Source organism: Pseudarthrobacter sp. H2, from assembly GCF_050157045.1.
GTDB lineage: Bacteria > Actinomycetota > Actinomycetes > Actinomycetales > Micrococcaceae > Arthrobacter.
The window spans coordinates 3,579,577-3,635,286 of record NZ_CP189594.1 but is presented as its reverse complement, the minus strand read 5'-3'; the positions used below and the strand labels follow the sequence as shown (position 1 = coordinate 3,635,286).

The 55,710-nt window shown below is 64.2% G+C and carries 53 protein-coding genes (2 of these 53 cut by a window edge); 34 read left to right on the top strand and 19 right to left on the bottom strand.

Annotation, left to right across the window (positions count from 1 at the left end):
- From ACQCSZ_RS16880 to ACQCSZ_RS16865, 4 genes are all read right to left on the bottom strand, one after another.
- Positions 1–848, bottom strand: the 5' portion of a protein-coding gene (locus ACQCSZ_RS16880) for a tyrosine-type recombinase/integrase (RefSeq protein ID WP_427004859.1). The gene continues 610 nt to the left of window position 1, outside the view; 848 of the gene's 1,458 nt are visible here — the first part of the coding sequence; the start codon lies at positions 846–848; the stop codon falls past the left edge of the window.
- Positions 849–943: 95 nt separating this feature from the next.
- Positions 944–1,984, bottom strand: a complete 1,041-nt coding sequence (locus ACQCSZ_RS16875) for a tyrosine-type recombinase/integrase (protein ID WP_427004858.1) — start codon at positions 1,982–1,984, stop codon at positions 944–946.
- Entirely contained in the window at positions 1,878–2,402 is a 525-nt protein-coding gene (locus tag ACQCSZ_RS16870) for an IS110 family transposase (protein ID WP_427004857.1), read from the bottom strand. The genes ACQCSZ_RS16875 and ACQCSZ_RS16870 overlap by 107 nt, the downstream gene beginning before the upstream one ends.
- A 289-nt stretch (positions 2,403–2,691) precedes the next feature.
- Positions 2,692–3,534, bottom strand: coding sequence for an SDR family NAD(P)-dependent oxidoreductase (locus tag ACQCSZ_RS16865; RefSeq protein WP_427004856.1), 843 nt, complete (start codon positions 3,532–3,534; stop codon positions 2,692–2,694).
- 69 nt (positions 3,535–3,603) lie between these two features.
- On the opposite strand from ACQCSZ_RS16865, the gene ACQCSZ_RS16860 reads away from it, so the two are divergent.
- Genes ACQCSZ_RS16860 through ACQCSZ_RS16850 form a run of 3 tightly spaced genes read left to right on the top strand, consistent with a single transcriptional unit; the run spans position 3,604 to position 6,205 of the window.
- On the top strand, positions 3,604–4,416 hold the full coding sequence (locus ACQCSZ_RS16860) for an SDR family oxidoreductase (protein WP_427004855.1): 813 nt from the start codon (positions 3,604–3,606) through the stop codon (positions 4,414–4,416).
- Positions 4,413–5,633 carry an acetyl-CoA C-acetyltransferase gene (locus tag ACQCSZ_RS16855; protein ID WP_427004854.1) on the top strand — a complete coding sequence of 407 codons (1,221 nt, stop codon included), beginning with the start codon at positions 4,413–4,415 and terminating at the stop codon, positions 5,631–5,633. The genes ACQCSZ_RS16860 and ACQCSZ_RS16855 overlap by 4 nt, the downstream gene beginning before the upstream one ends.
- A gap of 20 nt (positions 5,634–5,653) precedes the next feature.
- Positions 5,654–6,205, top strand: a complete 552-nt coding sequence (locus ACQCSZ_RS16850; RefSeq protein ID WP_427004853.1) for a nuclear transport factor 2 family protein — start codon at positions 5,654–5,656, stop codon at positions 6,203–6,205.
- Positions 6,206–6,725: 520 nt separating this feature from the next.
- Here ACQCSZ_RS16850 and ACQCSZ_RS16845 read toward each other — a convergent pair.
- Positions 6,726–8,342 carry an AMP-binding protein gene (locus ACQCSZ_RS16845; protein ID WP_427004852.1) on the bottom strand — a complete coding sequence of 539 codons (1,617 nt, stop codon included), beginning with the start codon at positions 8,340–8,342 and terminating at the stop codon, positions 6,726–6,728.
- Positions 8,343–8,463: 121 nt separating this feature from the next.
- Between ACQCSZ_RS16845 and ACQCSZ_RS16840 the strand changes: the two genes are divergently transcribed.
- Positions 8,464–9,081, top strand: a complete 618-nt coding sequence (locus ACQCSZ_RS16840) for a TetR/AcrR family transcriptional regulator (protein ID WP_427004851.1) — start codon at positions 8,464–8,466, stop codon at positions 9,079–9,081.
- 16 nt (positions 9,082–9,097) lie between these two features.
- On the opposite strand, the gene ACQCSZ_RS16835 is transcribed toward ACQCSZ_RS16840, so the two are convergent.
- The gene (locus ACQCSZ_RS16835) at positions 9,098–9,856 is read right to left on the bottom strand and encodes a CoA-transferase subunit beta (protein ID WP_427004850.1); all 759 of its coding nucleotides are present in this window, start codon (positions 9,854–9,856) and stop codon (positions 9,098–9,100) included.
- Positions 9,856–10,722: a CoA transferase subunit A gene (locus tag ACQCSZ_RS16830; RefSeq protein WP_427004849.1), complete on the bottom strand. Its 867-nt coding sequence runs from the start codon at positions 10,720–10,722 to the stop codon at positions 9,856–9,858. Before ACQCSZ_RS16830 ends, ACQCSZ_RS16835 begins: the two co-directional genes overlap by 1 nt.
- Before the next feature lie 111 nt (positions 10,723–10,833).
- Between ACQCSZ_RS16830 and ACQCSZ_RS16825 the strand changes: the two genes are divergently transcribed.
- Together ACQCSZ_RS16825 and ACQCSZ_RS16820 are read left to right on the top strand one after the other, a co-directional pair.
- Positions 10,834–11,574 (top strand): SDR family NAD(P)-dependent oxidoreductase, encoded by a 741-nt coding sequence (locus ACQCSZ_RS16825; RefSeq protein WP_427004848.1) that lies wholly within the window; start codon positions 10,834–10,836, stop codon positions 11,572–11,574.
- A complete protein-coding gene (locus ACQCSZ_RS16820; protein ID WP_427004847.1) occupies positions 11,553–12,440 on the top strand; it encodes an aldo/keto reductase in 888 nt (295 codons plus the stop codon). Before ACQCSZ_RS16825 ends, ACQCSZ_RS16820 begins: the two co-directional genes overlap by 22 nt.
- Here the strand turns inward: ACQCSZ_RS16820 and ACQCSZ_RS16815 are convergent.
- The gene (locus tag ACQCSZ_RS16815) at positions 12,437–12,859 is read right to left on the bottom strand and encodes a VOC family protein (RefSeq protein ID WP_427004846.1); all 423 of its coding nucleotides are present in this window, start codon (positions 12,857–12,859) and stop codon (positions 12,437–12,439) included. The two genes, ACQCSZ_RS16820 and ACQCSZ_RS16815, sit on opposite strands and share 4 nt — an antisense overlap.
- Before the next feature lie 71 nt (positions 12,860–12,930).
- Here ACQCSZ_RS16815 and ACQCSZ_RS16810 point away from each other — a divergent pair, with 71 nt between their 5' ends.
- The 5 genes from ACQCSZ_RS16810 to ACQCSZ_RS16790 all read left to right on the top strand — a co-directional run bounded on the left by ACQCSZ_RS16810 (position 12,931) and on the right by ACQCSZ_RS16790 (position 18,574).
- Positions 12,931–13,677, top strand: coding sequence for an SDR family NAD(P)-dependent oxidoreductase (locus ACQCSZ_RS16810; RefSeq protein WP_427004845.1), 747 nt, complete (start codon positions 12,931–12,933; stop codon positions 13,675–13,677).
- 2 nt (positions 13,678–13,679) lie between these two features.
- Positions 13,680–14,294 carry a gamma carbonic anhydrase family protein gene (locus ACQCSZ_RS16805; protein WP_427004844.1) on the top strand — a complete coding sequence of 205 codons (615 nt, stop codon included), beginning with the start codon at positions 13,680–13,682 and terminating at the stop codon, positions 14,292–14,294.
- 67 nt (positions 14,295–14,361) lie between these two features.
- Positions 14,362–15,927, top strand: a complete 1,566-nt coding sequence (locus ACQCSZ_RS16800) for a Re/Si-specific NAD(P)(+) transhydrogenase subunit alpha (protein WP_427004843.1) — start codon at positions 14,362–14,364, stop codon at positions 15,925–15,927.
- Positions 15,924–17,396 carry a Re/Si-specific NAD(P)(+) transhydrogenase subunit beta gene (gene pntB / locus ACQCSZ_RS16795; RefSeq protein WP_427004842.1) on the top strand — a complete coding sequence of 491 codons (1,473 nt, stop codon included), beginning with the start codon at positions 15,924–15,926 and terminating at the stop codon, positions 17,394–17,396. The genes ACQCSZ_RS16800 and pntB overlap by 4 nt, the downstream gene beginning before the upstream one ends.
- 392 nt (positions 17,397–17,788) lie before the next feature.
- A complete protein-coding gene (locus ACQCSZ_RS16790; protein ID WP_427004806.1) occupies positions 17,789–18,574 on the top strand; it encodes an SDR family oxidoreductase in 786 nt (261 codons plus the stop codon).
- Positions 18,575–18,926: 352 nt separating this feature from the next.
- Here the strand turns inward: ACQCSZ_RS16790 and ACQCSZ_RS16785 are convergent, their stop codons facing one another.
- Positions 18,927–19,220: a hypothetical protein gene (locus ACQCSZ_RS16785; RefSeq protein ID WP_427004841.1), complete on the bottom strand. Its 294-nt coding sequence runs from the start codon at positions 19,218–19,220 to the stop codon at positions 18,927–18,929.
- Between the two features lie 175 nt (positions 19,221–19,395).
- On the opposite strand from ACQCSZ_RS16785, the gene ACQCSZ_RS16780 reads away from it, so the two are divergent.
- The 13 genes from ACQCSZ_RS16780 (at position 19,396) to ACQCSZ_RS16720 (ending at position 31,993) form a co-directional block, all read left to right on the top strand.
- Complete coding sequence (locus tag ACQCSZ_RS16780) at positions 19,396–20,289, top strand: MaoC/PaaZ C-terminal domain-containing protein (protein ID WP_427004840.1); 894 nt, start codon at positions 19,396–19,398, stop codon at positions 20,287–20,289.
- A gap of 24 nt (positions 20,290–20,313) precedes the next feature.
- On the top strand, positions 20,314–21,084 hold the full coding sequence (locus ACQCSZ_RS16775) for an electron transfer flavoprotein subunit beta/FixA family protein (protein WP_427004839.1): 771 nt from the start codon (positions 20,314–20,316) through the stop codon (positions 21,082–21,084).
- A 14-nt stretch (positions 21,085–21,098) separates the two neighbouring features.
- Positions 21,099–22,085 (top strand): electron transfer flavoprotein subunit alpha/FixB family protein, encoded by a 987-nt coding sequence (locus ACQCSZ_RS16770; protein ID WP_427004838.1) that lies wholly within the window; start codon positions 21,099–21,101, stop codon positions 22,083–22,085.
- A gap of 11 nt (positions 22,086–22,096) precedes the next feature.
- The gene (locus ACQCSZ_RS16765; RefSeq protein ID WP_427004837.1) at positions 22,097–23,038 is read left to right on the top strand and encodes a cytochrome b/b6 domain-containing protein; all 942 of its coding nucleotides are present in this window, start codon (positions 22,097–22,099) and stop codon (positions 23,036–23,038) included.
- Between the two features lie 171 nt (positions 23,039–23,209).
- Positions 23,210–24,391, top strand: a complete 1,182-nt coding sequence (locus ACQCSZ_RS16760; protein ID WP_427004836.1) for an acyl-CoA dehydrogenase family protein — start codon at positions 23,210–23,212, stop codon at positions 24,389–24,391.
- Positions 24,388–25,521 carry an acyl-CoA dehydrogenase family protein gene (locus ACQCSZ_RS16755; protein WP_427004835.1) on the top strand — a complete coding sequence of 378 codons (1,134 nt, stop codon included), beginning with the start codon at positions 24,388–24,390 and terminating at the stop codon, positions 25,519–25,521. The genes ACQCSZ_RS16760 and ACQCSZ_RS16755 overlap by 4 nt, the downstream gene beginning before the upstream one ends.
- Entirely contained in the window at positions 25,518–27,023 is a 1,506-nt protein-coding gene (locus ACQCSZ_RS16750; RefSeq protein ID WP_427004834.1) for an MFS transporter, read from the top strand. The genes ACQCSZ_RS16755 and ACQCSZ_RS16750 overlap by 4 nt, the downstream gene beginning before the upstream one ends.
- A 2-nt stretch (positions 27,024–27,025) precedes the next feature.
- The gene (locus ACQCSZ_RS16745; RefSeq protein ID WP_427004833.1) at positions 27,026–28,741 is read left to right on the top strand and encodes an AMP-binding protein; all 1,716 of its coding nucleotides are present in this window, start codon (positions 27,026–27,028) and stop codon (positions 28,739–28,741) included.
- Positions 28,738–29,256, top strand: coding sequence for an FAS1-like dehydratase domain-containing protein (locus tag ACQCSZ_RS16740; RefSeq protein ID WP_427004832.1), 519 nt, complete (start codon positions 28,738–28,740; stop codon positions 29,254–29,256). The genes ACQCSZ_RS16745 and ACQCSZ_RS16740 overlap by 4 nt, the downstream gene beginning before the upstream one ends.
- Positions 29,256–29,723: a Zn-ribbon domain-containing OB-fold protein gene (locus tag ACQCSZ_RS16735; protein ID WP_427004831.1), complete on the top strand. Its 468-nt coding sequence runs from the start codon at positions 29,256–29,258 to the stop codon at positions 29,721–29,723. The genes ACQCSZ_RS16740 and ACQCSZ_RS16735 overlap by 1 nt, the downstream gene beginning before the upstream one ends.
- Positions 29,720–30,169, top strand: a complete 450-nt coding sequence (locus ACQCSZ_RS16730; RefSeq protein ID WP_427004830.1) for a MaoC/PaaZ C-terminal domain-containing protein — start codon at positions 29,720–29,722, stop codon at positions 30,167–30,169. The genes ACQCSZ_RS16735 and ACQCSZ_RS16730 overlap by 4 nt, the downstream gene beginning before the upstream one ends.
- Entirely contained in the window at positions 30,166–31,341 is a 1,176-nt protein-coding gene (locus ACQCSZ_RS16725; RefSeq protein WP_427004829.1) for a lipid-transfer protein, read from the top strand. The genes ACQCSZ_RS16730 and ACQCSZ_RS16725 overlap by 4 nt, the downstream gene beginning before the upstream one ends.
- Complete coding sequence (locus ACQCSZ_RS16720) at positions 31,334–31,993, top strand: PaaI family thioesterase (protein ID WP_427004828.1); 660 nt, start codon at positions 31,334–31,336, stop codon at positions 31,991–31,993. The genes ACQCSZ_RS16725 and ACQCSZ_RS16720 overlap by 8 nt, the downstream gene beginning before the upstream one ends.
- A 370-nt stretch (positions 31,994–32,363) precedes the next feature.
- Here the strand turns inward: ACQCSZ_RS16720 and ACQCSZ_RS16715 are convergent, their stop codons facing one another.
- From ACQCSZ_RS16715 to ACQCSZ_RS16705, 3 genes are all read right to left on the bottom strand, one after another.
- A complete protein-coding gene (locus ACQCSZ_RS16715) occupies positions 32,364–32,576 on the bottom strand; it encodes a hypothetical protein (protein ID WP_427004827.1) in 213 nt (70 codons plus the stop codon).
- 97 nt (positions 32,577–32,673) lie between these two features.
- Positions 32,674–33,171 (bottom strand): MarR family winged helix-turn-helix transcriptional regulator, encoded by a 498-nt coding sequence (locus ACQCSZ_RS16710; RefSeq protein ID WP_427004826.1) that lies wholly within the window; start codon positions 33,169–33,171, stop codon positions 32,674–32,676.
- 4 nt (positions 33,172–33,175) lie between these two features.
- Positions 33,176–33,919, bottom strand: a complete 744-nt coding sequence (locus ACQCSZ_RS16705; protein WP_427004825.1) for an SDR family NAD(P)-dependent oxidoreductase — start codon at positions 33,917–33,919, stop codon at positions 33,176–33,178.
- A gap of 350 nt (positions 33,920–34,269) precedes the next feature.
- Between ACQCSZ_RS16705 and ACQCSZ_RS16700 the strand changes: the two genes are divergently transcribed.
- The 8 genes from ACQCSZ_RS16700 to ACQCSZ_RS16665 all read left to right on the top strand — a co-directional run bounded on the left by ACQCSZ_RS16700 (position 34,270) and on the right by ACQCSZ_RS16665 (position 45,220).
- Positions 34,270–36,477 (top strand): acyl-CoA dehydrogenase, encoded by a 2,208-nt coding sequence (locus tag ACQCSZ_RS16700; RefSeq protein WP_427004824.1) that lies wholly within the window; start codon positions 34,270–34,272, stop codon positions 36,475–36,477.
- A gap of 69 nt (positions 36,478–36,546) precedes the next feature.
- Positions 36,547–38,700 (top strand): acetate--CoA ligase family protein, encoded by a 2,154-nt coding sequence (locus tag ACQCSZ_RS16695; protein WP_427004823.1) that lies wholly within the window; start codon positions 36,547–36,549, stop codon positions 38,698–38,700.
- Positions 38,701–38,777: 77 nt separating this feature from the next.
- Complete coding sequence (locus tag ACQCSZ_RS16690) at positions 38,778–39,395, top strand: TetR/AcrR family transcriptional regulator (protein WP_427004822.1); 618 nt, start codon at positions 38,778–38,780, stop codon at positions 39,393–39,395.
- Positions 39,396–39,417: 22 nt separating this feature from the next.
- Complete coding sequence (locus ACQCSZ_RS16685; protein WP_427004821.1) at positions 39,418–40,236, top strand: VOC family protein; 819 nt, start codon at positions 39,418–39,420, stop codon at positions 40,234–40,236.
- A 120-nt stretch (positions 40,237–40,356) separates the two neighbouring features.
- Positions 40,357–41,562 (top strand): thiolase family protein, encoded by a 1,206-nt coding sequence (locus ACQCSZ_RS16680; protein WP_427004820.1) that lies wholly within the window; start codon positions 40,357–40,359, stop codon positions 41,560–41,562.
- Positions 41,563–41,571: 9 nt separating this feature from the next.
- The gene (locus ACQCSZ_RS16675; protein ID WP_427004819.1) at positions 41,572–42,003 is read left to right on the top strand and encodes a Zn-ribbon domain-containing OB-fold protein; all 432 of its coding nucleotides are present in this window, start codon (positions 41,572–41,574) and stop codon (positions 42,001–42,003) included.
- A gap of 1 nt (position 42,004) precedes the next feature.
- Entirely contained in the window at positions 42,005–43,471 is a 1,467-nt protein-coding gene (locus ACQCSZ_RS16670) for an aldehyde dehydrogenase family protein (RefSeq protein ID WP_427004818.1), read from the top strand.
- A gap of 252 nt (positions 43,472–43,723) precedes the next feature.
- Positions 43,724–45,220: an MFS transporter gene (locus ACQCSZ_RS16665; RefSeq protein WP_427004817.1), complete on the top strand. Its 1,497-nt coding sequence runs from the start codon at positions 43,724–43,726 to the stop codon at positions 45,218–45,220.
- On the opposite strand, the gene ACQCSZ_RS16660 is transcribed toward ACQCSZ_RS16665, so the two are convergent.
- From ACQCSZ_RS16660 to ACQCSZ_RS16630, 7 genes are all read right to left on the bottom strand, one after another.
- Complete coding sequence (locus ACQCSZ_RS16660; protein ID WP_427004816.1) at positions 45,207–45,461, bottom strand: hypothetical protein; 255 nt, start codon at positions 45,459–45,461, stop codon at positions 45,207–45,209. The two genes, ACQCSZ_RS16665 and ACQCSZ_RS16660, sit on opposite strands and share 14 nt — an antisense overlap.
- Positions 45,462–46,185: 724 nt before the next feature.
- Positions 46,186–47,217, bottom strand: a complete 1,032-nt coding sequence (locus ACQCSZ_RS16655) for an IS110 family transposase (RefSeq protein ID WP_427004815.1) — start codon at positions 47,215–47,217, stop codon at positions 46,186–46,188.
- Positions 47,218–47,525: 308 nt separating this feature from the next.
- The gene (locus ACQCSZ_RS16650) at positions 47,526–49,298 is read right to left on the bottom strand and encodes an IS1634 family transposase (RefSeq protein WP_427004814.1); all 1,773 of its coding nucleotides are present in this window, start codon (positions 49,296–49,298) and stop codon (positions 47,526–47,528) included.
- 320 nt (positions 49,299–49,618) lie between these two features.
- The gene (locus ACQCSZ_RS16645; RefSeq protein WP_427004813.1) at positions 49,619–50,731 is read right to left on the bottom strand and encodes an acyl-CoA dehydrogenase family protein; all 1,113 of its coding nucleotides are present in this window, start codon (positions 50,729–50,731) and stop codon (positions 49,619–49,621) included.
- A 7-nt stretch (positions 50,732–50,738) separates the two neighbouring features.
- Positions 50,739–51,707: an acyl-CoA dehydrogenase family protein gene (locus ACQCSZ_RS16640; RefSeq protein WP_427004812.1), complete on the bottom strand. Its 969-nt coding sequence runs from the start codon at positions 51,705–51,707 to the stop codon at positions 50,739–50,741.
- Entirely contained in the window at positions 51,704–52,882 is a 1,179-nt protein-coding gene (locus ACQCSZ_RS16635; RefSeq protein ID WP_427004811.1) for an acyl-CoA dehydrogenase family protein, read from the bottom strand. The genes ACQCSZ_RS16640 and ACQCSZ_RS16635 overlap by 4 nt, the downstream gene beginning before the upstream one ends.
- Entirely contained in the window at positions 52,879–53,736 is an 858-nt protein-coding gene (locus ACQCSZ_RS16630) for an enoyl-CoA hydratase (protein WP_427004810.1), read from the bottom strand. The genes ACQCSZ_RS16635 and ACQCSZ_RS16630 overlap by 4 nt, the downstream gene beginning before the upstream one ends.
- Positions 53,737–53,866: 130 nt before the next feature.
- On the opposite strand from ACQCSZ_RS16630, the gene ACQCSZ_RS16625 reads away from it, so the two are divergent.
- Positions 53,867–55,036 carry an acyl-CoA dehydrogenase family protein gene (locus ACQCSZ_RS16625; protein ID WP_427004809.1) on the top strand — a complete coding sequence of 390 codons (1,170 nt, stop codon included), beginning with the start codon at positions 53,867–53,869 and terminating at the stop codon, positions 55,034–55,036.
- Positions 55,033–55,710: the 5' portion of an SDR family oxidoreductase gene (locus ACQCSZ_RS16620; protein ID WP_427004808.1), read on the top strand. Its footprint extends 126 nt past the window's final position; 678 of the gene's 804 nt are visible here — the first part of the coding sequence; its start codon is at positions 55,033–55,035; the stop codon falls past the right edge of the window. The genes ACQCSZ_RS16625 and ACQCSZ_RS16620 overlap by 4 nt, the downstream gene beginning before the upstream one ends.

The window sequence follows — 55,710 nt, the reverse complement described above, 5'->3', positions numbered from 1 at the left end:
CGGTCCAGGCCCATGTAGTCGTGGACGGATGCCAGCGCATCGTAGGAGGTCCACGTGGTGCGCGGCTTGCGGCCCTTGGTGATCCCGGCCGGCACCGGGAACGGGATCGGCACAGTCGTCGGTGTCGGCGGCAGCGCGGGAATCTCCCAGGGCAGCAGGTGTGTGAACTCGGCCAGCCGCAGCCCGGTGGCCAGCGCCAGGTCGCCGATCGCGGCGTTGCGCGGCATCTCCCGGCCAGCGAAGCCGGTGTCGGGCGAGCCGTCCGGTGCCAGCCCGCGCAGGCCGTTGCGGAACAGCTCGATGAAGTCCGGCTCCAGGTACTTGATAGTCACGTGCGGCTTCGGAGTACGCCGCACCGCCAGGTTCACCTTCACCTCCCGTCCGGTGCCGGCGAACAACGCCCGCGCCGACCGGTAGGTGAACGGCTCGGCGGCCGCATACCCCTCATCGATCGCCCACCGGTAGAACAGCGACAGAATGCTCATATGCTGGCCCCACGTCGTCGCCGCGAACCTGCCCTTCACCGGACCCGCGGCCCGATGCTCGGCATACCGGCTCAACCCGGCCTTCAGCCGCTCCCGCGAGTCGAACAACGCGATCCCGTGCACGGCGAGGAACTCCGCCCACTCCTTCACCGCCCGCGCGTAGTTCTCCCATGAACTCGGTGCCGGGGCCCCGCTGACCGGGAGCTCGCGCAGCCACCGGTTCACCACCGCAGCCGGCCGCGGTGCAGCCGGACCGTCCTCGAACAGCAAGTCGTCATCGACCAGCACCGGCATCCCCTCCGGGATCACCGGCCTGTACTCGATATCCCAGGACTCCCAGCCCCGCGACGAGAAGAAACTCATAATCACAGAGCTGACAATAGAAACACCACACACCGTGACGCAAAGCCCAGACACCGAGGGAGCGCCCACCTCAAAGGCTTATCGCAACACGGGAACTAAGCAGAGATAATGTGGCGAAGGTCGTGCAGGGACCAGTCCGTGCCCAGCGATGCATTCGCCCGATCGAACATCGCCCGCGCCGCGTCATAGGTCAAGGCACGGAACGGGCGCCGCAACGTCCACCACAATGGTTCGTCCCTGCCCGGCGGAACCAGGTCCGACACTTGTGTTTGATAGAGACGCAGCCAGACGAACGCGTCCGGCGCGGCAGGCAATGGCTGTAACGCACCGGTGCCCTTGCGCAGCACGGTGATTAATTGCTGCCCGGGATCAACGTCAGCCACCGTGGCCCCCAGCAGCTCCGAGGCCCGGGCACCTGTCGAGACCCAGAACGCGACCAGCGCCCGGTCCCGGTGCGAGCCCAGCTGCGCGAACAACTTATCGAACTGGTCATCGGGGATCGCCCGTGGGGCCCGGGTCACGACCTTGGGCCGATAGCGGCCGCGGCGCTGCCCGGAAAACGGTTCCATCGGGTTGTGATGCGCCCGCGCGCGGGTGCCTCCACGGGCGCGGGCCAGGGGAAACGGGTTGAGCATCGGACCGGTGCCCGCTTCCAGGTGGAAATCGTAGAAGCCACGCAAAACGCTCTCGCAATGCGCAACCGTTACCGCGGCATACCGGTCGCCGTCCGGGGCCTTGCCCGGCCCAGGAGTCCCCCTATCCGCTCCGTGCCCCGCGTCGGAACCCGGCCCCCCACCATCGGGGTACCGCCAATGCGGTCGCACCGGCTTGAGCGCCACCTGCAGCCAACGGCAGAAATCACGCGCCTCGACCCGGGTTGCCTGATCCCACACCATCTCAAGGGCCGCCAGGAATCGAAACCAACGCAACAAGTCCATGCCATATGACCGCAGCGTCGTCGCTGGCCGCCCGCACGCCACCAGCTCGGCGAAGAATGCCGCCGCCGGCCTTATCGTCTCTCCGGCGCCGTCAACCAGCCGATACGGTTCGAAGGGGTTCCCGGTTGCCTCCAGCGAACCCGACGGCGGCACCACCAGCCCGGACAGTACCCGCGGAACGTTCTCTTCGTTGCCCATGAGAACAGAACCTAGCCGATGCAAACCGGCGCCGCCCACGGTTCTCCCGGGTGGACCCGGTTAGTTCGGTTAACACGTCGGTCTTGGGACGTCCCGGCAGATGCCTGACATCGCGCGCGTTGACCAGCCACGGCTCGAGCCCGTGCGCCTCCAGGAGGTAGAACACGGGCTTCCAATAGTCGGAGGTTGCTTCCATCACCACCCGCTCGATACGGAGGTCCACGAGATGGTTGGCCAGTTCCGTCAGGGACCGGCTCATCGTCGAATGCGTGGACACCTCCTGCAACCGCTTCTTCCGGTTCCCTTCCGCGGGGACCCGGACACAACAGACGAGTTCAGCCTTGCCAATATCGATCGCGGCGACCCTGGCAATGATCTGTTCCTCATCCTGGGATTCGGCCAGCATGATCCTGTTCATCTCCTCACTCAAAACACTCGCACTATGGATTCAGCGGCCGCCCGTGGGGATCACCGGGGAAAACCGGAATCTAGTCCGCGTCCTCGGCAACAGAAACAGTGAAGGGCCCACAGCGTGATCTCCAGCGCCCGGCTAGGTGACGGCCTGAATGAACCATAGAAGCACGGCGTCGACAGGCGACCACGGGAACATTTTCAGCCCGGAACGGGCGTCCCGCAAGGGACATATTGGCTAGGTGTGTTTCTTAGCAGGCCCGTCTGCGCCGCCGGCCCCATGCGCCGGGCCTAGGCTAGGAGGCGTCGGGCAAGTTGGTCCAGCCGCGTTTTGTGGTCTTGCCATACCAGCCGGATGCCGCGAGTGTTCCGCCGTCAACAGGGACGGTCTGGCCGGTCATGAAGCGTGCGGCATCAGAGGCCAGGAATTCGACAACGCTTGCATAGTCATCGGGCTGACCAAATCGCCCGAGGGGAACCCAGGAACGAACCAGCGCGGGATTGCGCCCCGCCAGCATGAGCTCCGAGGGTGTCTGCTCGGTGTCGGCGAGGTCGGGGGCGATCGCGTTGACCCGGACACCGCTCGGACCGAGTTCTACAGCGAGGCTCTTCGTGAAGGCGGAAACGCCCGCCTTGTACGCGGAGTACACTACATGCCCCGGGATGCCTCGGTAGGCCTCGACCGTCGACAGATTCACGATGCTCCCGCTACCGCGCTCGACCATTCCGGGAGCGATGGCATGGGTGACCATGAGCACGTGCAGCAGGTTGAGTTCGTAGAGCTTCTGCCACTGCTCGGCAGTGCTGCGGAGGAACACCGCCGACGCCGGCCGGAAGTCGCCAACGTTGTTAACTAGCACGTCGACGCGTCCGCCGGCCTCATCTCGCACCAGCGCACAGAGCGTAGCGACGGTGGATTGCTGCGTGATGTCGCCGACGAGCACCGTGCAGCGGCCGCCCGCGGCGGCGATGTCAGAACTCGTCGCAGCGGCCGCCGGCGCGTCGCAATCAACCAGGATCACATGATCGCCGCCCGACGCGAAGCGCCTGCTGATGGCCCCGCCTATACCGAGGGCCCCTCCGGTGACCACAACGACGCGTGCTGAATCGGGCTTGGAGACGTTGAGGGTAGTGTCCATGAGACAAAGCTAGCATTTGGTTGGTATGGTTGAGGAGTTGCACCGTTGCGAAAGAAGGGCAGGGAACCGTTGTCGATCGTTATTGATCTCTCAGGATGGGTCGTACTCGTCACAGGCGGTGCCCGCGGCGTGGGCGCGGGGATTGTTGACGCCTTCGTCGACGCCGGCGCCATCGTGGAGATCTGCGGCAGAACAGAGCCGGACCTGTCCGAGGCGTTGAGGCGGCCATCTGTGCACTTCAGCCGTGTCGACGTGCGCGTCGATGAGCAGGTGCGCAGCTGGGTTGTCGATGTCATGGACCGCCGCGGACGTGTCGACGTCGCCGTCAACAACGCCGGTGGCTCGCCATTCGGGCGCTTCGAAAGCGGTTCAGCGCGTTACCAGCGCGCAATCACCGAACTGAACTTCCTGTCGGCGGCCCATGTGGCCAGCTCGGTCCACCCGATCATGATGGCCCAGAAGCAGGGCGGCTCTATTGTGAACATCACCTCGATCAGTGCCCGACGGCCGAGCCCTGGCACCGCTGTCTACGGCGCGGCGAAGGCCGCTCTCGAGAGCCTGACTGGCAGCCTGGCCGTGGAGTGGGCGCCGCACATCCGGGTGAATGCCGTGAGTTGCGGGCTAGTGGCGACCGAAGGCGCCGTCGATCACTACGGCGACGCCGACAGCTATGCTCGGGTCGCCGCAACGATTCCACGTGGACGGCTGGCCGACCCCAGCGAGATCGGGGCTGCCTGTGTGATGCTCGCCTCTCCTCTGTCCAGCCACATCACCGGCGCCGTTCTTGACGTCGATGGGGGCGGCGAGTGGCCGGCATTCCTGGCCCACACCCCGAACGCAGATTCCTTGAAACCGAATCAAGTAGAAGGAGCACACTCATGACCGAGGCGGTAATCGTTTCTGCAGTACGTTCGCCCATCGGCCGGGCCAACAAGGGCTCGCTGCGTGAGATGCGAGGCGATGACCTCGCAGCCCAGATGGTTCGCGCGGCGCTTGATGCCGTTCCTGGGCTCGACCCCAGCACTGTCGAAGACCTGATGATGGGATGCGCCCAGCCGGCCGGCGAGCAGGGGTACAACATCGCGCGCATGGTCGCCATGCAGCTTGGTCTCGACTCTGTTCCTGGAACCACCGTGCACCGTTACTGCTCTTCTTCCCTTCAGACCACCAGAATGGCGTTCCACGCGATTAAGGCGGGCGAAGGCGACGTCTTCATCTCGGCCGGCGTCGAGACCGTCTCACGTTTCGGTTTCGGCAAGTCCGACGGCATGCCTGACACGAAGAATCCGGCGTTCTTCGAGGCGATGGAGCGCACCAAGGCCCTGGCCGCAGATCCCGACGCCCGTTGGAGCGATCCGCGCCAGCGCGGAGAGCTGTCCGACATCTACATCGCCATGGGTGACACGGCCGAGAACGTCGCGCAGCTGCGCGGGGTCTCCCGTGCTGCGCAGGACGAGTGGGCCGTGCGAAGCCAGAACCGCGCAGAGGCCGCTGCGGCCCGCGGCTTCTGGGCGAAGGACATCACGCCGGTCACCCTGGCCGACGGCACAGTCGTCTCGACGGATGACGGTCCGCGCGCCGGTGTGAGCATCGAGAAGCTCTCGATGCTGCAGCCGGTGTTCCGGGAGCACGGTACAGTCACAGCGGCCAACTGCTGCCCACTCAACGACGGTGCAGCCGCCCTCGTGATCATGAGCGATCGCCGGGCTGCCGAACTGGGACTGACCCCGCTGGCGCGCATCGTCTCGACGGGTGTCGCGGCGATGACGCCAGAGTTGATGGGACTCGGCCCCGTTGACGCGGTGCGGCGCGCATTGGACAACGCGAAGATGTCGATCTCCGACATCGACATCATGGAACTCAACGAGGCCTTCGCGGCTCAGGTTCTGCCCTCGATAGACGACATCGGCATCGATGCCGACAAGGTGAATGTCAACGGAGGTGCGATCGCCCTCGGTCACCCATTCGGAATGACCGGGGCGCGCATGACCACGACCGCGATTCACGCCCTACAGGAGCGCGATGAGCAGTTCGCCGTCGAGACAATGTGCGTTGCCGGCGGGCAGGGAATGGCCCTCGTTCTCGAGCGCCTGAGCTGACGGCGGCGGGGAGTGCTCCGGTGCACTCCAGCGAACAGGAGACGTTGCGCTGGTTGGTCGATCGCGAGCAGATTCGTGAGCTCGTGAACGCGTACTGCCGAGCGATCGACCGCGTCGACCTCGATGCGTTGCTCGATCTGTACACGTCCGATGGGGTGGATCATCACACGGGCTTCGACGGACCTGTCACCGAGTTCGTGCCTTGGCTGCGCGGCCTCATGCCTGGGCTCACCGGCACGCAGCACATTATTGGCACCCACCTGGCCGAGGTGCACGGCGACGAGGCGGTTGCAGAGAGCTCGGCGACAGCGGTGCACTGGGCCGAGCCGAATGATGATCCTGAGCTCAATTACATCAGCGGCGTCAGATACATCGACCACCTCGTGCGCACCGCCACCGGCTGGAGAATCCGCGAACGGTGGGCCGTGCGCGAGTGGGCGATTACGACCGCCGGGTGCGGTCGGGCGCTCAGCGGAGGTATCGCGGCGAGCCGCGGCGCTGAGGACCCGCTGTGGGGTCTGCTTAGTGCTGTGCGCGGCGCACCCGCCTTCCCCTCGCCGGGGGTCGAGTGAAACCAGGTGACTGCCCCTGCTTCTGAACATCAAAGCGGTGATCGTGACCGGCGCCGGCGGAGGGCTGGGGCGAGAGTAGGCGGCCGCGCGGGGCACCGTCGCCGTATTCGAGGCGGACGTGTTCGGGGTGATCGAATGCGGCGTGGCCGCGATGCGCCTCACCTATGGCTGGACTCTCGAGCTGGCCGGCACGGGTGCGTGCCCCGCTGGCGAACACGGCAACGTCGGACTTGATCGATGTCGCTGATGTATTCAAGGGCGGACCTACTGCGCGGGTCGCTCCGGCCGTTGTGGCACTGCTGAGCGATCGCACAGTGCAAGATCAATGGCCAGGTCGTGCGCTTCGACGGGCAGCGCCTCGGTCTGGTCGCGCCTCCGCAATAGGCGGTTTCGACGGAGGCGCGAGGTTGGAAACGCCGGCGCCGATGCCCGACGCTCTGGGCGAACCAGTCCTCGAGTGGTGCAGCCGCTGGGTCTCGCGGCTGCACCCACTCGCGTGCATAGTGACGGGGTAGCGGGCTCAGTCGACGCTCGGCTGCACGGTTCGCAGCTCCGACTTGATGATCTTGCCGGTGCCGTTGCGCGGGAACTCATTGACGATCACGAACTCGCGCGGCAGCTTGAAGTTGGCCAGCCGGGCCTTGCAGAATGCGCTGAGATCTTCCGCCGTTGGCATCGGATCCGCGTCATGCAGCAGCGCAACGTAGGCCCGGCCGATTGATCCCATTCTGTCGTCGTGGATGCCGATCACGGCCGATTCATTGACGGCGGGATGTTGCCGCAGCACGTTCTCGATCTCTGCAGGATAGACGTTGAACCCGCCGACGATGAACATGTCCTTGAGACGGTCGGTGATCTTGAGGCAGCCGTGTTCATCCAGGCGGCCGATGTCACCGGTGTGGAGCCAGCCCTCCTTTTCGATGGCGGCACTGGTGGCCTCGGGATCCTCGAAGTAGCCGAGCATGACGTTGTCACCGCGGAGCAGGATTTCGCCGTCTTCCCCGGTCCGGAGATCTCTGTTGTTGGCATCCACTATGCGGATTTCGATGCCGGGAACGGCCGGGCCCGTGGTTTGCTTGGCGTGTTCTAGAGCCTCACCCGGCCGGGAGAGTGTTGCGACGACGCATTCGGTCAGGCCGTATGCCTGCGCAACCGTGCGGAATCCCAAGACTTCAACCATGTCGCGGAAGAGGCTCTCGGGAGCCGTTGTGGCGCCGGCGATGGCGAAGCGCAGTGATGAGGTGTCGTAGTTACCGAGGTTGGGGTGATCGAGCAGGGAGGTGAAGATCGTCGGCACACCGGGCAGAACACTGATGCGCTCCGCCTGGATCAGGCCCAGCAGCTCGGCGGGGTCGAATGTCTCGACGGGGTAGATCGTGGCACCGGCCAGGAGCGATGAGATCATTCCCGCCTTGTAGCCGAAACCATGGAAGAACGGGCCCACGACCGCATAGCGGTCCTCGCGTGAGAGCTCCGCGCCCGCCGCCCACGCCCGGGCGACACCCAGTGTCTGCCGGTGCGCGCTCATGACGCCTTTGGGAACGCCCGTCGTGCCCGAGGTGTAGAGGATGTCAGCGATATCGTCGGGGACGACAACGGCGACAGCGGAGCTCTGACGCTCAGGGTCGACGCTGGCACCGGAGGCGAGGAACGACGTCCAGCTCGTTTCTCCCGCTGTGTCTGTCTCACTGTCGAGGTTCACGACGAGCCGGAGTTCCGGCAGGCCGGGGACCGGCGAATCCGATGCCTCGCCATCCGCGACGGCGTCCCGCAGCGCCTTCATCGGGTGGCGCCCGAGGAAGCTGTCGGCGACAATCAGCACTGACGTACCGGAGCGCCGGAGGATCACGGCCGCCTCATAGCCGGTGTAGCGCGTGTTCAGGGGCACGACCGCGGCGCCGATCGATTGGGCGCCGAGCATGGCGAGGATGAAGTCCAGGCGGTTCGGTGACCACAGCCCGACACGGTCGCCTCGCTGCACCCCTTGTGCGAGGTAACCGCGCGAGACCGCTGAGACGCGATCGTTGAGCTCGCTGTAAGAGACGGTGGATTCACCGACGACCACGGCCGGGTGATCGCCGAGCCTTGCCATATCAGCGAGCAGCCCGGGGATGGTCTGTGCGTCCGAGAGGTGCATCGTGTAAATCCTTTCGTTAACGGTGAGTGCCGAGAAATTGGGGGGCGTGGCTAACACGGCAATCGCCTAAAATGCGGGAGAATTGAGCAAACGCTTGGGTAGTTCAACTAAAGGAGATTTGATGTTAATAAGCAAGAAGGTGGACCGCTCCGCTACTGAGCAGGGTTCCGAGCGCCGTGAACAATTGCTGGTCATTGCCGCGCGATTGATCGCGTCTCGGGGCTACTCTGCTACCACGGTTCGTGACATCGCAGACGAAGCTGGAATCCTTTCGGGCAGTCTCTACCACCACTTCTCGTCCAAGGAGACGATCCTCGACGAGATCCTGCGCAACTTCATGGACGGTCTGCTGCATCGATTCGAGGAGATCGCCGCCGAGGGCGGCGGGCCGCGCCATGTGTTCGATGAGCTTACCCGCACGGCATTCGAGACGATCGAAAAGCAGCCGGACGCCGTCGGCCTCTACCAGAACGAAGCCGCCTTCCTGGCCAAGCTGCCCGGATTCGAGTTCGTGGCCGAGAAGAGTGCGCACATCGAATCGATCTGGCTGAGCGTGATCCAACAGGGCCAGCAGGAGGGCGTCTTCAGGGCCGATCTCGACTCCGCGATAACCTATCGCTTCATCCGTGACGCCGTGTGGTCGACCGTGCGGTGGTTCCGCCCGGGCGGACGGCACTCGGCCGAGAGCACAGGCCGCCACTTCCTCGAGCTGATTCACTCCGGCCTCCTGCAGAACTGACCGGCCGGGGCGCCAGTCAAGCCGGCACTTCTGAGGTCCTGGCCCCGCGTGGGTCCAGGACCTCGCGGATGAGGTGCAGTTCCTCGGCGGTGGGGATACGGGTGAGCGGCGCGCCATTGACCTCCAGGGCGAATCCCGTGTTCTGCGCCACTGCCTGCGGGTCGACACCCGGGTGGATCGATAGCACGACGACGAGGCCGACCTCATCGTAACCGAGCACCGCGAGATTCGTGACGATCACACCGAGGTGATGAAACCGCAGTGCCGAACCGGCAGCGCGCGCCCTGTCATTGCCAACGCCGGAGACCATGTCGACCGACTCGACGAACAGACGTGTGCTGTGGCGCGACACCCAGTAGTCCACACGGTGGTTGGCCGTGTTCCCCGGCGCGCCGCGCACGCCAATGAGTTGACGCTTGGGCTTGTCCCAATCGCCGATCAGCGAGATGTTCTGGTTGCCGAATCGGTCGATCTGGCTGGCCCCCATCATGCTCTGGCGCCGACCCGTTGCCACGATGTCGAAGATGCGACGAAAAGGAGCCCAGCCCTCGATGACCCCGCCGCTCGCAGCGGACTTGCCGAGGGGGGGCGGCTCGCTCATCATGAAGGCCTCGCCGTCGCTCAGGATGATGTCGGGGGAGTGTGTGAGCTTGGCCAGCCGCGCACCGAGCGTCGGAATCGTGCCGACGGCGTGCGCGAGCAGCTCTCCGGACTCGCGGTAGGCGTCTGAGCAAGCGGCGATGCAGATCTCGGCGATGGTGACGTTGGTGGCCATTACTTCTTCTCCTGTGCTGCGTGGAAGCGAGCGACTGCCTCGTGGTAATCGGCCTCGTCGCAGTCGATGAACTCAGCGACGAACGCGCGCCAGCTCTCTGGGTCTTTCGCCGATTTTGCGTAGTGCTGCTGGAACGGCTCGTCGCGACCGTAATCCGGTTCACAGGTCGTGAAGTGCGCGCCGCCGGGGGTCTCGACGACACCGGTGACGTACATCCTACTGAGCATGAGGGTGTGGAACGAGCCCTCGTTCAGAAGCTCCTCCGTCTGGATGATTCGCTCTGTGCTCACGAAGGTGCGCGTGGCGGCCATGGCGAAGAGGTCGTCGAAGTACGGGTCGGGCCCGAGGAACTGGGCGTTGCCGCCGCTGTCGGCACGATTGACGTGGATCAGCGCGACGTCCAAAGGAAGGGCGGGTACCGCTACGTACTCATCGTCAGAGTACGGGGAGCTGATGGTTTTCAGATGGGGGTTCGCCGCCATCACATCGGAGCCGAGCCCGGCGATGGTGGGTAGGAACGAGAGGCGCGATGCGGCTGCGCGCAGTCCGGTGACGAACATGCCCTCGTCGTACTCGTGGATCTCGGGTCCGCCACGCTCACGTGCCGCGGTGAACAGCGGGTCCAGCGGGATGCTGTCGAGCGAGACGAAGCCGTAGATGAGCTTGCGCACCTTGCCTGCCGCGACGAGCAGGCCGACATCCGGGCCACCGAAGGCGACGACGGTGAGGTTGGTCACGTCGCTGCGCAGCAGCTCTCGAACCAGGGCCATCGGCTTGCGACGCGACCCCCACCCCCCGATGCCAATGGTCATTCCTGACTCAATGGACGCAATCGCCTCACTGAGTCCGATCCTCTTGTCAGGCATCCGCTGCTCCTCTTTTCTCGCGACTTTTCAGACCTAGCGCTTGTTTGGTTTTAAGACTAGCATGGTCCCCGGTGCAACGACCGGCGCCGTAAAGCGTCAAGGAGGACGGCAATGCGTGAGGCAGAGATTCTAGGAGAGCACATCATCGTGACTGGTGGTGCCAGCGGGATCGGTGCAGCGGTTGTCGAGCTTCTCGCCGCGCGCGGGGCACGGGTGACGATCTTTGATCTGCAGGAGCCCGCGCGATCATCCGAAGCAGTGCACACGGAATTCTTCGCCGTTGACGCCTCCGATGAGGCGGCGGTGCAGAACGCAGTAGGGGCGGCGCAGGTGCGCTGTGGCGTCGCGACCGGCATCGTGCTCTGTCACGGTATCCGCGGTGAATTCGTTCCCGCCCTCGAGCTTGACCTCGCCCGCACGCGCCGGGTGCTCGACGTGCATGTGCTCGGCACGCTCGCCGTTAGCCGTGAGGTGGTGCAGCGACTTGAGGGAAGGTCGGCGTCGATTGTGACGGTGTCGTCGACAACCGCCTTCGGTGGCTGGGCGAAACAATCCGACTATGGCGTGGCCAAGGCCGCTGTGCGCAAGCTCACCGAGAACCTGGCGATCGAATGGGCACCGCTCGGGGTAAGGGTCAATTCAGTCGCGCCAGGTCACACACTGACGCCGATGGTGCAGGAGATGCTCGACGGCGGTTATGACGCCGCCGAGGTGTTCGCGCGAACGCCGCTCGGTCGTTTCGCTACCCCGCAGGAGATGGCCGCGAGCATTGTATTCCTCTTGCTGGACGCCACTTTTGTGACCGGCCAGTGCCTCGCCGTTGACGGCGGATGGACGGCGGCTGGAAAGTGAGGGAGCTCCCGACACGCAGGCTCGGTGACCTGAGCGTCTCTGCAATTGGCATGGGTGCCATGACCCTCACCCAGGTCGAGGGTTTCGATGTCGCACGGGGGGGTCGCGCGGTGCACGCCGCTCTCGACGCGGGGGTGACGTTCTTCGATACGGCGGACAGTTATGGGCCGAGCGAGGCCTACGGCGTGAATGAGCTCGCCCTGATCAACGCTCTGCGCAGCTACCCCGGGGCCCTCGACCGCGTCGTCGTGGCGACCAAGGGCGGTCACACCCGCCACGAGAATGCCAGCTGGTGGATCGACGGGTCAGCCGCGCACTTGGCACGGGCCGCCCGGGAGTCCGCCTCGCGCCTCGGCCTCGACTCACTCCCGCTCTACCAGCTTCATCGGCCGGACCCCAAGGTCGACTATGCAGAGTCGATGGGCGCGCTGCGCCAGCTCGTGGACGACGGCATCGTGCAGCATGTTGGAGTCTCCAACGTCAATCCCGCCCAGCTGGCCCAGTCGTTGCACGTGCTCGGTGGCGCGCTCGTGAGTGTGCAGAACGAGTACTCCCCCGTTGCTCGCTCCGAGGCTCCGATGATCGCCCTGTGTGAGCGGCATGGGCTCGCGTTCCTGGCCTGGGGGCCGCTCGGGGGGATGCGGGCGGCGAAGGGGCTGGGGCAGACCTCGAGCGCCTTCGCCGAGATCGCCGTGGAGCGCGGTGTCAGCCCGCAGCGGGTGGCAATCGCGTGGGCCCTCGCCGCCTCGCCGGCGCTGATTCCTATTCCTGGTGCGAGTCGTGTCGAGAGCGTTCTGGACACCGTTGCGGCAGTGGACCTCGAATTGACGCCGGACGAGCTGCGTCGGTTAGACGGCGACGCCTAGTGCGGAGCCTCGAGGAGCTCGACCCGCAGCCTGTCGGGACCGATCAGATAGACGTAGCGGTAGCCCTCGAGTGGGCCGTCGGTTGCAGTTTTGGGGTCGGAGGTGGAGTGCACCCCGCGGGCGCGCATGCGTTCGAGCGTGGCATCCATGTCGTCGACGACGATCGCGGGATGCGACGAACCGGCCTTCCCGTTGTCGGGGTCGATGCTTTCGCCAGATCCGCCGCGGTACTCGGCGAGCTCGATTATCGTGTCTCCGCCCGGCAGGCTCACGAAAGCCAGGTGCACTTCGATGCCCGCGTAGCCCGTGACGGCCTCGATGGCCGGTCCGCTCTTGACGAGCGGGCCGATGACCTCTCCCGCGGTGAGTTCCCGATAGAACTCGATTGCGGTGTCCATGTCGCTCACCGTGATACCCATGTGATGAAGTCGATGCGCCACTACTTCCCCTATCAAACGTTTGTTTTGCCAGATACTACTGGAGGAAAACCATGAAGACGACCTCCCCGGTCATCCAGTTGCGCGACAAGGTCGTGCTGATCACCGGAGCCGCCGGCGGGCAGGGCAGTGCGCACGCCGCGCTGCTTCATGGCCTCGGCGGCCGCCTCGTGCTCACCGATGTCGACGCGGCTGGCGTGAGTGCGCTGGCCGCGACCTTCGGCGTCGATGCGATCGGCCTCGCCCACGACGCCGCGTCGCCCGGGGACTGGGACCGGGTGGTGGACGCTGCGGTAACGGCGTTCGGGCGCGTAGACGTGCTGGTGAACAACGCCGGCTACTGCCCGGTCGCACCGCTGGCAGAGACAAGCGAGCAGACGATCAAGCGCACCATCGACATCAACCTCATCGGGCCGATCCTGGGTATGCAGGCCGTGCTTCCCGCCATGCGTGAGGCCGGTGGCTCCATCATCAACATCTCCTCGACGGCAGGAATCGCCGGCTACGCGGAGCGGGTGCCGTACGCGGCGTCCAAGTGGGGGCTGCGTGGGGCAAGCCGATCCGTGGCCAGAGAGTACGGTCAATTCGGCATCCGGGTCAACACGATCTGCCCCGGCGCCGTCGACACCACCATGATCAGCGAAGACACCCGCGCGGGCGTCGGGTTCATCGCCAACATCCCGATCCCGCGGGCGGGCAGGCCGGAGGAGATCTCGAACATGGTCGCATTCCTGGCCAGCGACGCGAGCAGCTATTGCACCGGCCAGGACTTCGTCGTAGACGGCGGAGTGACCGCGTAGCCATGACCTGCTATGAAATCGAAGGGGTCGTACCGGTCGTCGACCCGAGTGCTTTCGTGCACGAGTCGGCGAGCCTGATCGGCGACGTGATCGTCGGCCCCGGATGCTACATTGGCCCGTTTGCCAGCCTGCGCGGTGACTTCGGCCGCATCACGATCGGCGCCGGCTCGAATGTGCAAGACTCGGTCACCATCCACGCCTTCCCCGGGGCCGATGCAGTGCTGGAGCCGAACAGCCACGTCGGGCACGGCGCGGTGCTGCATGGCTGTGTCGTGCGCTCCTATGCGCTCATCGGCATCGGCTCGATCGTGTTGGACGGGGCCGAGATCGGTGCGGATGCCCTGGTCGGTGCCGGCTCGGTCGTGACAGCCGGCACGATTGTTCCGCCGGCATCGCTCGTGCTCGGACGCCCGGCCACAGTGATCCGCACGCTGGACGAGGACATCCTGAGCTGGAAGCGACATGGGGTGGGGATCTACCAGGCGCTCGCCGCGCGCAGTCTCGCCACGCTTCGAGCTGTGCAGCCGCTTGCTGCCGTGGAAGAGGACCGCCAGCGGGTGAGTACCACGAAGGAGCTCACCCAGCCGCTCCACGAGCGGCCGCGAGGGCAGAAATAGACCAGCGTGGGTTTGCCCGGCGGCGGATTCGCGCCTCGGGTTTTTGTAAGGATGAGGGAGAGTGAACATGACACGTATTGGCATTGTGGCCGAGTTAGGTCGCGAGACGAGGGTGGCGGCGACGCCTGTCACCGTGAGGCAGTTGTTGGAGTTGGGCTACGAGGTTGTGGTTGAGAAGGGTGCGGGGGAGTCTTCGTCCTTCCGTGATGACGCTTATGCCGAAGCGGGTGCACTGATCGTCGGCGCGGACGAGGCGTGGGGCAGTGAAGTGGTTTTGCGGATCAATCCGCCCACTGAAGATGAGATCGCCCGTCTCGCGGACGGTGCAACGCTGATCGGGATGTTGAGTCCGGGGCTGCGGCCGGAGCTGGTGGAGGCGTTGGCGGCGCGTCCAATCACAGCGCTGGCCTTGGATGCCGTGCCACGGATCTCGCGGGCGCAATCGATGGACGTGCTCAGTTCGATGGCGAACATTGCCGGGTACCGTGCGGTGATTGAGGCCGCGCACGAGTTCGGCCGGTTTTTCACGGGCCAGGTGACCGCGGCGGGCAAAGTTCCCCCGGCGAAGGTCCTGGTCGCCGGCGCCGGCGTTGCCGGCCTGGCGGCGATCGGGGCGGCGAGCAGCCTGGGTGCGATCGTGCGCGCGACGGACCCGCGGCCCGAGGTGGCTGACCAGGTGAAGTCCATCGGCGGGACCTACCTCAAGGTTGAGGTCGAGGAGGTCATGAAGTCCTCCGACGGATACGCCAAGGCCACGAGTGAGGCATACAACGCCCGGGCTGCCGAGATCTACTCCGAGCAGGCCCGGGACGTGGACATCATCATCACCACGGCCCTCATTCCGGGCCGGCCTGCACCGAAGCTGCTCACGGCCGAGGATGTGGCCGGCATGAAGCCGGGCAGCGTCATCGTTGACATGGCTGCCGGGCAGGGCGGCAACGTGGAAGGCTCGGTCGCCGGGGAACGCGTGGTCACTGACAACGGCGTCGTGATCCTGGGCTACACGGACCTGCCCGGGCGGCTGCCGGCCCAGGCGTCACAGCTGTACGGGACGAACATGCTGAACCTGCTCAAGCTCCTCACCAAAGACAAGGACGGGGTCCTGAGGATCGACTTCGACGACGTCGTGCAGCGCTCGGTGACGGTGGTGCGGGACGGGGAGAAGACCTGGCCGCCGCCCCCTGTCCAGGTCTCCGCCGCGCCCCCGGTGCAGACTGACGCCGCGCGTGCCGGGGAGTCCGCTGCCGGGACGGCGGCGAAGAAGACGGGACTGGGCCCTGCCGGCAAGGCCTGGCTCATTGCCGCGGGCATCGCGGTTCTTTTTGGGATCAACGCGGTAGCTCCGGCGCCGCTGCCGCAGCACTTCACCGTGCTGCTGCTCTCCATCGTTGTCGGGTTCTACGTCATCGGGAAGGTCCACCATGCCCTGCACACCCCGCTGATGTCCGTGACCAACGCCATCTCGGGCATCATCGTCGTCGGTGCGCTGCTGCAGGTCACCTCCGGGAACATCGTCATGCAGGTTCTCGCCGCCGTTGCGGTCCTGCTGGCCAGCATCAACATCTTCGGCGGCTTCGCCGTCACGCGGCGCATGCTCGCGATGTTCTCCCGCGGAAAGAGCGCCAACGGATGAGCGCCGCACACGAAGCAACCCAGATCATAGCCAGGAGTCTTACCGTGTCTGAAACCGTCTCCGGTCCGTTGACCGCAGAGTCCATCGCGGGAGCGGCCTACATCGTCGCGGCCCTGCTGTTTATCCTCAGCCTTGCCGGCCTGAGCAAACACGAGAAGGCCCGTACGGGCGTCATCTACGGCATCTCGGGCATGGTGATGGCCCTGGCGGCCACCATCTGGCTGACCCTGCAGGGCGCGTGGGGGTCAGAGCCGGCCCGCACCGGCCTGGTCCTCCTCGTGGCCGCGGTGCTGGTCGGCGGCGCCATCGGACTCTGGCGCGCCCGGGTCGTGGAAATGACCGGGATGCCGGAGCTGATCGCCCTGCTGCACAGTTTCGTTGGCCTCGCCGCAGTGCTCGTCGGCTGGAACGGCCATCTGGAGGCCCCCCATCTGCCCGAGGCCCTGAGGGCAGTCCATCATGCCGAGGTCTTCATCGGGGTCTTCATCGGAGCGGTGACCTTCACCGGCTCGATCGTGGCGTTCCTCAAACTCTCGGCCAGGATGAAGTCCTCACCGCTCATGCTGCCCGGCAAGAACGCCATCAACCTCGGCGCCCTCGCCGCGTTTGCCGCACTCACCATCTGGTACGTCAACGACTCCCAGCTGTGGCTGCTCATTGTTGTCACCGTGCTGGCCCTGGGCCTGGGCTGGCACCTGGTGGCCTCCATCGGCGGCGGCGACATGCCCGTCGTCGTCTCCATGCTCAACAGCTACTCCGGCTGGGCCGCCGCAGCCGCAGGCTTCCTGCTGAACAACGACCTGCTCATCATCACCGGCGCCCTGGTCGGCTCCTCCGGCGCCTACCTGTCCTACATCATGTGCAAGGCCATGAACCGGTCCTTCATCTCCGTAATCGCCGGCGGCTTCGGCATCGCCGCCCCCACCGCGGCGGACGCGGAGTACGGCGAGCACCGCGAAATCACCGCCCAGGCAACCGCCGAGCTGCTCTCCAACGCCTCCAGCGTCGTCATTACCCCCGGCTACGGCATGGCAGTCGCCCAGGCCCAGTACCCCGTCGCCGAACTCGCCCACAAACTGCGGGAGCGGGGAGTGGACGTCCGGTTCGGCATCCACCCCGTCGCCGGACGGTTGCCGGGCCACATGAACGTGCTCCTCGCCGAGGCGAAAGTCCCCTACGACATCGTCCTGGAAATGGACGAAATCAACGAGGACCTGAACGGGACCTCCGTCGTCCTCGTCATCGGGGCAAACGACACCGTGAACCCCTCCGCGGCCGAGGACCCGTCCAGCCCCATCGCCGGCATGCCCGTGCTCCGTGTCTGGGAGGCCGAGAACGTCGTGGTGTTCAAACGGTCCATGGCCGCCGGCTACGCCGGTGTGCAGAACCCCCTCTTCTACCGAGACAACTCCCAGATGCTCTTCGGCGACGCCAAACAACGCGTCGAAGACATCCTCCGCGCCTTCTAACACCAAACACATTTTGGGCGTTTCCCCGGCATATCCCTGTTGTGTTCCCTGTTTCGGTTTGCTTCCTGGACCGAGCTTTGAGGCACCCCGAAGAAAGAGATGGAGAAAGCGATTATGCTCAAGCGCCGAGTTCCTCCTACCAGTCTTGCTCTGAAAGTCCTTCGATCACGCCTACGGGATCGGGAGCATGACACCGAACCACCAGAAACCCGGCAACTCTTCAATCTGGACGAGCTCGCTGCATCCCCCTGGACTGGCCTTCATTACAGGCACGAGTTCTTGCTTCACCACAGCCATCAGCTGCTGGAGCATCTGCCTCTCGTCTAGCCATGAGTCGACCCTAAGTCATCACAAACAAGCCCATGTGGCCCAAAAGAAAGCAAGGTCACCTCATGACCCGCACCTACGTCGTCACCGGCTCTGCCTCAGGGATCGGTCAGGCCACCTCCGACCTCCTCCGCGAGCGGGGACACCGCGTCATCGGAGTCGACCTCCGCAATGCCGACGTCGAAGCCGACCTCTCGACAAGGCCGGGAAGGAATGGCGCCATCGCCGACGTGCTGACCGCTTCCGATTCTAAGATCAACGGGATTATCGCGGCCGCGGGCATCGCCGCGCCGAAGGCCCTTACCGTCGCCGTCAATTTCTTTGGCGTGACAGCCCTGCTCAACGGCCTCGCCGGGGCGCTTGCGCAGAGTGACTCCCCGCGCATCGCCGTAGTGAGCTCGATGGCGTCCCTGCAAGAGAATTCAGCGGAACTCGTCGACGCTCTCCTGGCCGGGGACGAGGAACTTGCCCTGAAGATCGGCGGTGCACTCGAAGCGGAGGGACCTGAGACCGGTTTCCTTAACTACACGTCGAGCAAGCGCGCCCTCTCCCGCTGGGTCCGCCGCGAGAGCATCGCTCCCCGTTACGCCGGAACCGGTATTCCCGTCAACGCGGTCGCTCCAGGCACCGTTCTCACGCCGATGACTCGGGACCTGCTCGCTTCAGAAGAAGGTCGCGCGATGGTCGACGCTGCCGTGCCGATGCCCCTCAACGGACACTCGGATGGCGTCGTCATCGCACGGCTTCTAGTCTGGCTGACGAGCGAAGAGAACACGCACGTCACCGGACAGACCATCTACATCGACGGCGGGGCTGATGCCACGCTCCGCGGCGACGACATCTGGAACTAGCTGTACAGCCAAGACGTTGGTGGCATAACACTCAAGCGGGGGAGGACCTCGTTGGCCGGCACGCTACGGCATCCGGGAGGTCTCCCAGTTCCGCACAGCAGAGAGGATCGCCGGGGCATGGAGTATACGAGCGGGAGCTGTGAGGGGTCCCCTCCTGAGGGCCTCCGCCGGGCGGTCGCAGCCGCCGACGGAGGGCGCCTCGCCCGCAAGACCGTACCGGCCGGGCGGCCTGCGCGATCAGGGCGTTTTGACCCGGTGAGACAGGCTCTGGGCTGAGGACGCGTCCGTTCGTGGTGAGCTCCACGCTGCCTGGCTGCGCCAACGCGGTGGATGCATCCGGTCAGGTGCAGCCTCATGAGCCTTCTCCTCCGGTGGTGATGCTTGCGCCATGGCGTCCGACGTAGGCGTCTTTCAGGACCTCGATGTCCGAGACCTGTCCCGCGGGTGCCGAAAGCACTGTTCGGCCCATGTCGAGCACAGCGACGTGATCGGCGATAGCGATCGACGCCTCTACAGCCTGCTCTACGAGCAGCACACCGATGCCCGTCGATTTGAGCTCGGAGACCCGCTGCATGACCTCTTTGACGATCACGGGTGCGAGCCCGCCGGACGGCTCGTCCAAGAGCAGGAGCCGAGGTCTTGCCATCAGAGCTGATCCGATCGCGAGCATCTGCTGCTAGGCACGCCGCCGGTCCTGTACCCAACGACCCCCGATCATAGACAAGAACTAGAATCTCGTTATAGTCTTTTAGTGATCCAGGCCACCCATGAGGGTGAGCGCCAAAACCGCACGGGCCCACCCGTGGTTAGGGGAGAACGCCATGGCGATCCATGTACACAACATCGGGAAGATCAGCGAGGGAGCTCCCTGCTCGTGGGACTCCAAGGACGCACTGCTCTACGCACTCAGCGTCGGTGCCGGCGCCCAAGATCAAACCCACAACCTCGCCTTCACCACAGAAAATTCGCGGGGCATCGAACAGCGTGTGCTGCCGACCTTCGCCGTGCTTCTGGGTGGCGCCGGCGGATCCATGGATGACATGGGAGACTTCAAGCTTTCGCAGGTCCTGCACGGCGGCCAGACCATCACGCTGCACAGTACGCTCAGCAGTTCGGGATCAGTGATCCCGATGTCCGGCATGAGCGCCGTTTACGACAAGGGCAAGAACGCCCTCATCGAGCAGACCACTGAGTTGCTGGATGCGCAGACCCGCGAACCCGTGGCCACCAGCGTCACCTCCATGATCGTCCGCGGCGAGGGCGGCTTCGGTTCGGATGCCGCTCCACCGGATCACTGGAAAGTACCCGGACGTGCCGCCGACCTGACCTTCACACAGAAAACATCGCTGGATCAGGCGTTGATTTATCGGCTGAACGGGGATCGGAATCCGCTGCATTCGGATCCGAAACTGGCACGGCTGGTCGGATTCGAGAAACCGATCCTGCACGGGCTATGCACTATGGGGTTTGCCGGACGCGCCCTATTGGACGGTGTCGCTGCTTCGGATCCCGATGCCTTCGGTTCGTTGAGCGTCCGCTTTGCCGCACCGGTGGTTCCGGGCGATGAACTAACCACCAGCATCTGGCGGACCGAAACAGGTGCGATTTTCCAGGTGCGGGTGGGGGACACCGTGGTACTCGACCGCGGCACTTACACACACCGGACCGCGGCACCAGGCCGCGGCTCTCAAGAACCGGAAACGGCAACGGCCTAGGGCCACGGCAAGGAGCAGACAACCATGAAAACTGCAGTGTTAATTAAACAAGTCCCTGATACCGAAGACGATCGACACCTCACAGCCGCCGGCGCCGTGAACCGTACGGCAGGTGCGCAGGTTGCTGATGAAATTACCGAACGCGCGCTCGAGGCCGCGCTGCGGCTTAAGGATGCCGACAAGAGCGTGGAAATTGTCGCTGTCACCATGGGCCCGGCGGCCGCCGCCGAGGCCCTGCGCAAGGCCCTGTCGATGGGCGCAGATTCGGCGATTCACCTGGTGGACGAGCTTCTGGCGGGAGCCGATGCACTGACTACCGCGCGAGCATTGTCCGGCGCCCTGAAGGACGGGGGTTTTGACCTGGTCATCGCCGGCAACGAATCCACCGACGGACGCGGTGGCGTTGTTCCCGCGATGGTGGCTGAACTGCTCCAACGTCCCTTCCTGGGACCGCTGAGCTCGCTGGATGTGCAGGGTTCGACGATCCGCGGGGAGCGCCAAGGCGTCGATGGCACCCAGAACCTCGTTGCCGCGCTTCCCGCCGTCATCTCCGTCACGGAACAATCCGGTGAGGCGCGGTTCCCTAAGTTCAAGGGAATCATGATCGCCAAGCGCAAACCACTGGCGGTCCACGGCGCGGAAGCAGTCGGCGTCTCCATGATTAACCACGCCGACGGAAACCTGGTGCTCAGTGCAGCCAAGCGCCCTGCGCGTACCGCGGGAACAAAAGTCTTCGATGACGGAAACGCAGCGCAGCAACTTGCCGCTTACCTCAGCGCCGAAAACCTGATCTGAAAGGAATGCACGTCATGACCAACATTCTGGTAGTCATTGAATTGACAGAGAACGGCACGCTGCGTCCGGGCAACACCCATTTGCTGCGCCTGGCATCTGCTCTGGGTGAACCAGTCGCGATAGTAGCCGCCAATCCCGGTAACAGCCCCGCGCTCGTGGCCGAGCTTGGTGCGCTCGGTGCCGCAAAGGTTTTCATCGGCGAAACCGAAACGGCCACCAGCCACGTGGCCGCCGCCTCCGTTGCAGCACTCACCGAGGCCATCACCAGCTACGCACCGAGCGCCGTCGTCGCCTCCAACAGCGCAGATGCCCGCGAGACTATTGGCCGTCTATCGGCCCGCACCTCAAACCCTGTCATGCTCGAGGCCCTCGAGGTGCGAAATCAAGAAGGCAAAATCGTTGCCACCCACTCGGCCTTTGGCGGAAATTACCACACCGAGTCCACCATCGGAACGGGCATTGCCCTGATCACTGTGTCCTCCACCGGTTCAGAAGCGGCTGCCCCCGTGGCGGAACCGCAAAGCAACGTTATCCGGCTGGAGGTTGCTACCGGGGCTGCGGCTGCCATCGAAGCGACCCATGTGCGCGTCTCCGCCCCGGGCCGCCCCGAGCTTCGCACGGCAAAGATCGTAGTCTCAGGAGGACGCGGCCTCGGCTCAAAGGAGAACTTCCTGCTGATCGAAGAACTGGCTGATGCCCTGGGAGCAGGGCTGGGGGCATCGCGCGCTGCAGTGGATTCCGGGTATGTCCCGCAGAGTCACCAAGTCGGCCAGACCGGTGTCACCGTGGCGCCGGAACTGTACATCGCCGTAGGAATCTCGGGCGCCATCCAGCACCGTGCCGGAATGCAGACCGCCAAGCGCATCGTAGCGATCAATAAGGATGAGGACGCACCGATTTTCGATATTGCCGACTTCGGCATTGTGGGAGACCTGTTCACGGTCCTGCCACAACTCAAGGCGGCTATCAAAGAACGCAGCAACGTCGGCGCTGGCGTCTAAGGGGAAATGACATGCCGTTGCTGACCACACCAGGATCGCCACCGAAGGCGGAGGCTAAAACATGGACGTCCCTGATCAAACGGGTGCTGATTGCCGTGGCTGCCCTGGCCGTGGGGGTCCTGTTGGCCAAAGCTTTCCGTGGACTGGACGCGGTGCAGGACTTTCTGCTGACATACCCCGGGCACAGCGCTCTGCCCGCGAATGCGCCGGTGGGCTTGCCGGCCTGGCTGGGTTGGCAACACTTCCTCAACGCCTTCTTTATTGTGCTGATCATCCGCACGGGCTGGCAGGTCCGCACGACTGCCCGCCCCAAGGCGTACTGGACGCGGAAGAACACAGGCCTGTTCAAAACCAAGAACAAGCCCGGCAAGATCAGCCTGGAACTCTGGTTCCACCTGAGCCTCGATGTGCTTTGGCTGCTCAATGGCCTGGTGTTCGTGGTGTTGCTGTTTGTCACCGGCGGGTGGATGCGCATCGTGCCAACCAGTTGGGACATCTTCCCCAATGCGCTAAGCACGGCACTCCAATATGCGTCGCTCAACTGGCCGGCTGAAAACGGCTGGATCAACTACAACGCCTTGCAGGTGCTGGCCTACTTCGCCATCGTCTTCATCGCAGCCCCGCTGGCCGCAGTTACAGGTATGCGCATGAGCCCGGCCTGGCCTAAGGGCAACACCTTGTTGGACAAAGCCTACCCAGTTGAACTGGCCCGTAAGATCCACTTCCCCGTCATGCTCTTCTTTACCGCGTTCGTGGTGATGCACGTGACGCTGGTGCTGTCCACCGGTGCGATGAGGAACCTCAACCACATGTTCGCGACACGCGACGATGCCGGATGGCTCGGCTTCTGGATCTTCCTATTCTCGGTTGCAGTGATGGTCGCCGCATGGTTCCTGGCCCGGCCGATCTTCCTGCGCCCCCTCGCCATGCTGATGGGCAAGGTTTCGAAGTAGTCTCACCGTCGGCTGATGATCCCGCGCACACGAGCGGACTCCTGCCGCCCAGTGGCCCCCACCTGGGTCCTCCAGATTTGGCCCCAGGCCTAAACCCGGCCGGTAAACACTCTAGGTCCCCCATTGCCGTCTCCGACGGCCAACGCCTAGTCAACGATGAAAGGCAACCTCATGCATCTACGTTCTTCCCCGGAGATAACGAATCTCCGCGAGGAGCTTCGTTCCTACTTCGCGAATCTCCTGACCGACGAAGTACGCGCGGGATTGCGCGAAGAAGGCGAAGCGGGAGGCCCGGTCCACGCTGCAATCCAAGCTCAGATGGGCCGCGACGGATGGCTGGGTATCGGCTGGCCCACCGAATACGGTGGCCAGGGCCTGGGCCCGGACGCACAGTTTGTGTTCTACGACGAGGCCTACCGCGCCGACGCTCCAATTCCGATGATCACCATGACCACAGTTGGTCCAACCCTCATGAGCCAGGGAACCCAGGAACAGAAGGATTACTTCCTTCCCAAGATTCTCGCCGGCGAATGCATCTTTGCGATCGGTTACACCGAACCGGAAGCCGGCACCGACCTCGCTTCCCTGACCACACGGGCGGTGCGCGACGGCGATGAGTACGTCATCAATGGCAGCAAGGTCTTCACGTCAGGTGCCGACGGTGCCGACTGGATCTGGCTTGCTGCACGCACCGACCCGGACGCCCCCAAGCACAAGGGCATCTCACTGATCCTGGTCCCCACCACGGCAACGGGATTCGCCGCCACCGCCATCCACGCCGTGGGCGGAGTCAGCACCACCGCCACCTACTACGACAACGTGCGCGTTCCTGTCACCAACGTGGTTGGCAAGGAGAACCAGGGCTGGCAGATGATCACCACCCAACTGAACCATGAACGCGTGGGGCTGGCCGCATACAGCGGCATCTGCGAAGGTCTGCTCGACGATGTCCGCGAATGGGTCGCTGAGCAGCAGACGGCCGAGGGCAAGCCACTGGGTTCCGAACCGTGGGTGCGTCATCTGCTGGCAACCTCCACCGCCCGCTTGCGCGCCATGCGCTTGATGAACTGGAAGCTGGTGGAAACCACCGCCCGTGGCGAACTCGATCCGGGTTCCGCCTCTGCGGCCAAGATCTTCGCCACCGAGACGGTTGTCGATGTATACCGTTCCCTGCTGGAAGTCGTGGGTTCCGGATCCTCGCGCATCACCAGCGCCCCGTGGCGCTTCGATACCGGACGCCTGGCCCTCATGAACCTGAGCGCACAAATCAACACCTTCGGCGGCGGCGTCGCCGAAATCCAGCGCGAGATTGTCGCCTGGACCACCCTCGGCATGGCAAGGAAGGCACGATGAGCACCGCAAACATTCACACCGCGCTGCAGGCCCCCAACATGGAATTCACCTTGGGTGAGGACGAGCAATCAGTCGCCGACCTCGCAGCCCAGATCTTCTCACATCTGAGCAGCGATGAACTACATGTAGCCTCAGATCGAGCCGGCGAAACCTTCGACCGCACCCTCTGGGAACAGCTCGCCGAGGCAGGCCTGATTGAAGCCCTGCTTCCCGTCGATGAAGACTCACCTGGACTGGGCATGGTGGGCCTGGCCCTGATCGCTCGCGCCCAGGGACGTCATCTGGGTCGTGTCCCTTTCATCACCACCGCCGTCGCAGCACTGGCGCTGGCCGAATTCGGTGGACTCGACGCCCTTGCAGGCATCAGCGAGGGAACCGTACGTGTGGGCGTCGTGCTGCCCGAGGTTCGCCAGCGTATCAACGGCCAACTAACCGCAGAGGGCTGGGCGCTGAACGGAAGCATTGAATTTGGCTATGTCGTTCCCAGCTCGACTCACCTCATGGTTCAGTTCCACACCGAGAACGGCGAACAGATAGCCCTGATCGAGGCCGAGCGCGCCGGAATCGACATGGATCAATTTGAGGGAATCTCCAAGCAGCAGCACGCAGCCCTGGTCTTTGACAATGTGCTGGTGTCGCGTGAAGACCTGGTCGGTGCAGATCGCCCCGCCGGCGAGGTTTCCTCGTGGATCCGCCCGCGCCTGCTCACCGCCGCGGCTGCCATCATCGCCGGTGCCTGCGACGAAGCGGTACGTCGCACCGCAGCCTACACCTCCGAACGCGAGCAGTTCGGCCGGCCAATCTCCACCAATCAGGGTGTGGCGCTGCGCGCGGCCGACGCCTACATCGATTCCGAGGTCGCCTGGCTGACCACCATCGACGCCGCGTGGCAGCTGGATAACGATGGCGATGGCGAATTGGCCGCGTTCGCCGCCTCCTGGTGCGCCCGCGAGGGCGGTTTCCGTGCTGTCCACGCAACCCAGCACCTGCATGGTGGCATGGGCGCGGACCTGGATAATCACATCCACCGCTTCTTTATCTGGGTACGCGAACTTGACGTGCTGTGGGGCTCTGCCGGACAGGTGGCAGAGGAACTTGCCGACGTGATTCTCCCGCTGGAACGATCATGAGCGCGGGCTCACAAGTTGAGTCAAAGGTGGTGGTCGGCCGCAGCGTCGGTTCGATTCTCGCGATCCTGGTGTTCGCGGAGGCCATCGCCGCATTCGAGACCTCGATGGCAGTTCAGTTGCTCTATACGCCGGGGGACTTCTTCACCACCGATTTGTCGCAGCTGGTGTGGGTAGTCACCTCCTACTCACTGGTTGCAGCCCTTGCCACCGGATTCGTGGGCAGACTGGGCGACCAGTTTGGTCGAAGCAAAATCCTGGTTGCCATCTTGCTGATTTCAGCGGTCGGCTCGGTCATCAGCGCCCTGGCCCCAACCTTCGCTGTGCTCGTTGCGGGACGCGCAATGCAGGGGGTCTCCGGCGCGGTGCTGCCGCTGGCCATTGGTATGGTTCGTTCGACCTTCCCGGCCGCCAAGATCAGCATGGGCATCGCTGTGGTGAGCACCTCGGCTCTCATCGCCGGCGCCTCAGGCATGCTCGCCGGAGGTCTGTTCCTGGACTACGCCACCTGGCACTACATCTTCTGGACCGCGGCAATTGCGGCGACCCTCGCCGCAATCCTGGTGCACTTCGGCATCGCCACAGAACCTCGCGAGTCCTTGGCAGCGGCCGGCCGGATTGACTACTTCGGCGGACTGCTCTTTGGTGCCGCCATCGCTTCGACCCTCTATGGGTTGACGCTGAGCAAGAGCCGAGGCTGGACCGACTTTTCGGTACTCGCCTTTGTGCTCGGTGGCCTGATCGCCCTGGCGCTATGGATCAGGTGGGAGCTTCGCATACAAGAACCAATGATTAACGTGAGGATGTTTGGCCAGCGCAAGTTTGCCTTGGGCATGCTGGCCACCGCGCTGATCGCCCTGGGTCCAATCGGAACCATGAATATCCTGACCGTGACGATTTACCGTTCTCCCAGCAGCATCGCCTTGGCCGATGGCAGCGAAATGGCGTTGCCTGTGGGATTGGGGCTTAGCGCCACCATGACGGGTCTGCTGGGATTCATCACCGCCGCCGCGGCATTCGCCATCTCCCCGCTGATCGGTAAGGTTTCAGGCCGCTTCGGTGCTCGCATGGGGCTGATGATTGGCTCGCTGCTGACCATTAGCGGCCTGATCATCATCTGTCTGGCTCCCGGCCAGCTTGCCATGGTGATTACCGGCATGGTGGTCACGGTCTTTGGTACCGGCTTCCTTTATTCCGGAATGCCAACAGTGATCGTGGAGTGTGTTCTTCCGGAACAGACCAGCACCGCCACCGCGGTCAATGCGGTAACCCGCACTGCCTTCCAGGCGGTTGCCGCCTCGGTCGTGGGCCTGATGCTCGCGTTCTCGCCTGTTGTCACAGGCGCGAACACTTTCGTCTCGCTATCAGGATTCTTCCTCGTCGTGGGCGTGCTCATCTCCGCGTGCGTCCTGACCATCGTCGTTGTCTTCTTCATTCCACCGACAAAGGCCGTGAACGCACAGGAATTCGAAGCCCAGGTCGGCAACCTCTCCCTTAAGGATTGACTATGAACACCGATATTGAAACGACAAACCCCCAAACGACTAGAGATCTACTGGACCTGCGAGCCGATGACGACCGCCCCGGATTGCTCTTCGAGGGCCGGATTTGGACCTGGGCCGAGGTAGTAGCCGAATGCAAAATCCGTGCGCATCTGATGCTCTCGCTGCACGAAGAGGGCAAGCCATTCCACGTTGGCGTCATGCTGGAAAACGACCCGGACTACATCTTCGCCATCGGCGGCGCGGCCTACGCAGGGGCCACCGTGGTGGGGATCAATCTGACCCGCCGCGGCCAAGAACTGGCCCGCGACATCGAATACACCGACTGCGAAATCCTGATCACCAGCAGGGAGCTGGAGCCCTACTTCAATGGGGTGGAATCCGGGGTTGAGGAAAGCAAAACCCTGCGTATCGAAACCCCTCAGTACGCCGCGGAACTGGAGAAGTACCGCAACGCCCCGCGCCCGGACACCGAAGCTGCCGGGGATCCCGACACGATCCTGCTGTTGCTGTTCACTTCCGGTTCCACCGGGGACCCGAAGGCGGTTATCTGCACCACCGGCCGGTTGTGCCGCACCGCCGAATTCCGCCACATGGGCTTGGGAAGCAACGACGTCAGCTACAACTCGATGCCGCTGTTCCACGGTAACGGCATCTTCGCCTGCTGGGCCAACCCACTGTACACCGGCGGCGCCTTCGCGCTGGCCCGCAGATTCTCGGCCTCGCGCTTCGTGCCTGACCTGATGCGGTACAAGGTCACCTACTTCAACTATGTGGGCCGCTCGCTGTCCTACATCTTGGCTCAGCCGGAGAAGTCCAAGGAAACCCAGACCAATCTGGAGTCCTGCTTTGGCACCGAGGCTTCAGACTACGACCTGGCCGAGTTCCACCGCCGCTTCGGCGTCTGGCCAACCGAGAACTACGGCGCCAGCGAAGGCGGGCTGAATCTGCGTCGCACCCCGGAAACCCCAAAGGGTTCCCTGGGCCTGCCACCCGAAGGCATGGACGCTGCGGTAGTCAACCCGGAGACCATGGAGGAATGCCCACGTGCCATCCTGAGCGATTCCGGACGCATCCTTAACGCCGAGGAGGCGATCGGTGAGCTGGTGAACCTCACCGGTGCGCCACTGTTCGAGGGGTACTACAAGAACCCCGAGGCAGTCGCCGAGCGAATCCGCGGCAACGCGTTCTTGACCGGAGATCTGGGCTACCGCGACGACGCAGGATTCTTCTACTTCGCCGGGCGCACCTCGGACAGGTTGCGTGTGGATAGTGAGAACTTCTCCGCCGCTCCGGTGGAACGCGTCCTCTCGCGCTACCCGGGAGTAACCCTCGCTGCGGTCTACCCGGTTCCCGATGCCCGCACCGGCGACCAGGTCATGGCCACCCTTCAGGTCCAGAACCCCGACGACTTCGATCCGGCGGCGTTCGCGGCCTTCCTCGAAGCGCAGCCGGATCTGGGCACCAAATGGGCGCCGCGGTTCCTCAGCGTCGTCACGGACGTGCCGGTGACCGCCACGCAAAAGATCAACAAGCCAAGACTGCGCAAGGATGCGTGGCTGGCGAATGAAACCGTTTACCACCGCCCGGGACGTGAAATCGTCTTTGAGCGGCTGGACGAACGAGCCGTGGAGACCCTGGAGGAGCTGTTCGAAGAGAACGGCCGCGGCCACCTCCTACCCCTGCGACCAACCGGTATCAACATCAAGGAGACAGTATGAGCAACGACCCCACCGTGAAGATCGGCGAGATCATCGCCGCCGGGCGCGAAAGGGTGTCCGTGGCCCGCGACGAGGTCAACAGGCCGATGATCCACCACCTGTGCGATGCCATGGGGGAGACCAACCCGATCTACCTCGACCCCGAGGCTGCCCGCGCCGCCGGCCACCCGGATGTGGTGGCTCCCCCCTCCTCGCTACAGGTCTGGAACATGATCAACCCCTCCGATGCGGAGATAGAAAGCGACGTGGACCGCGCCTACGCAATCCTCGCCGAGTGCGGGTACCCGAAGGTTGTCGCGGTGAACTGCGACCAGGAGTACGACCGCTACCTGACTCCGGGCGACGTGCTCACGGCCACCGAGAAGGTGGAGACCTTCGTCGGTCCCAAGCAGACCGGCCTAGGCGAGGGCTACTTCATCACTACCCTGACCAGCTACACCGACCAGCAGGGGGAACGCGTGGGCACCATGCGTTTCCGCACCCTTTGGTACAACCCGGCAAAGAGGAGCTCCTAATGACCGAGACCCTGTCTGAGAGATTGTCAGAGCCACAGCGCGAGACCCAACGGCTGCAGGCCCTGCGCCCGCGGCCGGCGATCAACCTGGATAACGCCTTCTTCTTTGAGTCCCTCAACGAGCGCGGCGAGCTGAGCATCCAGCAGTGCGGCGAGTGCGAGGAGCTGCGCCACCCGCCGGTGCCGATGTGCCCGGAATGCAACTCCATCCACTGGGCACCGAAGGTCATGGCCGGAAGCGGCATAGTGCACAGCTACGTGGTGCTCTACCACCCGATCGTTCCACCGTTCGAGCCGGGCTACATCGTCGCTGTCATCGAACTGGAGGAAGGCCCGCGCGTGGTCATGAACCTTGAGGGCGTAGACCGCGCGGACGTGCAAATCGGCATGCCCGTGACCATTACCGCAGAACGAATGGACGAGAACCTGGTGCTGCCCGTGGCGCGCCCGGCAGGAGAGAAGCAATGAGCACCGAAGATTCAACCCAAACTCTGCCCCTTGCCCGCCCGGATTCGATGGCCGTGGGGGACACCCTGCCGGAACTGAGGATTCCGATCACCGCGACCTTGGTCGTCACCGGTGCAATTGCCACCCGTGACTTCCAGAAGGTTCACCACGATAAGGATGTCGCCGTGGCGGCGGGAACCAAGAATGTTTTCATGAATATTCTGACCACCAATGCCCTGGTCAACCGCTACGTGGGCGAGTGGGCCGGACCCACCGCCCGCGTGGGCCGCATCAACATTCGTCTCGGTGCCACCAACTTCCCGGGGGACGAAATGGTCTTCACCGGTTCGGTCGAATCGGTGGACGGCGACAGTGTCACGCTCAAGGTCACCGGCACCAACTCCCTGGGCCCGCACGTCACGGGCACCATCGATCTGAGCATCCCATCCCGAGAGGAAACGGCATGAGCAATCTGCTGAACAAGGCAGTCATCGTAGGCATCGGCGCGACCGAGTTCTCCAAGAACTCCGGACGCTCCGAACTCCAGTTGGCTCAGGAAGCCGCGCTGGCAGCCTGCCGCGACGCCGGGGTGAACCCGCACGACGTGGACGGCATGGTGACCTACTCGATGGACACCAATCCGGCCATCGAGGTCGCCCGCGGTCTCGGCTGCAAGGAGCTGAACTTCTTTAGCCACGTCGACTACGGCGGCGGTGCCGCCGCAGGCACCATCCTGCACGCGGCCATGGCTGTGGCCACCGGCGTGGCCAAGACCGTGGTCTGCTACCGCGCCTTCAACGAGCGCTCCGGTGCCCGCTTCGGCGCGGCCATGAGCACTGAAGGAATGGCCCCGGATGCCCGGGCCGCCGCGTACGCCTGGACCCTGCCCTTCGGCCTGATGACCCCGGCCTCCTGGGTGGGCATGTTCGCCCAGCGCTACATGCACCTGACCGGTGCCACCAGCGAGGACTTCGGCCGCGTGGCCGTGGCCGACCGCAAGCACGCGGCCACCAACCCGAAGGCATGGTTCTACGGCAAGCCGATCACCCTGGAGGACCACCAGGCCTCGCGCTGGATCGCCGATCCGCTGCACCTGCTGGATTGCTGCCAGGAATCCGATGGCGGCCAGGCATTCGTCATCACCACCCCCGAACGCGCCAAGGACCTGCCGGGCAAAGCGGTGACCATCAAGGCCGCCGCCCAGGGCTCCGCCTACGACCAACACACGATGGTCAGCTACTACCGCAAGGATGGCGACCGGGCGCTGCCGGAAATGGGCAACGTCGCCCGTCAGCTGTGGAACGACACCGGGCTGGCCCCGGAGGATATCGACACCGCGGTGCTTTATGACCACTTCACCCCGTTCGTGCTGGCCCAGCTGGAGGAATTCGGCTTCTGCGGTCGCGGCGAGGCGAAGGACTTCATCAAGAACGGCGCCATCGAGATGGGCGGACGCCTGCCAATTAACCCGCACGGCGGTCAGCTGGGCGAGGCCTACATCCACGGCATGAACGGCATCGCCGAGGGGGTGCGCCAGATCCGTGGCACCGCCATCAACCAGGTGCCCAACGCCCGCAACGTGCTGGTCACCGCCGGTACCGGCGTTCCCACCAGTGCCCTGATCCTGGGAAATGACTAAGCCGGCGGCGTGGCCCCCGGCGGAGGTGGGCCACCCGGATCCCGCAACAAACGCTCAAGTCCTGCTCACGGCGGTCGAACACACCCGGTCGCTGCTCGATGCGATGGTCAGGCTCCCGGAAGACACACCCGTTGCAGCGGAACTGGCCCGGCGCCTGGAAACGGTGCTCGACCTGCTCGAGGAGCATCTCCAGCCGGTCCAGCAGTTGGCCGGGGCGCGGTTCGCAGATCGCAGCGGTTCGCGCACACAAGGCTACCGGGACCGCTCGCCGGTGTCCGGGAAGCTGAACCCCATGGCACCTCCGGTGGTGTTGACGGTCGGGGAGGATCACACCGCGCGCACCACGACCCGACTCGGCCTGGCCTATCAGGGTCCGCCCGGGCGAGTTCATGGCGGCTGGGTCGCCACGCTGTTGGACCACCTCATGGGGTACGCGGCCGGGACCGTGGACCAGTGGATCTACACCCGATCGCTCACCGTCGACTACGACCACGCGGTGCCGCTCTTCGAAGAACTGGAGATCACGGCCCGGGTGGATAAGGTCGATGGCCGCAAGATCTGGGTCATCGGGGAAATCCGAACCGCGGGATCCGTGGTGGCACGCGGGCGAGGGTTGTGGCTGCCACCGCGCATCATTCCCGAAGCCGGCTAGGGGCTACCTGGCCGAAGTCTTCGCCCATCCACACGTTCCCCACGAAAGAAGGAGCCCATCATGAAGATCGCAGTGCTGATCAAGCAAGAATCTGGTTGCACCGGCTCGAGCTGGTGTCTCGTCGGCCGGGAAACGCAGACACTCCGCCGGCCCGACTGATGGACGGCGGAGGATCTCCCGAATTTGAGGAAATCATGGATGCCCTGGCCGGCCCGTCAATCCTGACCCACCGAACACTCCGACTGGATGGCCGAAATAACCGCTGCACTACCGATGAAGATCCCTATGTAAAGGTGGTCAGCTCATTGTTTCAGGGCAGCAGTTGGCAGTGGAGGGTCAACCCTGCCATGGTGAAGCGATACTTAGCCGTTTAATTCCGGTGGACCTGATCCTGCTCGTGAATGAGTCCGAAAGGAACGTGGGGAGATAAAGCCACGGAAAAATGGTCAAAGTCATGACGTGTCACGAGGACTCCATGCGTGCGTTCAACCAAGCCATCGCTAAAAGCGGATGCAACGGCAGTATTGATCTTCTCGTACAACTCGGCTTTTTGCTCGACTCGGAAGTCAGCGATGATTTGCATAATGTTTCCTCTCGAGGTCTGGACGTCATCCGTTTTGGAACAGATGCGAGGTCTCTTACCAGTCTCATGCTTGGGGACGGTAGTAACCGCGGCCTTGTTACCGGTCAGTCGATTTCAGGTCCGTTGCAGTAATGACAGTCGCTAGGGCTGCGACGCGGTGGCTTTCGACTTCAAAACGGCTCAGGAGCCGCAGCAGCTCGCCGCGGTCTGCCGGGCTCCAGCTTCCCAACAGGTCATCGACCAAGGAGTTCCCGGAACGTTCCAATGATTCTGCTGCCCTCCGACCGGACTCCGTGAGCCCGATCAGTGAGGCGCGCGAATCCCGAGGGTCGCGGGTGCGTTCAACCATGCGCGCCTGCAGGAGACGCGCGGTGATCTTAGAGATATTAGAGGCGCCGGTGACCATGCGCGAAGCCAGTGCCGAAGGCCGCTGGGCCCCGGAGGAATTTAGGATGGTGAGCATTTTCAAGGCACCCGGATCAAAGTGGAGATCCCCACGGGCTGCCACCGCAGTGATGAACTCCGGAGCAGTCCACTGAGCCAGGATCCCGCGGAGGGCGCGGATCAGCCGTGCGTTTTCTTCAGTCGTTGCCATTGAGCTAAGCATCCGTTCCACCGTCTACGCGCAGCACGACGCCGGTGACGAAGCTCGCCTGCTCGGAGAGCAGGAAGGCTGTGGCGTTGGCGATGTCATCGGGCTGGCCAAGGCGCTTCATCGGAATCTCTGCCGTGTATCCGGCCTTGGCCTCCGGCGGTAAGGAGGCCAGGGCGGCGGTTTCAATGGCTCCCGGAGCCACCGCGTTGATGCGGATTCCCAGGGCGGCGTTTTCCTTGGCAACACTGCGGGTGAGGGAAACAACCCCGTGCTTCGCGGCGCCGTAAGGGGTCAGTTGAGGAGTGGCGCTGATGCCGGCCAGAGAGGCGATGTTCACAATGGAACCGCGTCCCTGTCCCACGAAGTGGGCGATCTGTGACTGCAGGGCCAGAAAAGTACCACGCAACGTCACATTGATGGTGCGGTCCCACTCATCGGCAGTGATGTCCTGAACGGGCTTGGGCATGGCGCCGACCCCGGCGTTGTTCACTGCCAGGTCCAGGCGTCCGAAGTATTCAAGGGCGAAAGGCACTAGAGCGTTGACTTCGGCTGCCTCTGCGACGTTGGCGTGCTTGTAGGCCGCACGCCCTCCGGCGCCTTCGATGAGGGCGACAGTTTCGGCGCCAGCGGCATCGTTGACATCGGAGACGATGATCGCCGCGCCTTCCGCTGCCAGGCGCAAGGCAATGGCGCGGCCGATGCCTGCGCCAGCTGCGGTGACAAGTGCCACTTGGTTTTCAAAAAGCATGGGTAGATCTCCTAATGGCCTGTCGATATTCTGTCGTGAGGACAGCATATACCTGAGGTGTATGACCATATCGTCTGCCCGGCTGCCAGCGCCACCGAGTGCCGGGTTCCGCAGGGGGCAGGCCTGCTCGCCGCACGCTTCGTAGACTCCAGGAACCCGGCTGGCGTGAGTGACGGCAGAAGACACCCCCCGCTCCTGAGGCGATCAGCGATGGCGGGTCGGACAGAAGTTCGAAAAAAATGTTGCCCAGATCACACATTGTGAACTAGAGTCTAGTTTCAGTTCTTATTTATTGCTGATGTGGCCCACCCGTGAGGGCCAGATGGCGCGTCCAAGACACTGGAGTGATTATGCCGTTATCCCTTACCGAAGAGCAGATGGACCTGGCTGCCTCGGTTTCCGAATTTGCCGAACGCTTTGCCGGCATCTTGGAAACCCGGGGCCAGCTGGAAAATTATGGTGACGGCGGGCGCCCGTCCTACTGGGCGGAGCTGGTGGGCAATGGACTCCATGCGCTGCATATTGCTGAGGAACGGGGTGGCCAAGGCGGAGGGGTGATGGATACGGCTGTCGTGGTCGAGGAATTTGGTCGTCGTCTGGTTCCTGGCCCTTATGTTTCAACCGTCCTGGCAAGTGCCGCGCTTGCCGGAGCCGACGCATGCAAAGCATCAGCACAAGGCCTGGATCTCTTTGCCGGCGGAGCGCTGGGCTCGCTTCTCTTGCGCCCTGCGTCCTTCGTGGCTACCGCCACCAAGGACGGATGGGTGTTGCAGGGCAGCGCACCTGTCGCCTCGCTTCTTTCGGCCGAGTACTTGGTCGTGGGATTCCGCGCCGATCAGGTGACCCGATTTGCACTGATCGATGTCCGTAGTCCTGGGGTGAACCGCATTCCGGTGCGATGCTCTGATCTGACCCGCGATGCCGGCATCCTGGAACTTGCTGGACTCGTAATCGATTCCGAGGCGGTCCTGGAAGGTTTGAGCGAAAGCTACGTCGAAACCCTCCAGGCTGCCCTGCTCGCGGTCGAAGCCGCGGGCATCATGCGGTGGGCGGTCGAAGCGTCCACGGACTACGCCAAGCTACGCGAACAGTTCGGCACCCCGATCGGCTCCTTCCAAGCCATCAAACACAAATGCGCTAACCTGCTTATTGCCGCCGAACTCGCCGTCGCTGCGGCGTGGTCGGCGCTTGTGGCCTTGGAACAGGATGAGGACCAGCAAAGGCTGGCGGTGGGGTCGGCCATTGAAGCGGCCATTGTCCCATCAGTCGAGGCCGTCACCGAAGCGGTCACAATCTTTGGCGGCATCGGTTTCACTTGGGAACATGACGCCCACCTTTACTGGCGCCGGGCCATGACGCTTGCCGCGCAGGTGGCACCGCTCCAGGACCACGTTGTCTCCGCAGGCAAGACCGCCTTTGAGCTGGACCGGCGTATTGATATTGAATTGCCCGACGAAGATCCGACTTTCCGGGCACGCATCGGCCAGTTGCTGGATCAGGCGGCGTCGTTGAGCAACGAACACGACGGGGGACGCTGGTATTCACGCGGCTCTCAGCGCAGCTTCCTGGCCGAACACGGCTTGGCAGCCCCGCACTGGCCGGCACCCTACGGGCTTGGCGCCGGTCCCGCCCAGCAGGTGGTGATCTCCCAGGAGTACTCCCGCCGCGGGCTAACCCAGCCGTCGTCGGTCATCGGGGAGTGGGCCATGCCCACGATTTTGGCCTACGGCAGCCAAGAGATCAAGGAGAAATTCGCGCTTCCGACCTTGCTCGGCGAACTGATTTGGTGCCAGCTTTTCTCTGAACCCGGTGCCGGATCCGACCTTGCAGGCCTGGCTACCCGAGCCACCAAGGTCGAAGGCGGCTGGGAGCTAAGGGGACAAAAAGTCTGGACCTCCGGCGCCCACGAAGCCGACTGGGGCATCTGTCTGGCCCGCACCGACGCTGAAGTGCCTAAGCATAAGGGCCTGAGCTACTTCCTCGTCGACATGCGAACCGCCGGTGTGAATATCCGGCCGCTCAAGCAGCCGACCGGAGAGGCGGAGTTCAACGAAGTATTCCTCGACTCCGTTTTCGTTCCGGACGCTTATCTTCTGGGGGAGCCTGGCCAGGGATGGCGTATTACGGCCACTACCCTGCAGAACGAACGCACCCAGATATCATCGGGTGTTTCGGTGGGAACCGAGGATGCGTTGCGCAGACTGATTCGGGAGGCGGCGTACACCGGGAGCGAGCGAGAGGCCTTCACCTCGCTCGGTCGCATCGCGGCCATGAGTTCCGCCATCGGCGCCCTCAACCTGCGTGAAACGCTGCGCCAGGTCAATGGCATGCTACCTGGCGTCGGTTCATCCTTGGCAAAGGTCGCGCATGCACGGCTCACCCGCGAGGCAGCTTCGCATGCCCTACGACTGGCCGGCAGTGGGGCACTCTTTGCCGACGCGCCGGGTGACGCGGTTACCGGACAGCTAGCAGTCCCGCAAGTCCTCATTGGCGGTGGCACCGTGGAAATCCAACTCAACGTCATAGCCGAACGCATCTTGGGGCTGCCGCGCGGCTAACGCCCGTAAGCCGGCTCGAAACAATTCATTATTCAGCACTCAAAGCGTCACCGAAAGGAACCGTTTCGCATGACAACGTTGACGAGCGATATCGATAATCTGCAGAACCTGGATTCCCGCCGACTGCGTGAACTTCTGGAACCGAAGTCTGTGGTCATCGTAGGTGCGAACAGCAATTCCACCTGGTCTCACTTCACGCATAGCAATCTGATCGCCGGGGGATTTGAGGGCGAGCTCTACCTAGTCAACCGCCGCGGTGAGGAATGCCATGGCAAGGCATCGTTTCCCTCGATTGCCGCACTGCCTGAGGCCCCGGATCTGGCAATCGTTCTCACCGGAACCAATTCGCTGGAAACCATCCTTGAGGAGTCCCGGCTCAAAGGCATCCGCAACCTGATCCTGCTGGCCTCGGGCTTGGGCGAAGCCGGCGCAGAGGGCGAAGCCTTGCAGGCCAAGCTGGTGGACCGGGCCCGTGAGGCCGGCCAGCTAATCTTGGGACCCAACAACCTGGGGTTCATCAATTCCCACGCCAAGGTTGCGGCCTTCAGCCACATGACCCAGATGCCACTGATCACCGGCGGCGTGGGTGTGGCGAGTCAGTCCGGTGCCCTGGCCATCTACCTCCTGCCTTACATGGCCTCGCGCGGAGTGGGCTGTTCGACTGCCGTGACGGTCGGCAACGAGGCCATGGTCTCCGCCATCGACGTCATGGGGGTGCTGGTTGAGGACGAAAACACCAAGGTCATCGCCGCATACCTGGAGCAGATTTCGGATCCGGCGCAGTTCCTGGAAGTTGCAGCCCGGGCCCGTGCGGCGGGCAAGCCGATAGTCATTTTCAAGGCCGGACGCGGTGAGGCTTCGGCCCGTGTGGCTGCAGCTCACACCGGTTCACTTGTGGGCGACGACAAGGTCATAGACGCCGCCTGCAAGCAGTTCGGCGTCATCCGGGTCGAAAACATTGAGGACCTGGTGGCCACCGCCGGCATCATCGAATCCTACGGCGCGTTGGCCGGAAACAGGGTGGGAGTCGTGACCGGCTCCGGCGCCATGTGCGCCCTGGTGGCAGACAAGGCGGAGGCCGCGGGACTGGAATTGCCCACCCCCGCCGAGAGCACGGTGCAACGGCTGCATGCTGCGGGCCTGCCCTCCTTTGCCACGGTGAACAACCCTTTGGACACCACCGGGTACATTTCGGTTGATCCCACGATCCTCACCAAGGCCAACCAGTGCTTTATCGACGACTCAAACTACGACTTCATCGTGGTCAATGGATCGTGGCCCGCTAATCAGGAAATGGTGGACATGTCGCGGCTGACACAGGATGAATTGCTGCGGCAGCTGAAGTCCTCACCCAAGCCGGTCATCCCTATGAGCTTCCTGCCCACCGAAGTCACCGAATTCGGACGCCAGTATGCAGCCGAACGCGGCTACCCCCACGCTTCCGATTCATTCGACCGCGGCATCCCCGCAGTTGCGCGAAGCGTCTGGTGGGGCAAGCGCACTGCGGAACTCGCGAGCGACGGTGAGCTTCCGGTGGCACCCAGCCTCGCAAAACCGGCCGGCGCGGAAAAGTGGACAGAGGTGCAGACCGGAGAGTTCCTGCGTCAACACGGCGTGCCGTACGTGCCGGCTGCGATCGCCGCCTCCAGGCAAGACGCCGTAGCGGCGGCCCAGTCCATGGGCTACCCGGTGGTGCTGAAGATCGCGTCGGAAGATATCGCCCACAAGACAGAAGTTGGCGGGGTCCGGCTAATGCTCCAGGATGCCGAAGCGGTTTCCGAAGCCTACGACTTCATCCGAAGGTCCGTGGCCCGGCTGGCACCGGAGGCCCGCATCCAAGGCGTAGCGGTATCCCCGATGCGCCCGGCAGGCACGGAATTGCTGGTAGGCATCGTCCGGGACCCGCAGTGGGGTCTCGTGCTCGCTGTGGGATTCGGCGGGATCATGGTTGAGATCCTCAAGGATTCCGCGCTGCGCCTGCTCCCGATAGGACCGGCCGAAATACGCCGCATGCTCGAATCCCTCAAGGGAATCGACCTGCTTACCGGATTCCGTGGCGGCGAGGCCACCGACCTGGACGAGTTGGCCGCAGCAATATACAAGATTTCGCAGGTCGCAGTCGGGCTGGGGGATGAGCTCGAGGAACTCGAGATCAACCCGCTACGGGTCTCGGGAAACCAGATCGAGGCGCTGGACGCTTTGATCCGTTGGAAGGACCAGTAATGCGGGGCGAGGAAAGTTCTCGCGCCGGGAGCCGGTGGTAGCGTTGGAACAACACTGGATTTTCAAGCAGGAGGCGAATGATGGTCGGACTCCTATCGAGCGAAACCATCGAACTCCCCTCGTACCAGGTGGTACGCCGGCAACGGATTCTGGACGCGGCCAAGTTGCTTTTGCGGGGCAACGACTACGAATCAATCCAAATTCGAGATGTGGCCTCCGAAGCGAACGTGGCATTGGGAACCCTGTACAGGTATTTCTCCTCCAAGGAACACCTCTACGCCTACGTCGTTTACGACTGGGCCGTGCCTTTCAGCTCCCAGAACGAGACTTGGAACCTGAAGCTGAACACCACCCAGCGAGTCACCCAGCGCCTACGCATGGCGCTTGCGGCCTTCGAGAAGCAGCCGAACTTCTACAAGGCGATCATCGTCTTGCGTTCGACGTCGGACCCCGATGTTTCGGCGCTCATGCAACAGCTAGGCGAGGTGCTGGAGGAACCCATCCGGGCCGACTTTTCGATGCTGGATCCCGAAGAGGCAGCGGATGTAACGGCAATGGTTTGGTGCGTCCTGATGGATCTGGTCGCGCGCCTGGCCTCCGGAGACAAGACCATGGTGGAAGCCAACCGCATCCTGGATCGCTTCGTGTCGATGATCGAACTGCGGCTGGAGCAGGTCGAGTCCGAACGCGGCTAGGCTCCAGGCTGGCGGTGCTCCGATGAGCGCCCACGAACTGGACCACATCGCCTTCGCGGTTCCTGTCTGGGGCCCTGCGGGAGAAATGCTGCACCGGGAACTGGGCGCGCGCTGGGCAAGCGGATTTAAGATGCCAGCCTTTAGTCCCTGCCAGCTCGCCCTGGCCGAGGACATGCGCCTTGAATTGCTGGAACCGGGAGCCGCGCGAAACTCATTTGTCCGACGTTTCCTTACCGAAAACGACGGCAATGCCGCACCACACCACATCACGTTCAAGGTGCACGATATTCACGCAGCGATTGCCGGGGCGCAAGATGCCGGGATCGAACCCATCCTTGTCAACGTCGAACACCCGCTCTGGCAAGAGGCATTCCTGCACCCCAGGGACACCGGGCTTGGCTTCCTGACCCAGCTGGTGCAGACCCCGCAAAGCCTGGAGGAAATCACGGAGGAGAACAACGGATTCAACAGCTCCTGCCCATGGGTAGAAACAACAAGGCCGCAGTCGCAGCTTCCTGTGGTCTTTGGCCAGGTAACCGATCTGGAACGGGCCGCACATGTCCTTCGAACCGTGCTGGGGGCCACAGACTACCCGCTGCCCGGTGAGTCCACGGCCAAAGGTTTCCGTTGGGCTGAGGGCGCAAACCTGATCCTGCAGGAAACCCCCACACCCACCGGCATCTCGGGAATCCAGGCGCTGGGGATCGTACCGGCACCAGAACGCTGGGACGGTCCGCTGCACCCGGGGCTGTTGCAGCTGTTGCAGGCGGGGGAGCTGCGCCCGGAACTTGGCATCAGGATCTCTCCCCTGCACATCCCCGTGCCGATGAACACCGGCTAGGTCGCCCAGACACAGGCGCCACCACACATCATCAACCCCTATAAGCACATCCCCTTAGTCGTGCACCCAAAAACGGGTCCACGAAAGCCACCCACGATCGATTAAGAGGAGAAGAACCATATGGGACTTCGAGGAGAAGCCGCAATTCTTGGCTATTTTGAATTGCCCCCGGAACGCAAGCTGGCACGGGAAAAGACCTTCAACCTGGAACAGTGGGCCCGGCTATCCAAGGCTGCGCTGGATGATGCGGGCCTGGACGCCGCCGACGTCAATGGCATCGTCACTCCACAGATCGGTGAGGCGGACATGTTCGTGCCCTCCACTATCACCGAATACCTGGGCATCGACGCGAACTTCGCGGAGATAGTCGACCTTGGCGGGGCCGGCTCCGCCGCTGCCGTATGGCGTGCAGCTGCCGCCGTGGAACTTGGCCTCTGTGACGCCGTGCTGGTGACCTTTCCCGGAACCCACCATGTCCCGACCGACGAACGTCGTCCGTTCGTGATGAACGACAAAATGTACTTTGGCGCGTCGTCCAACGCCTATGGATCACCCCAGGCGGAATTCGAAATCCCCTACGGCAACCTGGGGCAGAACGGCCCGTACGGCCAGATAGCCAAGCGCTACGGCCACGAGTTCGGATACGACGAACGCGCCATGGCCAAGATCGCCGTGGACCAGCGTACCAACGCCTGCGCCACCCCCGGCGCTGTCTTCCACGGCAAACCCATCACCATTGAGGACGTGCTGGCCTCGCCGATGGTCGCGGACCCCTTGCACATGCTCGAAATCGTCATGCCGTGCCAGGGCGGAGCGGCAGTGGTCATCGGCAATAGGGAGCTGGCCCACAAGTCCCGGAACCGTCCGGTCTGGATCAAGGGCTTCGGCGAACGGGTTCCCTACAAGACCCCCACCTACGCGAAGGATCTGATGTATTCCCCGATGGTCCATGCCGCCGATCAGGCCTTCACCATGGCCGGCATCGAACGCAAGGACGTGGACATGGTCTCAATCTACGACTGCTACTCCATCACTGTGCTGATGAGCCTGGAAGATGCCGGCTTCGCCGAAAAGGGCAAAGGTATGCAATTCGTCAACACACACGACCTGACCTTCCGCGGCGACTTCCCGATGAATACCGCCGGCGGGCAGCTGTCCTTCGGCCAGGCGGGCATTGCCGGGGGCATGCACCACGTGATCGACGGCGCCAGGCAGATCATGGGCCGTGCCGGCGAGGCACAGGTTGCCGACTGCAACCGTGCATTCGTCACCGGCAACGGCGGCATCATGAGCGAACAGACCGCACTGATTTTCGAAGGCGAATAGGAGCACATCATGAGCACTGCATACACACCGCCGGTTCTTGAACGACCCATGCCGGTACCGACCCCGCTGACCAAACCGTTTTGGGACGCGCTGGCCGGGCACAAGATCCGCATCCAATACTCCCCGTCGCTGGGGGAGTACATCTTCTACCCGCGCCCGCTGGCACCCCGTACCCTGGCCGACGACCTGGAATGGCGGGAAATTTCCGGCGCCGGAAGCCTCTACACCTACACCATCTCCACCCGTCCCGTCGCCCCGCACTTCGCCAACGAAGGCACACTCGTGCTCGCCGTGGTGCAGTGGGATGAGGGCCCGAAGTTCTCCACCGAACTGGTCAACGTCGCCGCCGAGGACATCCGCGTGGGCATGCGCGTGAAGCCGGTCTACTGCGACTACCCGCAGGCGGGCATCACCATGCTGCGCTACGAACCGGAGAACTGAGATGGACACAAGTACTGATTTCGCCCTGCCGCCGGTGACCTTGCGCATTGGCGGACAGGCACGCAGCGTGGGCGTGGGAATCCACGAGCACATCAACCCGGCCACCGGTCAACCCGATGCGCTGGTCCCGCTGGCCGGAGCCGCGGAGGTCGACGAGGCGGTCCACGCCGCACACCGGGCCTTTACCCACTGGCGCGCCACGCCCGCCGGAACCCGGGCCAAGGCCCTGTTGAAGCTGGCGCAATTGGTGGAGGAACACACCGAGGAATTTGCCGCCCTCGCGATCGCCGATAACGGCATCGCACGCGCCAGCGCCAACGCCACCGTGGCCGCGGCGGTGGAATGGATCCGCTATTATGGCGGCTGGGCCGACAAGCTCCCGCTGGGCCGGATCACCTCGGCGGTGGGCGCCGGCGGTTCCTTCGGGCACACCCTGCGCCAGCCCTACGGGGTGATCGGCGCGATTATCACCTGGAATGCCCCACTGATGTCCTTGGCCATGAAGGTTCCCGCCGCTTTGGCCGCCGGCAACACCGTAGTCGTCAAGCCCAGCGAGTTGACCCCCTTCAGCGCCATGCTCTTCGCCGATCTCATCAGCGAAGCCGGCATCCCCGCGGGCGTCTTCAACGTGATTCCCGGGGGCGCCGAGGCCGGCGCCGCACTTGTGGAGCACCCATTGGTGAAGAAGGTGACATTCACCGGTGGCCCGGAGACGGCGCGTAAAATCACCAGTGCCTGCGCGCAAACCTTCAAGCCGGTGCTGCTGGAACTTGGCGGCAAATCCGCGAACCTCATCTTCGCCGACGCCGACCTCGAGGCCGCAGCCATGCATTCGACCTACATGGCCTTCGGGGTCATGAGCGGGCAGGCCTGCGCCCTGCCCACCCGGTTGCTGGTCCAGGAATCGATTTACGATGCCTTCGTGGCCAAGGTTGGTGCGATCGCGGCATCCTTCAAGGTCGGAAACCCCCAGGAACCGGACACCATCTGCGGCCCGGTCATCAACCAGGGCGCAATTGACCGCATCGACTCGATGGTCAAACGGGCGCAGGAACAGGGCGCGCGACTGGTCACCGGGGGGCAGCGGCTCGAAGGCGACCTGGCCGGAGGCTTCTACTACCCTCCGACCGTTCTGGCCGATGTAAATCCCGACAGTGAACTGGCCCAAAAGGAAGTCTTCGGCCCCGTTCTGGCCATCATCCGCTTCTCCGATGAGGCCGAGGCCCTCGCTATCGCGAACGGCACCGACTACGGGCTCTCCGGGTCCATCTGGACCGGAGATGCACGCCGTGCCATCCGGCTGGCCGAAGCCCTGGAAACCGGCGAAGTGGCGGTCAACGGTGCAGCCATTGCAGTCGCCGAACGGCCTTTCGGCGGCATCGGCCACTCCGGCAACGGCAACGAAGGCGGCCTGGAAGGACTCGAGGAGTTCTTCTGGACCAAATCGGTGGCCTACGGGAACGGCTAGACCCGGAGCACGGAAAATGTTTGTCCGGCAGGAACAAACACGTTGTTTACCCCCGGGATTGGGTCAAAACTTGTTGTCCCTGCCTCCGTCAAACAAGATCGCCAACCGATGCTACGGGGGAGGAGCGCCCGTCCCGCACGTATAAGCGGGCGGGCGCGAAACCCAAAGATTGTCTGTTCCACCGCCACTGACGCCCGCGTCTAGCGGCGTCCTCACATGCTTTTCACCGCACCCACGAAAGGCGGGACAACGATGTCCGCACCCGCAGACCCCCAGACCCCCACCGCACGGGCGCTCCGTCGCCCGGGCTTCGCCGCGATAGTGTCGGTACTAATTCTGGCCGAAATCGTCTCCGCGTTTGAACTGTCCATGATGTATGTGACCCTGCCAACCCTGATCAAGGACTTCCAAGCCGACGCGAACACCGTCGTCTGGGTCGTCACCGCGTACCTGCTGGTTTCCGCCTCCGCCGGTGTGATGGGCGGACGGTTCGGGGACATGTACGGCCGCCGCAAGGTCCTTGTGGTCGTCCTGATCATTGCCGGGGCCGGATCACTGGTCTCCCTGCTGGGCGGCTCCCTGGGCATGATCATCCTCGGCCGCGCAATCCAAGGCGTCGCCGGTGCCGTGATGGGGTTGGCCTTCGGGCTGGCCCGCGAACATCTTAAGGAGGAAAGGATACCCGTTGGCGTGTCCATGATCGGCGCCTCGGCACTCATTGCCGGTGCCGGCGGCGCGTTCCTCGCCGGATTCATGATCGACGCCTACTCCTGGCACGGCATCTTCGCGTTCGCAGCGGTCCTTGCCATCATCGCGGCGATCGCCACCTGGCTGGTGATTCCCCGGGACACCGTGGTGAAAAACCACGAAAAACCGGACTACCTCGGTTCGCTGTTGCTGCCGATCGCTGTCAGCGCCATCTTGTTGGGCCTCTCCCGCAGCTCCAAGACCGGATTCGCCTCGATCGAATTCATCGGCCTGATGGGCGCCGGCGTCGCGGTGACGCTGTTGTGGGTCTGGTGGGAACTGCGTGTTGAATCACCGATCGTAAACCTGCGCATGTTCAAGAACCGCCAGATTGCCCTGGTCATGACGGCGACGGTGCTCGCTGCCCTCGGTCCACTGGGCGGCATGGCTGTTCCCTCGCAGATGGTCATGCAATACCCGACGGCCACCGGCTTCGGGCTGGGCTTCACGGCGACCGCTGCCGGTTTGTTCAGCTTTGCAACCGCGCTTTTGGGATACTTCTTCTCGCCCCTGGGCGGACGGCTGGCCCACCGATACGGTGCCCGCGTGGTCTTCATCGCAGGCCTGGTGCTGATGGCCCTGGTCATTCCCGTCATTCTGCTCACCTTCGGCAATGCAGTAATGTTCGTGGTCGCCATGAGCCTGAACAGCATCGGCATTGCGCTGACCTATGGTGCGCTGCCGAACGTGCTCATCGAAGCCGTGCCGCAAACCCACACCTCGGAAACCGCCGGAACCAACACCATGGTCCGCAACGTGGGCCAGTCCGCGGCATCGGCCATCGGCGCCTACATTCTGGCCAGCCACCAGAACCCGACGACGACCGTGGTTGCACAGGAGGGCATCAGCTGGGCATATATCGTCGTGCTGGTCTTTGCGGTCCTCTCGGTGCTGGTGGCGCTAATGATGTGCCGCAGCCCCGTGCCGTGGGTCCCCGAATCGGTCGCGGAACGCGACGCCCGTCGAGGACGCACGGACAAGATGCCAGCTAACGCCGGCTAGCTAGTGTGTGTCGGGTCAACACGATCTGCCCCGGCGCCGTCGACACCACCATGATCAGCGAAGACACCCGCGCGGGCGTCGGGTTCATCGCCAGTATCCAGATCCCGCGGGCGGGCAGGCCGGAGGAGATCTCGGTGATGCCGTAGATGACCCCGGCCCGGGCCTTCTCGTGCTTGCTGAGCCCGGCGAGGCTGAGGATGAACAGCAGGGCCCACCAGACACTTTTTGGGCGTTGCACCAAGCCCCGACATTTCACGATGGTGTGCTCCTGTTTCGTTCGGTTTCCTGCACCCAGCATTGAGGCATCAAGGAGAAAGTGATCATGTTCAAACGCCGAGTTCCTCCTACCAGTCTTGCTCTGAACGTCCTTCGATCACGCCTGCGGGGTCAGACCCACGGCACAGAAGAAGCATCAGATACCCGGCAACTCTTCAATCTGGACGAGCTCGCTGCATCCCCCTGGATTGGCCTTCACTACAGGCACGAGTTCTTGCTTCACCACAGCCATCAACTGCTGGAGCAGTGGCCTAGGGTGTGATGCCGCGGTTCTGATCGGAAAATGGAGGTGACCTGCCTGCGGCGGGCGCACTGCTGCACCCCGTCGTGGTCCGGCGGCCTGGCGATGGTATGAAGCCGGATGGGTGTCAGGCCGCGGGTGTGAGGGTGACTTTGTAGCCGAGGGCTTCGAGTTGGCGGATGTTATTGCGCTTTTGCCGATTGGCGTTGATGCGGGTGTCGTAGAAATCGGGGCCGAGGTCGATGTAGCTGGTTGTGGGATCGACGAGCAGGTGCCAGATGATGACCAGGATGGATCGGGCGACAGCGACCAGGGCCTTGAGCCTGCCCAGCCGTTTGACCAGGCGGCGGTACCGTTGCCCCAGGAAGGTGTTGGTCTTGGCAGCAGCGGAGGCGACCTCGCCCAGGACACCTTTGAGGTAGGGGTTGCCCTTTCCCGGGGAACCGGATCAGTTCCTGGCGCCGGACTGATTCGCGCGGGGACTCAACTTGGCCCACGAGGTCAGGTGTCCTGCGGTGGGGAACTGGGTCATGTCCAGGCCGATCTCGGCGATGATGGTTTGTGCGGCGCCGGGTCCGATGCCGGGAATCTGGTCAAGGCGTGCGATGGCCGGCAGGAGGGCGGCGTCGGCTCCGGTGCCTGCGTCCGGGCCGGTGGTGCCGTCGGGGTCGACTCCCTGCGCTGCTGGGATTGCTGCGATCAGTGCTTCTATCCGTGTGCTCAGGTGCTCGATCTGACCGGACAGGGCATCGATCTGGCTCAGCAGGACCCGGGCCAGGTCCGCGTGGTGGTCATCGAACCGGCCGGTGAGTGCCTGGACCAGCGCGGCGTGTTTGACCCGCAGCCGGCCCCTGGCCAGGCCGGCAAGAACATGGGGGTCACGTTCGCCGTTGATCAGCGCTTCGATCATCGCGCGTGCGGAAACGCCCATGATGTCCGTGGCCACGCTCGAGAGCTTGATCAGCGCATCCTCCAGCAGTTTCTCCACGCGCTGGACGTGACGGGAGCGTTCGACGGTCAGGTCCGTCCGAAGGCGGGTGTAGTCGCGCAGTTGCCTGAACTGGACGGGCGGGACAAACGAGGGGCGCAGCATGCCCCGCTCGTTCAGCTTGGCCAGCCAGAGCGCGTCGAGCTTGTCGGTTTTAGGTCTTCCCGGGACGTTCTTGACGTCGCGGGCGTTGACCAGCCACACCTGCAGCTCTCGTGCCTCCAGCAGGTAGAAGAACGGGCGCCAGTAGTCGCTGGTGGATTCGAGCACGATGCGCTCGATGCCCTCCGCTGCCAGTTGGTCGGCCAGAGCCAGAAGGTCATTGGTGGTGGCCGATACCTGCCATACCCGGGTCACCCGTTTGCCCGGGATGCTCCCATGCGGGACCCGGGTGCAGACCATGCCGCTGGCCTTGGCGACGTCGATTGCCGCCACCCGCTGCACGGGCTGATCGTCATCAGCGACCTCGATCAGCGTCCCTTCCTGACTCATCAGAGTTCCCTCCCGATACCGATTCTGCGATTGAAGGGTTGCCCGGGGGCTGATAAGGGAAGCTGATAATCTGATCGGCGTGCTCAAGGCAACAGTGCGCGGCCCTTCAACAAAGCCCCACACCTGACTAATCCACGGGCTCAAGCGCCAAGGAAGCACCGGCGTGGCGGGCAACCGTCCCCATTTTCACGCCGGCACGGCGCCCCCGCAAGGGGTTACAAAGACTAACCCGAAGTTACGTCTGTCGTTGCGCGTGAAATCCCCGCCATGGCGGGGATTTCGCTGGTTGCGGGGGGTGTTTTTTCTGGCTACTTGCCTCCGATGGTGGTCGGGATGGGTTGGCCGATGAGTTCGAAGGCCTGGCGCTGGATGGGTGTGGGGGTGGTGACGAGGTCGAAGCCGGTGTTCTTTCCGGTGCCGTTGATGTGGAGCCTGTTGCGGGTCAGGGTTCCGAGGTGGTCGAGCAGGGAGCGGAGGCTGTGGGCGGGGTGTCCGCCGGCGGTGGTGCGCCGGGACGCCTTGGTGGCCGCGTCGGTGGAGCGGGCGGCGGGTGCGACGGGGTTGGCCGGTTCGGGCCGGTGTTCGTCTGTGAAGGTCAGCGGTGCCCAGGCGCGGCGGAGGTGCCAGGTCAGGTAGGCGGCGAGCATGCAGATGAACACGTGCGCCCGTACCCGGGTTTCGCTGTGGTGGTGGACCGGGCGCAGTTGCAGATCGATGGCTTTGATCGAGCGGAAGTCGCGTTCGACGTTGGCCAGGGACTTGTAGGTGGCCACGACCTTGCCGGGGCCCATCCGGGTGGCGTTGACGGTGGTGCGGATGATGTAGATCCCGTCCAGGGCCGCTTCGGCGGCGATCTGTTCGGCGTCGCGGGCGAAGGTGAAGGAAGTCTCGTCGATGGTGAGCCTGTAGTGCTTTTCCATCTTGTATCTGCCGATGACTTTGCCGGCGCGGAGCCCGATCTTCCCGGCGTCTTTGATGCGCCCGGCGTCGGCGGCGGCGGTGATTTCCGTCAGTTCCGTGTCGGTGGCGGCGAGCAGTTCGCCGCGCTTGCGGGCCCGTTCGGCCGCGAGGGCGGGGTTGCGGCAGGCGATGAGGCGTTCGCCGGGATAGTCGGGGTGGGAGATTTCGGCCAGGTCCGTCTGGTCGAACAGGGACATCTGCAGCGGTCCGTCGTCGGCGGCGAGGGCCTTGATCGCCGGGGCGCGCAGCGCGGTGACCCAGCCGAGGCCGCCGAGTTCCTTCAACTGTTCGATCCTGGCGTTGGTGATCATGCCACGGTCCCCGACCATGACCATCTCGCCTAGCCGGTACCGGGTCTTGAAGTCCTTCGCGAGGACCTCGAACGCGGCCGGATCGGCGGTGTTGCCGGGGACCACGCGGACGGAGACGGGCCGGCCGTCCGGGTCGGTGAGCAGCCCGTATTCGATCTGTTCGAGGCCCTTCTTCCCGTCGCGGGAGTAGCCGCGTGCCGCCAGCGGGCACTTGTGCCCGGTGACCCAGGACGAGGACAGGTCGAACAACGCCAACCGGTCCGGATTGGCCGCCGGGGACAGGTGCCGGGACGCCAGGGCCTTCTCGATCGCCTCCTGCCGGCCGGCGAGCCAGTCCATCGCGGCGTAGACCTCATCGGTCGTGGCGCCGGCGACCCCGAGGTCGGCGGCCAGGGTGGTGTCGGACCACCAGCGCGTGGTGGCCAGCTTCGACCCGGGACGGCAGACCCGGGCGATGACCAGGGCGAACGCAATGTCGCGCATCCTCCCGGCCCGGCCCAGCAGCGCGGGCATCCCGAGGGCCTTCGCCTGCGCGGCGACGGCTGCGACGTGGCCGTGGGGCAGGGACCGGATCACTTCCAGGCCGTCGGCGGAGAATACGGCCTGGTTGCCCGCCAGGGCGCCGCGGACGGCTTCGATGGCCGGTTCCGGCAGCGCGGAGAGGTTGGCGAGGGTCTCGTGTTTGACTTTCCCGTCCTGCCGGAACGAGCGGCGCAGCAGCACCGATTCGTACACGACTTCCTCGCCGGCCTTGTTGACCCGCCGGCTCTTCGTCCGGGCTACGTGCATCGCCTGACTCTTACCTGCCATGGCACGACTCTACTCCCACACGGCCCGGAGGCCGCGAAGCGACACGCCGTTTTTAGTGGCTACAAAGGACGGTATAAAACAGGCCCCTTGGCCGGGAATTCAACGAATCCGGCCAAGAGGCCCACGTAACTTCGGTCTAACAGACGCACGGAGTGACAGAATCATGGAAGTTCGACAAGTGCGCGGAGGAGAGGAACCGAATGAGCAGCTCGAAATCTCCGATCCGGAATGGCGAGAAGAGTGAACCGGGCGGGCGCTGCTCAATCTTCCAGTCGCTTAGCTCGAGTGTCACGCGCAGCTCTGCGCAGCTGTGACACGCCTTAACCTGGGGTGATGCCCAGCAGCACGCCCAGGCGAAGGCGGTGTTCGCGTGCCTGGCCGAACAGCTGGCCGGTGGCGTGCGCCCGCTTGAACACGAGCTGGGCATCATGCTCCCAGGTGATGGCAATGCCGCCGTGCATCTGCACGGTCTCGGAGGCGACGTGATCGAGGGCGTCCGAGCACCATGCTGCGGCGGATGCCGCACGCTCCGGCAGATCGGCGGCATCCGTTCCAGCCGACCAGGCCGCGGCCCAGGCCGTTGTGCGCGCCGTCTCCACCTGCACCAGCATGTCGGCCATGCGGTGTTTGAGCGCCTGGAATGAGCCGATCGCGCGGCCGAACTGCACTCGCTGCATGGAGTACTCCACCGTCATGTCGAGCCCTCGCTGCGCTGTACCCGCCTGCAAACAGCTGACAGCGACGATGGCGATGTCGCGAATTTTCTCCAGTGCAGAGGCTGCGTCCAGCATAAGCGGCCGCGCATTGACCCGGTTGAACGTCATCGTTGAGAAACGGAACGTCGTGTCCATCGCCGGCGTGTTCACCCGCCGGATCGCGTCGGCGTCGAGCACCTCGAACAGCCCCACGCCGCTCGGGGTCGTCGCGACGGCGATGACGATGTCGGCGCTGCAGCCGTCGAGCACGAGCGTTGCCGTTCCGTCGAGCGTCCAGTGCTCGCCAGCCGTGGCAACGATGCCGGAGCCCGCCGTGCCCCAGGTCCCGTGCTCGTCGGCCCATGCCAGAGTTGCAATGGAGCTGCCCTCCGCGATGCCGGGGAGCAGCCGCCCGCCGGCTTCCGCATCACCAGACTCCAGGATCGCGGCGGCGGCGAGCACCGCGGAGGCGAGCAGTGGGCTGGGGGCCAGGTGGTAACCGAGCGCCTCCAGCGCGAGGCCGGTCTCGAACCAGGTGAAGCCCGCCCCGCCGTACTCCTCGGGAATGGCGAGCGAGGCCACGCCGACCTCTTCGGTGAGCACACGCCACAGTGAGAGGTCGTATCCGGCCTCGGATGCGGCAGCATCGCGCACGGCAGAGGAGCTCGCGTGGCGGGTAAGCACCGCACGCATTGTCCTGACGAGCTCGTTCTGCTCATCGGTAAGTGAGAAGTCCATGGTGTCCTCAGCGTGTGGGGGAGAGAAGGAATGCTGCGATGCGGGAGCGGTGGTAACGGGGAGTCCCCCACGCGCCGATCAGGGCGCGCACACGAGTGATCCAGAGGCCCAGATCATGCTCCTCTGTGTATCCGATCGCACCGTGAACCTGCAACGCAACTCGTGCGGCCAGGTTCGCCGCATCGCCGGCGGCGACCTTGGCCGCCGAGACGCTGCGTGCGCCCAAGGGGCTGCCAAGCTCCACCGCAGCGCCGCCGATCAGCGGGCGCGCAAAGGTGAGCGCGATCCGCACATCCGCGAGCTGATGCTTGAGCGCCTGGTACTCGCCGATCGGGCGGCCGAACTGCTCACGGAGCTTCGCATATGAGACGGCCTCGACCAGCACGCGCTCGCCGGCGCCGAGCAGCATCGCCGCACACGCCAGCGTCGCTCTGTCGATGGCCAGCGCCACCACGGTGGGATCCAGCCGGGTGGCCTCGCCGTCGGCGGTGAGCGCGCTGAGTGTGCGCACCCTGTCGATCGAGGTGATACCGGGGCCGGACGTCGCTCTCGAGATGGAGTCCGCGTCGACGACGAAGCTGTGGCTGCTCGCTGCGGCGTCGAGCGCGTAGGGAACGAGACCGGGCACCGCCCCGGTGGCAACGATCGAGCCGTCAACGATGCCGCCGAGCACCGCGGAGTCGACCAGGTCGGGCAGCAGCGCCGCCGATTCGATGTAAGGGCCGGGAACGGCGTAGTAGCCCAGACGTTCGAAGGCGACGATGAGGTCGACGGCTGTGCCACCCATGCCGCCATCTGCCTCGTCGACGCACAGGCCGAGCAGGCCAAGCTCGGCCAGTTGGGCCCACAGTGCGTGGCCGGAGGCCATGCTACCGGCTGCCCAATCCCGCGCGATCGTCATTTCTCCTGCGCTCTCGATGATCTCATCGATGGCCTGGGCCAGCGCCTGCTGTTCTTCACTCGTCACGAATTTCATGACGCTCTCCTCCCGTCGCCGCCGCGGGGGAGGCCAAGTAGACGTTCTGCGATGATGTTGCGCTGGATCTCGTTGGTGCCCGCGTAGATGGGCCCGACTATGGAGAAGAGATAATCGTCGACCCAGCGGCCGTCGGCCACAGCCGCTGCTCCGCGCAGTTCGGCGACAGGCCCAAGCAGGGTCAGTGCAGTCTCGTGCAGCGCAATGTCGAGTTCTGACCAGAACACCTTGTTCACGCTGCCCTCTGCGCCGATGTCGCCGCCGTCCTGCAGCATGCTCACGGTTCCCCAAGTGTAGAGGCGGTAGGCCTCGGACTTGATCCACGCGTCCACGACAGCGTCTTGCGCGAACGGATCCTCGTGCTGCTGGGTGTGCCAGAGCTCGATGAGGCGGTCTGCTGCGGCGCAGAACCGGCCGGGGGAGCGCAGCGAGAGCCCGCGCTCGTTCCCGGCCGTGCTCATGGCGACGCGCCATCCGTCGCCCGGTGCTCCGAGCACATCCTCGTCGGGAACGAACACGTCGTCGAAGAACAGCTCGGCGAAGCCAGTTGAGCCATCGAGCTGGGCGATAGGGCGCACGCTGAGGCCCGCGGCGTCCATGGGGAAGAGGAAGTAGGTCAGACCGCGGTGGCGCTCGGCGGCCGGGTCGCTGCGGAACAGCCCGAATCCGCGATCGGCCCACACGGCACGCGAGCTCCAGGTCTTCTGGCCGCTCAGCAGCCAGCCGCCGCGCTTGTCGTCGCGGCGGGCGGTGCTGCGGATCGCTGCGAGATCGCTGCCGGCACCCGGTTCCGACCAAGCCTGCGCCCAAATCAGAGAGCCGTCGGTCATCGCGCGGAGGTAGCGAGTGCGCTGCGCGTCTGTGCCGTGCTCGAACAGAATGGGCGCCAGTAAGGAGATGCCGTTCTGGGCAACCCTCGTCGGCCCGCCGGAGCGGTAATACTCCTCCTCGAAGAGTACCCACTCGATGAGCCCAGCACCGCGACCGCCGTATTCCTCCGGCCATGCAACCGCCGACCAGCGGCCAAGGGCCAGTTCGGCCTCCCACTCGCGGTGAGCGATGAAGCCCTCCGCGGTGTCCATCGACGGGAGCGGTGTGGACGGCAGGTGTGCCGCCAACCAGGTGCGCGCCTCGGCGGCGAACGCGAGCTGTTCGTCTGTCAGATCGAGGTTCATTCCGTGGCCGCCGCGTCGCGCATGCTCTTGACTCCCATTCCGGCCAGTGAATCGGCGCCGACCTCTGCGTTGTGTGAATGCGCCGCGTGGTGCAGCCCGAAAACCGAGTCCATGCCGGCGCGCAGACCCTGCAGGTCTTCCGACTGGTTCACTGCCTTCTTGGCGAGGGCGAGCCCGAGGCGCGGCATGGCGCTGATGCGTTCGGCCATGGCCATAACGGTGCTTTCCAGTTCCGCGGTCGGCACGACGTGGTTCACCATGCCTAGGGTGTGAGCGCGCTGAGCCGAGAAGCGGTCCCCCGTGAAGAGAAATTCCTTCGCGGCACGGGGGTTCATGACCCAGGGGTGGGCGAAGTACTCGACGCCGGGGATACCCATGTGTACGACAGGGTCGGAGAAGAAGGCGTCGTCACTGGCGACGATGAAGTCGCAGGACCAGGCCAGCATCAGGCCACCGGCGATGCACGCGCCCTGGACCATGGCGATCATCGGCTTGGGGATCTCGCGCCAGCGCCGGCACATGCCGAGGTACACTTCGGATTCCCTGGCGAATCGGGAGTCGACGCCTGCCGCTCCGACGTGGTCCCACCAGATCACCGCCTTGCGCTCGAAACTCTCGTCGATGTCCCGCCCCGGGGTGCCGATGTCGTGTCCGGCTGAGAAGTGCTTGCCGTTGCCGGCGAGTACGATGACCTTGACCGCATCATCGTGCACAGCCGCGGTGAATGCGGCATCCAGAGCGTAAGTCATCTTCGAGTTCTGCGCATTGCGATACTCAGGTCGGTTCAGCCGCACAATCGCGACAGATCCGCGCACCTCGTATGTCACAACCCCTTCGGAATCGTTGTTTGCCATCGTGGCTCCTCTCTGAATAAATCACCACATGAGACATCAGCTATGATATTGGCCAAACAAGTGCTTGTTTTGCTAGCATAGGCGATACTCGACTTTTTGACCAATGGCGGTGGGCGATGAAAGGTATTTCGTGGATCTGACCTATTCAGTGGAAGACGACGAGTTTCGTCACGAGATCCGAGAGTGGCTCGAATCAAATCTTGTCGGTACGTTCGCGCAGCTGCGCGGCCTCGGCGGATCTGGCCGCGAACACGAGGCGTTCGAGGAGCGGCTCGAATGGAATCGCCATCTTGCTGCGCACGGCTGGAGCTGTGTCAGCTGGCCCCGGGAGTATGGCGGGCGGGGGCTAAGCCTGCAGCAGCAGGTGATCTTCCACGAGGAATACGCCAACGCGAATGCCCCGGCCAGAGTCAACCACCTGGGTGAGGAATTGCTCGGTCCGACGCTGATCGCGTTCGGAACCTCGGAGCAGCAGGCCCGCTTCCTTCCGCGCATCGTGGCGGTGGAGGAACTCTGGTGCCAGGGCTACTCCGAGCCCGGAGCAGGCTCCGATCTGGCCGCCGTGTCGACCAGGGCAAGACTTGACGGCGGAGAGTGGGTGATCGAGGGGCAGAAGGTCTGGACGTCGTTGGCCCACACTGCGGACTGGTGCTTCGTGCTCGCGCGCACGGGCTCTGGGCCGCGCAAGCATGACGGACTCTCCTATCTGCTCGTGCCCATGCGCCAGTCCGGCGTTCAGATTCGACCGATTCTGCAGTTGACGGGAACCTCTGAGTTCAACGAGGTCTTCTTCGACGGTGCCGTCACGGAGGCAGACCTGGTGGTCGGCGAGGCCGGTTCCGGCTGGTCAGTCGCCATGGGCACGCTCGGCTTCGAACGGGGCGTCTCGACGCTGGCCCAGCAGATCGCTTTCCAGCGCGAGCTCCACCTCATCGTCGAACTGGCCCGCAGCAATGGCGCAATCGCCGACCCGATCATTCAGGACAAAATCGTAGCGGCGCATATGGGGCTCGACATGCTACGTCTGCACGGGCTCAGAACACTGAGCGGCGAGCAGGGCATCGAGGCCTCGATCACCAAGCTGCTCTGGGCGCCATGGCACCGCTCCCTCGGCGAACTGGGGATGGCCGTGGCCGGCGCGGGCAGTCTCACCGTCGCCGAGGCGCCCTATCAGCTCGACGAGCTTCAATCCCTCTTCCTGTTCAGCCGCGCGGACACCCTGTACGGCGGTTCGGATGAAATCCAACGCAATGTCATCGCCGAGCGCGTGCTCGGACTGCCCAAGGAGGCACGCTCTTGATTCACCAGCGTTTCGCGCAACCCGTTCCCCCCTATGTTTCCGCCCACGGGCTGCTCAGGGGGCGACGTGTCGTCGTCACCGCTGCCGCGGGTGCCGGGATCGGCGCCGCTGCGGCACGCCGCTGCCTCGAAGAAGGCGCAGGCCTCGTGGTACTCGGCGACACGCACGCAGGAAGGCTTGAGGCATTCGCCGCTGAACTCGGCACCGAGTTCGGTTCCGACCGCGTGCGCTGGGCATTGTGCGACGTCACAGTAGAGGAGCAGGTGGAGGCGCTGCTCGACCTGGCCGAGGAGGCGGGCGGGGTCGATGTCATGATTAACAACGCGGGCCTGGGTGGAACGGTCTCCATCCTGGAGATGACCGACGATCAGTGGGGGAAGGTTCTCGACGTCACCCTGACGGGAACCTTCCGTAGTGTGCGTGCGGCAGCACGCCGCATGGTCAAAAACGAGACGAAGGGCGTCATCATCAACAACGCCTCGGTCATCGGATGGCGCGCTCAGGAGGGACAGGCCCACTATGCGGCCGCGAAGGCCGGCGTCATGGCGCTCACCCGGTCGGTTGCCCTCGATGTCGCCCCGCACGGGATCCGCGTCAACGCCGTGTCACCGAGCCTCGCCATGCACCCCTTCCTCGCCAAGGTAACTTCCGACGAATTACTCGAGCAGCTCAGC

What these genes read in the sequence shown, in the direction of transcription:
- ACQCSZ_RS16710 (WP_427004826.1), bottom strand. Translation starts at nt 33,171, where the DNA reads ATGGCAACGACTGAAGAAAACGCACGGCTGATCCGCGCCCTCCGCGGG.
- ACQCSZ_RS16670 (WP_427004818.1), top strand. Translation starts at nt 42,005, where the DNA reads ATGGACACAAGTACTGATTTCGCCCTGCCGCCGGTGACCTTGCGCATT.
- ACQCSZ_RS16685 (WP_427004821.1), top strand. Translation starts at nt 39,418, where the DNA reads ATGAGCGCCCACGAACTGGACCACATCGCCTTCGCGGTTCCTGTCTGG.
- ACQCSZ_RS16735 (WP_427004831.1), top strand. Translation starts at nt 29,256, where the DNA reads ATGACCGAGACCCTGTCTGAGAGATTGTCAGAGCCACAGCGCGAGACC.
- ACQCSZ_RS16750 (WP_427004834.1), top strand. Translation starts at nt 25,518, where the DNA reads ATGAGCGCGGGCTCACAAGTTGAGTCAAAGGTGGTGGTCGGCCGCAGC.
- ACQCSZ_RS16805 (WP_427004844.1), top strand. Translation starts at nt 13,680, where the DNA reads ATGACCTGCTATGAAATCGAAGGGGTCGTACCGGTCGTCGACCCGAGT.
- ACQCSZ_RS16815 (WP_427004846.1), bottom strand. Translation starts at nt 12,859, where the DNA reads ATGGGTATCACGGTGAGCGACATGGACACCGCAATCGAGTTCTATCGG.
- ACQCSZ_RS16695 (WP_427004823.1), top strand. Translation starts at nt 36,547, where the DNA reads ATGACAACGTTGACGAGCGATATCGATAATCTGCAGAACCTGGATTCC.
- ACQCSZ_RS16820 (WP_427004847.1), top strand. Translation starts at nt 11,553, where the DNA reads ATGGACGGCGGCTGGAAAGTGAGGGAGCTCCCGACACGCAGGCTCGGT.
- ACQCSZ_RS16655 (WP_427004815.1), bottom strand. Translation starts at nt 47,217, where the DNA reads ATGAGTCAGGAAGGGACGCTGATCGAGGTCGCTGATGACGATCAGCCC.
- ACQCSZ_RS16665 (WP_427004817.1), top strand. Translation starts at nt 43,724, where the DNA reads ATGTCCGCACCCGCAGACCCCCAGACCCCCACCGCACGGGCGCTCCGT.
- ACQCSZ_RS16675 (WP_427004819.1), top strand. Translation starts at nt 41,572, where the DNA reads ATGAGCACTGCATACACACCGCCGGTTCTTGAACGACCCATGCCGGTA.
- ACQCSZ_RS16845 (WP_427004852.1), bottom strand. Translation starts at nt 8,342, where the DNA reads ATGCACCTCTCGGACGCACAGACCATCCCCGGGCTGCTCGCTGATATG.
- ACQCSZ_RS16875 (WP_427004858.1), bottom strand. Translation starts at nt 1,984, where the DNA reads ATGGGCAACGAAGAGAACGTTCCGCGGGTACTGTCCGGGCTGGTGGTG.
- ACQCSZ_RS16780 (WP_427004840.1), top strand. Translation starts at nt 19,396, where the DNA reads ATGGCGATCCATGTACACAACATCGGGAAGATCAGCGAGGGAGCTCCC.
- ACQCSZ_RS16835 (WP_427004850.1), bottom strand. Translation starts at nt 9,856, where the DNA reads ATGGCCACCAACGTCACCATCGCCGAGATCTGCATCGCCGCTTGCTCA.
- ACQCSZ_RS16775 (WP_427004839.1), top strand. Translation starts at nt 20,314, where the DNA reads ATGAAAACTGCAGTGTTAATTAAACAAGTCCCTGATACCGAAGACGAT.
- ACQCSZ_RS16825 (WP_427004848.1), top strand. Translation starts at nt 10,834, where the DNA reads ATGCGTGAGGCAGAGATTCTAGGAGAGCACATCATCGTGACTGGTGGT.
- ACQCSZ_RS16830 (WP_427004849.1), bottom strand. Translation starts at nt 10,722, where the DNA reads ATGCCTGACAAGAGGATCGGACTCAGTGAGGCGATTGCGTCCATTGAG.
- ACQCSZ_RS16650 (WP_427004814.1), bottom strand. Translation starts at nt 49,298, where the DNA reads ATGGCAGGTAAGAGTCAGGCGATGCACGTAGCCCGGACGAAGAGCCGG.
- ACQCSZ_RS16640 (WP_427004812.1), bottom strand. Translation starts at nt 51,707, where the DNA reads ATGAAATTCGTGACGAGTGAAGAACAGCAGGCGCTGGCCCAGGCCATC.
- ACQCSZ_RS16770 (WP_427004838.1), top strand. Translation starts at nt 21,099, where the DNA reads ATGACCAACATTCTGGTAGTCATTGAATTGACAGAGAACGGCACGCTG.
- ACQCSZ_RS16840 (WP_427004851.1), top strand. Translation starts at nt 8,464, where the DNA reads ATGTTAATAAGCAAGAAGGTGGACCGCTCCGCTACTGAGCAGGGTTCC.
- ACQCSZ_RS16730 (WP_427004830.1), top strand. Translation starts at nt 29,720, where the DNA reads ATGAGCACCGAAGATTCAACCCAAACTCTGCCCCTTGCCCGCCCGGAT.
- ACQCSZ_RS16865 (WP_427004856.1), bottom strand. Translation starts at nt 3,534, where the DNA reads ATGGACACTACCCTCAACGTCTCCAAGCCCGATTCAGCACGCGTCGTT.
- ACQCSZ_RS16725 (WP_427004829.1), top strand. Translation starts at nt 30,166, where the DNA reads ATGAGCAATCTGCTGAACAAGGCAGTCATCGTAGGCATCGGCGCGACC.
- ACQCSZ_RS16645 (WP_427004813.1), bottom strand. Translation starts at nt 50,731, where the DNA reads ATGGACTTCTCACTTACCGATGAGCAGAACGAGCTCGTCAGGACAATG.
- ACQCSZ_RS16715 (WP_427004827.1), bottom strand. Translation starts at nt 32,576, where the DNA reads ATGCAAATCATCGCTGACTTCCGAGTCGAGCAAAAAGCCGAGTTGTAC.
- ACQCSZ_RS16870 (WP_427004857.1), bottom strand. Translation starts at nt 2,402, where the DNA reads ATGAACAGGATCATGCTGGCCGAATCCCAGGATGAGGAACAGATCATT.
- pntB (WP_427004842.1), top strand. Translation starts at nt 15,924, where the DNA reads ATGAGCGCCGCACACGAAGCAACCCAGATCATAGCCAGGAGTCTTACC.
- ACQCSZ_RS16760 (WP_427004836.1), top strand. Translation starts at nt 23,210, where the DNA reads ATGCATCTACGTTCTTCCCCGGAGATAACGAATCTCCGCGAGGAGCTT.
- ACQCSZ_RS16855 (WP_427004854.1), top strand. Translation starts at nt 4,413, where the DNA reads ATGACCGAGGCGGTAATCGTTTCTGCAGTACGTTCGCCCATCGGCCGG.
- ACQCSZ_RS16720 (WP_427004828.1), top strand. Translation starts at nt 31,334, where the DNA reads ATGACTAAGCCGGCGGCGTGGCCCCCGGCGGAGGTGGGCCACCCGGAT.
- ACQCSZ_RS16700 (WP_427004824.1), top strand. Translation starts at nt 34,270, where the DNA reads ATGCCGTTATCCCTTACCGAAGAGCAGATGGACCTGGCTGCCTCGGTT.
- ACQCSZ_RS16765 (WP_427004837.1), top strand. Translation starts at nt 22,097, where the DNA reads ATGCCGTTGCTGACCACACCAGGATCGCCACCGAAGGCGGAGGCTAAA.
- ACQCSZ_RS16790 (WP_427004806.1), top strand. Translation starts at nt 17,789, where the DNA reads ATGACCCGCACCTACGTCGTCACCGGCTCTGCCTCAGGGATCGGTCAG.
- ACQCSZ_RS16755 (WP_427004835.1), top strand. Translation starts at nt 24,388, where the DNA reads ATGAGCACCGCAAACATTCACACCGCGCTGCAGGCCCCCAACATGGAA.
- ACQCSZ_RS16740 (WP_427004832.1), top strand. Translation starts at nt 28,738, where the DNA reads ATGAGCAACGACCCCACCGTGAAGATCGGCGAGATCATCGCCGCCGGG.
- ACQCSZ_RS16630 (WP_427004810.1), bottom strand. Translation starts at nt 53,736, where the DNA reads ATGGCAAACAACGATTCCGAAGGGGTTGTGACATACGAGGTGCGCGGA.
- ACQCSZ_RS16690 (WP_427004822.1), top strand. Translation starts at nt 38,778, where the DNA reads ATGATGGTCGGACTCCTATCGAGCGAAACCATCGAACTCCCCTCGTAC.
- ACQCSZ_RS16705 (WP_427004825.1), bottom strand. Translation starts at nt 33,919, where the DNA reads ATGCTTTTTGAAAACCAAGTGGCACTTGTCACCGCAGCTGGCGCAGGC.
- ACQCSZ_RS16745 (WP_427004833.1), top strand. Translation starts at nt 27,026, where the DNA reads ATGAACACCGATATTGAAACGACAAACCCCCAAACGACTAGAGATCTA.
- ACQCSZ_RS16810 (WP_427004845.1), top strand. Translation starts at nt 12,931, where the DNA reads ATGAAGACGACCTCCCCGGTCATCCAGTTGCGCGACAAGGTCGTGCTG.
- ACQCSZ_RS16635 (WP_427004811.1), bottom strand. Translation starts at nt 52,882, where the DNA reads ATGAACCTCGATCTGACAGACGAACAGCTCGCGTTCGCCGCCGAGGCG.
- ACQCSZ_RS16680 (WP_427004820.1), top strand. Translation starts at nt 40,357, where the DNA reads ATGGGACTTCGAGGAGAAGCCGCAATTCTTGGCTATTTTGAATTGCCC.
- ACQCSZ_RS16800 (WP_427004843.1), top strand. Translation starts at nt 14,362, where the DNA reads ATGACACGTATTGGCATTGTGGCCGAGTTAGGTCGCGAGACGAGGGTG.
- ACQCSZ_RS16785 (WP_427004841.1), bottom strand. Translation starts at nt 19,220, where the DNA reads ATGGCAAGACCTCGGCTCCTGCTCTTGGACGAGCCGTCCGGCGGGCTC.